The sequence below is a fragment of the Lactococcus cremoris subsp. cremoris NBRC 100676 genome (genome assembly GCF_001591705.1).
Taxonomy (GTDB): Bacteria; Bacillota; Bacilli; order Lactobacillales; family Streptococcaceae; genus Lactococcus; species Lactococcus cremoris.
The window spans coordinates 1-40,814 of record NZ_BCVK01000013.1; the positions used below are offsets into that span (position 1 = coordinate 1).

Genomic DNA, 40,814 nt, shown 5'->3' on the forward strand with positions numbered 1-40,814 from the left:
CTTTTTGCTTTAGACTTTTTGTACGAATTTGGAGAACAATATGAATATAATGATTTTTATCATTTAGGAGTTTATTCATCAGTTGACCAAATAAAATATGCTATTGAAAGATATCGAAACCTTAAAGGTTTTAAAAGTTTGAGTGAGGAGTGTTTTGAATTTCATGAGATTGAAATTGATAAAGACAGCGAGTGGTTAGAGGGATATTTTAAGCAGAACTGGAACGAATATTGAAGTAGTGAGAAAAACTACTAAGAAACCAATTATAGCCTTTGTCCAGATATTCCACTCAATAAAGTGTAAATAAATGAAGATATGATATAGAGAATGGGTACAGTCAAGATATATTGACTATTCTATTTCAAAATTAATAAAATGGACTGTCCTGAGTACTGGCTTTGAGAAATATGATATTCATTTAATTTTTAATAAACAATAAAGCGCTTTAAAACGAAAGGAATCACATGAAAAAGCTTCATTGGAAAATTATTCTGATAACGTCAACGCTCTTTTTGCTTGCCCCTTATGCTGGAGAATTTGGCAATCTAAAAGTCAAAGCAGATGAAACAGTGCAAACAGAGACATCAAGTTCGTCATCTGAACAAGCAAGTACAGTCAAATCAAGTCAATCGGCAAGCACAGAGCAAAGTCAAAGTTCAACAGAGCAAGCACATGCTCCCTCACAAACGGCGCAATCTTCTTCCGCACAGGAACAGACCAAGACATCAACCACTTCACAACAGTCACAATCAGGCACCTTAAGTGGCATGATTGACCAGATGTTCCCGCCCCAACTCCCCGCTCCTACTAAGGCAAAGCCTAGTGCTACGATTGAATATGTTAATGGTGGTGTAAAATTTAATAACAAGTTTTATACCGAAGCAGAATTTGCAAAATACATTGAGAAAAACTTTGTCCCTAATCCGCAAGTCCAATTTCATGTGGACGCGTCAGGAAAGATTGTCATTGATTCTCAAACAAGGATAGCCTCGACTATGAATTGGCCAGATATTGGTGGAGCAGCGGCCAAAGGAGCTGTTGCAATAGGAAGCTTAGGAGGAGCAAGTACTCTCGCTAGCGCTGGTGCTGCACTTCTCATAGGTGGAGGATTGACCGTAGGTTATGACCTGCTTTTTCCACACAAAGTAGGCGGAGATATCAAGGCCACTCCGGCTATGATTGCCGCGATGGCACGTCATGGAAAAAATCCGGGTAATAAAAATAGTGAACATACTAGCAATGCTAGAAAGTCTACTCAAAATAAGCATCAAAATAGGCAAGATTCTACTAAAAATAAAAATCGTCAAAAACCAACCTACAAACCTAAAAATAATCTAAGAAAGGGGAAATGAAAAACATGTTTGAAGAAATCTTCACACAAGATGATGAGAAAAATGAACAGTTTGATGTCGGTGTTTTCCTCGGGAAACATGATAATTTTCGACTTTACGAGATGACTGACGAACGTGGACGACTTTTAAGTATTTCCGTAATCAACGATGAAGCAATAACTAAGATTGTAAAAAAAGATGATTACTTAGATTATATTGAGTTCTATAAAAATTCTCTTGAAAAAGTGAATGCCTATGACCCACTTAAATTACGTCAAAATTTTGATGTAGAGAGGTTTAATTTTTCAAAACTTAAAGGTCAGCTTGTCAATACTTTGTATGGCGATGAAGAGTTTTGGGATTTGTCAGAAGTAATAGAGGTCAATGATAAAACAATAATGCTCAAAGCTGTTGAAACACCTTTGTTTTCAACCGTAAATGGTATAGAAAAAGATTTACCTCTTGAAAATTTCGTCACAATCGAGATTTTGTCGGTGGAGTTGGAATTGTTGAGTAAAAAATTGGGTTACAGGACCTATGGAAAGTGAACAATTATGAACAACATACAAATAATAAATTTTGCAAATGATGATAATGAGTATCTCAATATTGGTCATATTTATTATCAAAGTAAGAAGTGGTTACTGTATAGTTTTATTACAGTTCCAGGAATGTTTGGAGGAGTTAGTCTGCAACGGATTTTGCCAACTGATAATTTGGAAATAATCTCAGAAGATAATTATATTGTAGCAATTAAAAAATATGCCAAAAATGCTAAAAAGCTAGGATTTTATGACCCATTTGGTCAAGAAAGTTTACTGACAGATTTTGATTTGAAAAATTTGACAGATGAAACTATTTGTAAAATGTTTTTGAATTTCATCAAAGAAAAAGAAGTTTTTGTAAAGGTCATGCTGCTTGCTAAGGGTAAGATGGATTTGGAAAACTATAACGAAGGTAAAATTTTAGAAGTTTTTGATGAAGCATTTACCATTTGGGATATTGACACAGATGTTGTCAAATTTGATGAAAAGTACGAGAGAGAATATGGAGATGTCTACATGATTGATGGTGTAACGCTTGCGCTTAATCAAATGCAGGCGGTCATCAGACAGGAAAGCGAATGATAAAATCATGATGTTAGAAAATAAACTTTACAGATTAGACTTAGCCTTTTTTGCTGACGAATTTTATGTGGGTTATATTCGTCAGGAATTTTTAGATTTTTATCTTGTAGAATTGATTGATGCTTGGGGACGTTTTGAGAGTTTAAAACTTGTTAATAAAGAAAAAATAGAGCTTATGACAGCTGAAAATTCTTATTTGGATATTATGCAAGATTATATAGATATCAATCGCTCGGTCAATAATTATGATGTCTTTGAGCTTACGAAAAAATGGCAGAATTTCACGTTAAATCTGCTCAATCATCAACTTATTAGCTTTCTTGATGAAAATGATGAAAATCAGGAAGAAACGCTGGTAATTGCAGGTCACTCACAAAATGATAAGTTCGATATTTTTCCAGTCAGTGATGAAGTGATGGGGTCAAGCTTTATTATCCAATCCCTTGACGAAAAATCTTACTTAGATAATGAACGATTTGAACAACTTAACTATTTGACGGTTGATTCGCTTGAATTGGAGCTTTTACGAAGGAACATTGGAAATGAAAATAATTGGAAATATAAATCTTGATATCCGCCCGTCTGTCAATCGTTTCATTGCTAAGGAAATAAAAAAGTATGTAGCTTGGCTTGAAGTCAATCACTCATTACCTAAAGAACTAAGAATTATTGTAACAGGTGTAAGTTTTATTAGAAGTATTGACCAAGAGCATGTGATCTCAACTTTTTGGGCGCCGTTTGATAAAGAAGAGGCATGCTATATGAAAATATCAACAGGCGATTTCTGGGAGTTAGAAAAATGGGGGAAAGATAGTGCGATTTATTCTACTTTGAACAGTATTTCTCATGAGCTGATACATTATCATCAATGGTTGGAAGACAAAGAATTGCATGGAAATGAAACTGATAAAAAAGCTACTTTATTAACTAATGAATATGTGGAATATCGAGGTTTTCCTCACGGAGAAAATCGTATTCATCGTTGGGGTTGGTCCGGCATTCCAAAATATAGAAAATATAAAAAGACGCTCTAATAAAAAACCCAAATCGGGACGTGAAAAAGCATACGTTTGGAAAGGAATATCGAAAATGATGCTCAATAAAAATATTGTTCTTCGTTTCACACCTACCGTTCATCGCTTAATAAAAAAAGAAATTTTTCGTTATTTCGTATGGTTAGATAAAAATTATGAATTTCCTGAAAAAATAGTGATTTATATTTCTGGTGGAAAATTTGTTTTTGGAGAAATTGCTTGGAAAGAAAAAATGTTGACAAATTTTTCCGTATTTCCTGAAAAAGGTGATGGTTCTATTCTAAAAATGGCTTGTGGCGATTATATAGAACTGCTCAAAGAATATGATTTTCAAGATATGTTGGGGATTATGCTTTTCAGTCTTTCGGAAAATATTCAAAATTATTATCAGTGGGTAGATGATTTGGAGTTTGATGAAGAGAAAGCGAAAGAGAGCGCGCAAGAAATGTTAGATGAAAATATTGGGGCTACAGGAAAAAGGCAAAAGCCTGAAAGGTGAAAAATTATGAAATACAAACTCTCTGGGACATTAACTCAAAAAATTTATATGAAATTTGTGATGAAAAATATTTTTTTTGCTTCTATCGTGGTATTTGTTATTCTTGAAATTTATGCCATTTATAGTCAGTCTATAGTTGGATTGGTCTTTGGGATTGCTGCGCCACTCATTTTTATTGGGCTTATTATTGGTGGTTAGTGAGATTATATAAAAGCAATAAGGGAGTCCAGGGATTTCAAGAGTTTATAATAGATGAAGAATATATTTATCAAAAATCAAATATTAGCGAAGCGACTTTTGATAAAAGTTACATTCATAAAATTGGCTATCATAAGGACATTATAATCATTTATATATCAAAAGGTCAGGGTTTCTTCTTGCACCGAACTTGGTTAGAAAATGGAACTTTTGAAGAATTTGCTACTTTCTTAAAAGAATATTATGATAAAAAGTAGCTGAAAAAGGAGAAAAAATGCGAAAAGTAGGATTAATTGGTTGCGGTCATGTTGGGGCAACAGTTGCTTTGGATATCGTTCAGGGGGGATTCGCTGACGAGCTAGTAATTATTGACAAGGATAGAAAAAAAGCAGAGGCAGAGGTTTTAGACCTCCTAGATGCCCTTGCTTTGCTTCCATTCTATGTCAAAATATACGTGGGAGAATATGATGATTTAGCGACTGCCGATATTGTCTTATCTACACTGGGTCATATCGAACTAATTAAACCGGGCGGAGATAGATTCACTGAATTAAAAGCAAATATTCCAGAAATTAAAGAAGTTTCTGAGCAATTAAACAGGATTAATTTCAAAGGAATTTTGATTGCAACAACCAATCCGAACGATGTGATTGTTAATATTTATTCTCAATTATTAAATCTTCCTAAATCACAGATTATTGGAACGGGGACTTATCTGGACACGGCTCGTATGAAAGCTCAAGTAAGTCGAGCGTTGGAAATTGATGCCCGAAGTGTTGAAGGTTATGTTTTGGGGGAACATGGTAATTCACAATTTACGGCTTGGTCAACGGTCAGAGTTGGTGGTCAATCTTTTTTAGAGATTGCTAAAGAAAAAAATTTAAATTTAAAAGACTTAGAAGAAAAAGCCCGTCAAGGAGGATTTGCTGTATTTAACACAAAAGGATATACCAACGTAGCCATAGCCGCAGCAACGGTTTCCTTGATGAATCTGGTGCTTTCTGATGCAAAAAACATTGCTATCTGCTCACATTATGACGAAAATTTTAGTTCATATATTTCGACACCTGCCTTGATTGGTAAAAATGGGATAGAAGCATTGATAAAACTTCCACTAACTTTAGAAGAAGAAGGCAAATTAAAAAATTCAGTGGTTGAAATTCAGGAAAAAATAAATTATTTTAGTTAAAAGTAAAAAGTCTGTTCAATCGAACAGACTTTTTTTAATCAGCATTAGCAGCATTAGCAATGCCTTCTTCTTCCTCATCATCAGTATTTTCTTCAATACTATCAAGAGTTTCTTCAAAACTATCAAAGGTTTCTTCAAAATCATCAAGTTGGTCTTCAACATCATCCAAACGTTCACGGATATCTTGGTTTTGTTGATAAACTTCGTTTAGAAGGATTTGAATATCCTCAAGCATTTCAGTTTGGATTTTTTGGATTTGCATATTTGAAGCTTGATCATCCATCATTAAGTGATCAAGTTTTTCATGTAAAGCAGCAACACCCTTTTCTGACTTAACATTAACTTGAAAGTCATTTTTGGCAGATAAGCGGTCATGGTGTGCGGCGCGGTTTTGGCTCATCATAATCAGTGGCGCTTGCATAGCAGCAGTGATTGAGAGGAAAAGATTGAGTAAAATGAAAGGATATTTATCCCATTCAACGCCAAAGAGGCCAGTCACATTGACAAACATCCAGACTACTAAAATACCGAGATAGGTGATAATAAAAGCCCACGAACCGACGAATTCGGTGACTTTGTCAGCCACTCGTTCACCAATAGTTTCTTGAGTTTGGAGCTGTTCTTCAACGTCGTGAATTTCAAAGTTTGCTTTAGTTAATTCTTCATTAAGCAAATCATTGACGGTGAAGTTTTTTTGAAGGTCAAGGTGAAACAATGTATCTAAGACCTCTAACCGAAATTTAACCTGATGTTCATTACAAATGAAGTCATGACTAGTCGCTTCAGGATAGTCACGCATAATGACGGTTTGAAGGCTAGGGTCAAGATTCTCAAGAAAGTCTCCTCCTGATCTACGGTGAATACGACCGTTAACGAGACAGACGACTTTGTTCTTATTAATTGGAGTTGGAGCCATTTTATAGCATGGTTCAAGCTTAAAAAATCAAATTTCTTATTTTGTGAAATGGATCAAGTCGTTAGAACTAATATCAAAAAGATGGCGCAAGAAGAGCGCTAATCTAATCTTGGTCAATTTGACAGAATAAGTAATCAGTATAATTGCGGGTTTGGGTCGACCTTTCAAAGCTTGAGCGCTCTCCTTTCTTTTAGGTTCTAAGGGACGGTTTAAATAACAATGTCCATATTAAATTATAAGGTATTTTAAGAAATTTGCAAGCCTCAAGAAACAAAATAAAAATCCCTATAGCAATAAGGATTTTTATTTTGAGTTTAGGCGTTTATACCGCACAAAACTGATAAATCATCAGTTGTTTAGTTTGCTTTGGCTTCTTTTTCCACAGCAACAGCTTGGAAAAGATATACAAAGAGACCAAAGATAAGCGAGATAATAGTTGTCCAAAGTTCAGGATCTGGAACACCAGCAAGGGCAGTAGCAACATAGCCTACAACCTGACCAAGAGCAAGCGACCAGAAAAGTGTGACAATAAGTTTCATAATTACGCTTCTTTCCATATTTTCTATCCGCCTATAGTATAGTACAAATCAAGTCAAATTTCAAATTTTATATCTAATTGAAGGACGATTTATTTGTTATTTTTTTACTATTGATATTTTCCACTATAGGGAATTTTTGGAGATTCTAGAAAATTATAGTCTTCAATTTGTTTGACATCTGTGAAGAAAGCTCTGTTTCTTTCAGTCAACATAATATTAGTTGCTAGACTTTCTTCAAAGCGAATGAGGTAGGTCGGTTTTTCTAAAGCAATAGCGTATCCTAATTCCCAAGCGGTACCCGAATCGGTATCTTGTTTATCAAAGTCAACGATAGCAACGATGATATCTGCTTTATTGACTTCTTTAACATCATTTTCCATTGTCGCTTTGGCCCATTCTGGGGTAAAAGCTTCAACTTCTTTTGGTAAAGATTCAGGATGTTGACATCTCATTGGGCTAAAAAAGTTTGCTACTGTTTTATTTTTTGAAAGTGCATTTTCTAATAGTTCAACTTTATTTATTTGTGTCTGACTGAAAAATGGGGCGGCAAGGTAAACATTAACTGGTTTATTAAACAACTTGTTCAAGTTTTAAATCTCCTAATAATTCGATTGTTTCTTCGGCAGAGTCAACGAGAGAAATGGCATCAATGACTTCTTTAGAAATCATCCCTTCCTTAAGTTGCAGGCGCAGTAGGTCAAAAAGTGGTTGATAAAATTTTTGACCTACAAAAATAACAGGGCGCACGCGAGTTTGATTGATGGACATTTCAGTTAAAAGTTGAAAGCTTTCTTCTAATGTTCCAAATCCTTTAGCTAAAATAACAAAAGCTTCGCCTAAATCTATCAACTTGCGTTTACGCTCAGCCATGTCATTTGTTAAATAAAGTTTAGAGGCATTTTGACGAGGAGGTTCTAATGGGAGGACTCCAGCAGGATAGACAGCAATCACTTGCCCTTTATTTTGAATAACAGAATCTGAAACCCATACCCATGCAACCTTCTTTTGAGCCCCCATAAACAAGGGTATGACCTGATTGTGCAAGTAATCTCCCTAATTTTTCACTGGTATCTTTATAAATTGGATTTTTTCCATCCCTTGATGATAAGAAGACAGTAACATTCATTAATTATTTTCTCCTTCAATTTCTTTTAGTTTTGCTTTGATTTGTTGCAGAACTTGGATTTTTGATTGCTCATTCTCTACAAAATCATATTTATCGCCATCAATTTGAATTTTGGGGCAAATATCGAAAGCTTCAAACCATGTATCATATCGGCTATTTAATTCTTTATAATAGTCGTATAAACTTGGGTCATATTCTAATTGTTCAAATTGTCGTCCTCTTTTTTTGATTCTTTCTAGCATTTTATCAAAGGAAACCTTGACATGAATAAGTAAATCAGGCCTCTTTTTAAAAGATAAGCTGTCGATTTCTTCTAACATATTTTTGAGTAAGTCATCATAAACTTCAACCTCTGTTTCATCAGCACGTCCTAAATCGGCGTTCAAATGAAAAAGCAGACTATCTTCATAAATTGAGCGGTCTAATACATTATTATTATCAGATAAGGCTCTTTTGATTGAATCAAATCTCTTATTTAAAAAGTATATTTGCAATAAAAAGGCATATTTTTGAGGGTTTTCATAGAATAATGGCAAAACCTTATTATCGTCAACACTCTCATAAAAAGCCTGTGTTTTCAATTCCTCCGCCAACATCTCAGTTAAAGAGCTTTTTCCTGCTCCAATTGTTCCAGCTAATACTAGCACTGTCATTACACCTTTCCTATTCTATTTTTAGTTTTACTGTTTATTTAATTAAAAAATGAGTAATAAATAAACAAAGCTTGCTCATTATAGTGCAAAATAAAAATATCGTCAAATTGAATTTAAAAGTGCATCTAATCTCGATAATAAAGGCTTTTTTAAGGTCTTTTAGATTTTTTTATTACGATAATTGGTAGCTTGCAATATTTAAGGAATTGTAATATTTTTTGATTGGGAACAAGGTTAAAAAGCAGATTTTTTATTCTAAAATGTCAAAAATGTTGGACGTTTTCAGTTTTTAAATTATTTATAGGTATCTTTATGATTAAAATTAATAAAATGGATATGTTTTAAATAACAAAATATTTCAAAAAGTGAATTTAGAGAACCTTTAGAATTTGATTATATAAAAATAAAATTTCTAATTTAATTATATAATTTCTTATTTTTATTTGATTGTTGACTTTTTACTAGTAAAACTATATATTGAAAGTAAAGAATAAGTAATAATGGATTTTTATACACCAGAAATGATTGAATTAGATTTGGTGTTTCAAGTTTAGGAGAAACTATGAAAATTAAAAAAGAGCTTTTGCTTTTACTTTCTTTGACGATGATAGGAGTTGGAACTGTCCATGCTCAAGCTTCTACAAATGTGCCCCTTTACCGGATGTATAATTCAAATTCTGGTGAACATTTCTATACTGAAAATCTTTATGAAGCAACCTCCTTACATAATGTAGGATGGAATTACGAAGGGATTGAAAGTTATGAACCAGTTACTGGTGGGGCTCCTGTCTATCGTCTTTACAATCCAAACGCTGGTGTTCATTTTTATACTACAAGTGCTTATGAAAAGCAGAACTTAGTGAATCGTGGTTGGCGCTATGAGTTGATTGCTTTTGTTTCGGGTGGAAATATTCCAATATATAGGGCATACAATGCGCATAATAGTCAGCATAATTATACAACTAGTGCTGGAGAACAGAACAATTTAACTAGCCTAGGTTGGTCAAATGAAGGAATAGCCTTTTATGCAAATGCCTATGGAAATCCCAATGATAACACTATTTCTCGGCAACCAGTTTGGCATTCTAATTTTTTATATCAAAATGATCCACGCTGGGCAAATGTAAGGGTGGGTGATTCAACCATGGCCCCAGAGGGCTGCGGCCCCACAGCAATTGCCATGATTTTAAATGGATATGGTGCTAATTACAATCCTGTCCAGATTGCTCGAACAGCTAATCAAATCGGAAACTATAATAATCCTAATATTCCCGGAGATGGTATTGATGGACAGACTGTAGTGAAAACTTTGAATTACTACGGAATGCAGATGAACCAGATTACAACAAAAGAGCAATTAATTAATGAATTGAGATCAAACAAACCTGTTATCTATGGTATGGAGTGGCTTTATACTTATCCTAAGATTTCTCACTTTGTCGTTCTTTCAGGATACAATAATGGCTATACAACCGTACATGATCCTTTGAATAGGATTACAGGTAGTAACTCAGTTGAGCGATTATGGGCACATCCCTCACAACTCTCTGACGATTGGAATGCAGGACGTCCAGCATGGTCAGTTCTTCCTAAGTAAATATTAAAAGGAGTAAATTTTGAAAAAAACATTGTATTTTGGAGTGCGCTTGTGGCGCTTGTATTTTTGAGTCAAGGTAAAGCTTTGGCCAACGAGGTTCCAGGAGGGACAACAACTATTAATGGTGATAATGTTGTTTTAGAAGTACCAGTAAAAGCAGGTCAATCTGAAGCGAATGAAACACAAGCTCCTAAAGAAGAATTAGGTCAGAATGATTCAGTAAGTCTTCGTTCAAGAATGGCAGTTGCACCAGCGACTCAAGCACAAACCCTAGCAGTTTATAGAATGTACAATGCAAATTCTGGTGAGCATTTTTATACAAAAAATTCTTATGAACGGGATTCTTTAAAAAATATTGGTTGGAATTATGAAGGAGTGGGATGGCAAGCTCCAGAGAGTGGTTCACCAGTTTATCGACTTTATAATCCAAATAGTGGTGAGCACTTTTATACCTTGAGTGCCTATGAGCGTGATGATTTAAGAAAACATGGTTGGAATTATGAATCTATAAGTTTTAATTCGGCAGCTAATACAGGGATTCCAGTTTATCGTGTCTACAATCCTAATAGTGGTTGGCATCACTATACTTTAATTAGTTATGAAAGAGATTCGTTAGTAAAAGCTGGTTGGCGTAATGAAGGCGTGGCTTGGTACGCTGCTAATAATGGACAAACAAATAATGATAATTATCGTTTGTTGGGGGTTCGTAATTATGACCAATATGCTTTGGGAGCACCGAGTGGTTGTGAAGGAGCTGCTTTATTGCAAGCTCTGCAATATAAAGGAAAAATTACTAACTGGGGCTTGGTACAATTTTTAAATACAATTCCCAAATCAACAGATGGAAGTCCAAATAGTGGTTTCGTAGGTAGTCCATTTGTTGAAGCATCAAATGTATATTCAGCTATTTATCCGGGTCCTTTGTCAAATTGGGCCAAAAAATATGATACAAATGTTCAAAATATTTCAGGAACAAGCGTTGATGGATTAATCAATGAAGTTAAAAATGGAAATCCAGTAGTGGTTTGGGTAACGATTAATTTTCAACCGGTTCGTTGGGGTGCTTGGCCATTTGGCTCAGCAGTAAATAATAATCAAGCAGTGACTTTGGATGGCTTTAATAAATCAAGCAATCAGGTTCATGTTTCTGATTCAATCAGTGGCTCTTATTGGTTAAATCGGGCAACTTTCGAAACAATTTATAATGCACGCAAATATGCTGTCGCTGTTCGATAGTGAGTTGAAATAAAGCAAGAATGAAGATTCTTGTTTTTTCTTTTATTTAAACTTAGTCCAAGTTAAAGGTAAAATATAGTATAATAAAAGTAATATAAATTTGTAAGAAGTTATGATTGGTTCTAAGAGAAAGGAGTAGAAAATGTTTGCACCCTTAAATACAAAAACAGAATACAGTTTTTTAGATAGTGTTGTTAAACTAGACGATTATTTGGAAGGGGCTCTACGTTTAGGCTATAAAACGGTCGGAATTTGTGATGTGGGAAACCTCCATGCAGCCTTTCGGTTTGTCAGAAAAGCTCAAATGCTTAATTTACAACCAGTTATTAGTATTGAATTAAATTTTGAATGGCGGGGTTTGCCAGTTTCTTTTTCTTTTATTGCTAAAAATACAGAAGGTTATAAAAACTTACTTCGGATTTCAACATTTCATAATTATGATCGACGTCAATTTTCTGATATTCAAAATCATTTGTCAGGAATCGCACTGGTTATTCCAGAAACTTATGGGGCTTTAAGTGAGCTATCAGAGCTTGCAGCATTTGCCGACGAAGCCTATATTGGGATTGACCAGCAGACAGATAAAGGAACTAAATTTAATTTACCAACCCTTCCTTTTCCAGCAGTTCGTTATCTGAATTTTGCTGATAATGAAATTTTAGCTATTTTGCACGCGGTGCGTGATGGGCTTTCCTTTGACGAAAGTTTGACGGTCAGTTCAAATGAATTGCTCCAAAGACCAGAAGCTTATGAATCTTATTTTCAGAAATATTTTCCGCAAGCACTGACAAATCTGTCAGTATTAACAGCAAAAATTGCTTATCAATTTGATGAAAAATTGGAACTTCCGAGATTTGATAAGAAAAGGGAAGCAGTTGAACATCTCCGAGAAGAAGCGATTTTAGGACTGTCTGCCCGACTTGAAGAAAAAAAATCACTGACAGGAATTTCGTCAGTAAGTCTGGCAAATGCTTTAGCTGAAGAATCAACGATGATTGATTTGTCAGTATATCAGGAGCGTTTAGAAAAAGAGTTGTCAGTCATTCACCAAATGGGATTTGATGATTATTTTTTGATTGTCGCGGATTTGTTGCGCTATGCGCGTGAACAAGACATTTATTGCGGAATGGGGCGTGGGTCGGCTGCTGGGTCTTTGGTTGCCTATGTTTTGGGAATCACTCAGGTTGACCCTGTCAAACATAATCTTTTCTTTGAACGTTTTTTGAATCCAGAACGAGTGGCCATGCCCGATATTGATATTGATATGCCTGATGACCGTCGTGCTGAGTTACTGGCCTATATGAAAAATCGTTATGGTTCAGACCATGTAGCACAAATTGTCACTTTTTCAACTTTAGGAAAAAGACAGGCGCTCAGAGATGTCGGTAAAGCTTTTGGAATGACCGAAGCTGAATTATCTAATTTGACTCGGATGCTTGTTCGCCGTTTTGGAACTCTGGCTGATGAATATGAAAATAATCAACGTTTTAAAGCCGAAGTATTGAAAAATGGAAAATTAAAACGAATTTATGAAGTCGCCAGACGAATTGAGGGAATGCCTCGCCAGACTTCAACACATGCTTCAGGTGTTGTTCTTTCTGAAGAATCTTTGGTGAATTATGTGTCATTAAAACCGTCAGAAGATTTAGCTTTGACTCAATATGAGGCACCAGATGTGGAAGCGATAGGGCTTCTAAAAATTGACTTCCTGGGATTACGTAATTTAACTATCATTTCGAGATTACGTGATTTGGTGAAAAAACGTCAAAAAATTGATATTGACCCGTTAAAAATAGATTTAGAAGATGAAGCGACATTGGCACTTTTTAGAGCTGGAAATACGATGGGAATTTTTCAGTTTGAAAATCCGCAAATGCGACGTTTTCTAAGAAACCTTGCACCAAGCAAATTTGATGATATTGTTGATGCAACCTCGATTTTCCGTCCCGGTCCATCACAGTTTATTCCACAATTTGTTGCCAGACGCCATGGAAAAGAAATTGTTCCAGTTGTCGATGATTCTATCAGTGAAATCTTAAAGCCGACTTATGGAATTATGATTTATCAGGAACAAATCATGCAAGTGGCTCAAGCTTTTGCCGGATTTTCTCTTGGAAAGGCTGACCTTCTTAGACGAGCAATCTCTAAGAAAAAAGGGTCCGAGTTGGAGAAACTGCGCGAGGATTTCTTAATTTCTGCAGGAGAAATGGGTCATTCTAAAGAAAAAGCAGAAGAAATTTATGACCTGATTGAACGTTTTGCCAATTACGGCTTCAACCGTTCGCATGGCTTCGCTTATGGAGCGCTTGCTTTTCAAATCGCTTATTTTAAGGCACATTTCCCTGATGAATTTTACGAAATACAATTACGTGACCGTAAACGGGAAGTCATGATTTTAGATGCTTTGGACAATGGTTTTGAGATTGAAAAACCAAATATTAATCAGATGAAAATTGGTGATTTTGTAAAAAATAAAAAGATTCGATTAGGATTAGCTCATGTTCAAGGAATTTCTCGCGATTTGGCAAAATGGATTGTTGAAAATCAATCATATAAGAATTTGGCAGATTTTGTTGAGAAATTACCCAATAATTTTCATAAAAAAGAAAGTATTCTACCACTAATCCAAATTGGTGCTTTTGATTATGCTGATTCTAATCGAGGGAAATTGGCTTATAATTTGGCTGACCATGCTAACTTACTAAATTATTATAGTGATGATATTTTTATGGCAAGTTCTGGTGGCGGTTTTGCTTATCATGAAGCAGAGGATTATTCAGAAACAGAAAAATATGATTTTGAGAAAAATCTGTTAGGGATTGGTGTAACGCCCCATCCTTTACAAAGTTTGGCTCAGAGATTCTCAGGAAATTTCACGCCAATTGCTAATCTTGTCAAAAATAGTAGAATGACGATTTTGGTTGAGATTAATTATATTCGGACCCATCGAACAAAAACAGGGCAAACAATGGCATTTTTAACTGTGTCAGATAGTCGTGAGAATTTTGATGTTACTCTTTTTCCAGAGATTTATCGTCAATTTTCGAGTGAGCTTGAGCAAGGAAAATTCTACCTGATTAGTGGGAAAGTAACCGAACGTAATGATGAATTACAGCTTGTCGCTGACCGAATGAGTCCAGCTTTGGAAACTGATAAAAAACTTTGGTTAAATTTAAGAGATGAGAAATATAATCAAAAAATTTCGCAAATTTTATGTGAATTTCCGGGTTCTCATCAAGTGATTCTTCACTATTCAAATTTGAAAAAAACGATTCAAACAAAGATTTATGTGGAAGAGTCGGAGTTTTTGAAAAAACGATTGGAAGGATATGTTATTGGTATAGTTTATAAATAAAAAAACCCGCTTAGCAAACGGTTTTTTTATTTTATCCCACATAAAGATAAACAGAGAAGAACATGAGGATTGCAGCCAGTAAAACAAAGAGGTGCCAAACCACGTGAGCGAAACGGAATTTAAAATGATAGATAAGCGCTCCGACGGAATAAACCACGCCTCCTGCAACTAAAAGCCAAAATCCAACTGGATGTAGGGCATTCCATAAAGGATAAATGACAATCAAAATCATCCAACCAAGAACAACATATAAAACGGTTGATAATTTAGGAGTTTTACCCCATTTTGGTAAGTAAATTGAAGTTAAGACAATCCCTAAAATAGAACAAATCCAAATCACTGCTAGCACAATCCAACCTAACCAATTATTTAAAGCAACTAAACAGTAGGGCGTGTAGGTTCCAGCAATTAAAAAGAATATCCCGTTATGGTCAAAAACTCGAAAAACTTTGACCGCTTTAGTAAAATGTAAACTGTGTGCTAATGTGGAACACAGAAAAAGAATTACTAATGAGGCTCCATAGATTGTAAAAGCAACAACTTCAAGTGCAGACCCAGAAGCAGCACCTTTAATCACGAGAAGAACTAAGGCGGCAATTGCTAAGCCGGTTCCTGCTCCATGAGTTATCGCATTGAAAATCTCATTGAGAATCTGATAGGTTCTTGAACCTTGTGTTTCTTCCATTTGTTCTCTCCAATTTATTGATTTATTCAGCTTTTGAGCAATTTTATGATTTGTTTTGAAATCAAAAAAATAATATTTTCAACCTTTTTTGCTCTTTCCAACTGAAAATTTGTTATAATATATGATAGCACAAATTGTATAGAAAAGGAATTGAACGAACGACTCTCTCATATAGAGTGAGCGTAAGTTCAAATAGTAAATATGCCAATAAAAATTGTGACAGATTCATCCATTACGATTGAGCCAGAACTTGCTCGCGAACTTGACATTACTATTGTTCCGTTGTCAGTAACGATCGATGGAACAATGTATTCAGACGACGACTTGAAGTTTGAAGATTTCATGGTCAAGATGGCTGCATCAAAAAACTTGCCTAAAACAAGTCAGCCACCAGTTGGTGTTTTTGCCGAGGTTTATGAAAAAATTGCTGCTGAGGATGATGAGATTATCTCTATTCATTTAACAGAAGCTTTGTCAGGAACAGTTGAAGCAGCACGCCAAGGGGGAATGCTTTCAGGACGTAATGTCACCGTCATTGATAGTGATTTTACTGACCAAGCTCAAAAATTCCAAGTGGTCGAAGCAGCGCGTCTCGCAAAAACTGGGGCAACCAAAGAAGAAATTCTAGAAAAAATTAAATATATTCGGGAAAATACTGAACTTTTCATCGGATTTTCAACTTTAGAAAATTTGGTTAAAGGTGGCCGCGTCAGTCGAATGACAGGACTTTTTGGAAGTCTTTTACAAGTTCGGGTGATTGGGACATTAAAAGACCGCGAATTAAACACACTTTTGCGTGGACGTGGAAGCAAAACTTTTTACAAATGGCTTGAAGAATTATCAGATACTATCAGTAGTTCTGGACGTAAAATTCGTGAAATTGGAATTTCTCATGCGCAAGGTTTGGAGTTTTCACAAAAAGCCAAAGATGTCTTACAAAAATTTGTTGAAAAACCTATTTCAATTTTGGACACCAATACAACAATTGCCACACATACAGGTCCTGGGGCTTGGGCAATTATGATTGATTACGAATGAAAAAACTAATTTGCAATTTTATTTTTTGAAAAACTAGGGAGGATTGCAAAGAATATGATGAAGAATTTTATACGTACATTTGCCGGCTTTTTGCTGGCAATTTTGCTAATTTTAGGCTTGTTTTTACTTGCTTTTCCAAAAGCTGGTGACCGATTTAGAACTGAGAAGAAAGTATCGGCTTTGTCAGTAAAACATGTGTCCTATGCTGCTTTGGGAGATTCACTGACAGAAGGAGTGGGGGATGCTACTGGACAAGGTGGATTTGTTCCACTTTTTGCCAAAGAGATTGAAAATTCTACTGGCGGCTCTGTCAGTAGTCAAAATTTCGGAAAGGCTGGAGATACAAGTACTCAAATCTATAATCGCATGATGAAAAGTAAGAAAATTACTGATGGACTTAAAAAAGCCAATATCATCACGATTACAATTGGAGGCAACGATGTACTAAAAGTCATTCGAGATAATGTGACTAAATTATCTTCAATGACTGAAAAGGACTTTGTTAAGCCAGAAGAGCTTTATCAGGCAAGAGTTAAAAAGTTATTGGATAAAATTCGTGAAGATAATCCTCAAGCACAAATCTATGTCTTAGGAATTTATAATCCATTTTATCTTAACTTTCCAGACCTTACGGTCATGCAAAATGTGATAGATAGTTGGAATACCGCAACTGCTGGTGTTGTCAGTCAAGAAAAAAATACTTACTTTATTCCAATTAATAATTTACTTTATAAAGGCTCAGGAGATAAGCAGGCAGTTGAAGCGGATAGTTCAACGAGTGCGGTTGCTAATAACTTACTTTATACTGAAGACCATTTCCATCCAAATAATATCGGTTATCAAATTATGGCTGATGCAGTCTTTGCAAGCTATAAGGAGGTCAACCAGAAGTGACCAAAAGATTAAAGAAGCAAGCAAAACCAGTCGTTTTTCTAGGCATTGTTATTGGTTGTGCACTTATTGTGTCAGGAGTTCTTGGTCTGTCAGGACATTTAAATAATCAAGAAGCAATCAAAAGTAAAAAGAAAAATCAAGTTTCAGAAACAAAAACTAATTCAAGTAGTCAAAATAAAAGTGACCAAAAAATGCCAAAAATGACTTTAGAACAAAAAGTGGGTCAGTTATTTATGACGGGGATGCCTGCAAATAACTATGACCAAGCAACTTTTGATGCGATTGAAAAATATCAGGTTGGGAGTATCATTTTGACGGGCCGCTCTAATCTCAGTATTCCTGAAATGAAAGTTATTACTGACAAGCTACAAGGCTTAGCACCAGCTAATCGACGTCTTTTGATTTCTTGTGATCAAGAGGGAGGAAACGTTCAGGTTCTTCAAGGGACTGGTTTTTCAGAAATGCCTAATGGATTGATTCAAGGAAGTTGGGCGCCAGAAAAATTACAAGAAGAAGCTAAAAATTGGGGGAGTGAACTTTCAACCGCTGGAATCAATTTTGATTTAGCCCCAGTTGCTGACCAGGTTTTATCTGCTGATTTTGCACCACAAAATGCTCCGATTGGCTACTGGAGTCGTCAGTATGCTTATGACAAAGCTAATATTGTCAGCCATGCCGATGCTTTTTCTAAAGGAATGAAATCAGCTGGTGTTTTAACAACCGCTAAGCATTTTCCAGGGCTTGGAGCGGTGACAGGTAACACGGATATCAGTGCTGGCGTCAGAGATAGTCAAACAAATCCTAAAAGTGAATCCGTTCAGATTTTTAAAGAATTAATTTCTTCGGGAGTTCCATCAATTATGACGGCGACAGCAATTTATGATCAAATTGCCCCTGAGCTTCCGGGAGCCTTCTCACCTAAAATGGTTGATGGCTTACTCCGAAATCAATTAGGCTTTGATGGTTTGGTAATTACTGACGATTTATCAAACGCTGTTCAAGTTCAAGCTTGGTCACCAGGCCAAAGAGCAGTATTGGCGCTGGCAGCGGGAAATGACCTTGTCCTAGCCAATGAGCCCACTCAAATTCCAGAAATGATTTCAGAAGTTTTGCAAAAAGCAAAATCTGATCAGGGATTTGCAGAAAAAATTAATCAAGCATCATCAAGGGTGATGAAAGTAAAAGAACAAATGAAACTTGTAGAATAGAGAAGCAAATGGAAAATAAAGAAAGTCAAACCAGAAAATCTAAAGCAAAGGATTCAAAGAAGCCAAAGAATGAAGCTGAAGAAAAAGTTAAGAAAAGTGCAATTTGGAAATGGCTCTTTCTTGTGCTTTTAGCTATTAATTTGGCTGGGATAGTATTTGTAGCAATCCGCGTCACGACACCCAGAGATCAGACTGTTTTGAACCAAAAATCAGTCAGCAGCTCTGACCAAAAGGTCGCTCAAATCAGTAGTACCACTTCACAACTCAATGAATTAATCAACAGTTATTTAGAAACTTACCAAACGAAAGAAATGACTTATAAGTTCTATATTTCTAATCAGCAAGCAGTTCTTGAGGCTTCTTATAAACTGTTTGGGACTAAAATTCCCTTGTACATCTATTTTGAACCTTTGGCATTGTCAGACGGTTCAATCAGTTTATCTGTCCAAAATATCTCTGCTGGAAGTTTGAGTTTGCCGACCTCAGAAGTATTACAAATTGTTAAAGCATATGATTTGCCAGACTTTGTACAAGTCGAAAGCAAAAAAAATCAAATTGTCATTAATTTACCAAAAATTAAGCTTGCAAGTAATCTTTATATTAAAGTTAATCAAATTGATTTAGTTAAAGGAAATTTTATCTTTGATTTCATGAAAAAAGCCTGAAAAACGCCTTAAAATGGCATTTTGACTTGCAAACTGGGCTAAGATTTGCTAAAATGAAAAATGCCTATGTTTAAGGTAAAAAACAAATGGAGGACATTTCTAAAATGGCTAACAAACAAGATCTTATCGCTGAAGTTGCAGCAAAAACAGGATTGACTAAAAAAGACTCAGAAAAAGCAGTTAATGCTTTTGGTGAAGTTGTAACTGAATTCCTTGCAAAAGGTGAAAAAGTTCAATTGATCGGTTTTGGTACTTTCGAAACTCGCGAACGTGCAGCTCGTGAAGGACGTAACCCACAAACTGGTGAAGCAATCAAAATCGCAGCTACAGTTGTTCCTGCATTCAAAGCTGGTAAAGCATTGAAAGACGCAGTTAAATAATTAGTAGAACTTAACATCAAGTGCCGCGTTCTTCGTGGTACTTTTTGTTTTGCTTAAAAATATAAAAGGGGCACAAAATAAAAAAAATATATCTGAGATATATTTTTTGTCTATAGTTCCTTCGTAAAAAAGATTTCTGTCACCACTTCCCCTAGATTTTCCTCTTTGAAGATTCCTGTATCAGAAAAGACCATTTTTTTGTAAAAATTAATAGCATTTTCATTAGTGTTTAGAACCCATAAACCTACTTTGGAATATTTTTCTGTTACAAGCTGCTCTAAAGCAAATTCAATCATTTTTCTTCCGATTTTATTTTTTGATAGGCGTCAAGCAGATAAATTCCTTGAATTTCTCCCAAATTCTCTTGAAAAGAATTTTCTCGCAGACTACCCCAACAACAAAATCCAACTACTTTGTCATCAGCAATAGCAACCACTGTGTTGGCACAATGATTATTTTTAAAAATAGTTATACTTGATTCAAGACTGCGTTTGTCTAGGAAACTTTTAGGTAATAAGCCATGATAAGTTTCTAACCAAGCCTTATAGTGAACAAAGGCGATTTCTTGAAAATCTTCTGGTAAGGCTTTGCGTAATAATACTTTCATCAGATGGTTCCTCATTTATTTTTTTAATATTATATCATTTATCACTAATAAAATAAAAAATTGATTATGGATGATGAACTTTTAAAGAAGAATAATGAAAAAGCCAAATAGTGATGTTTTATAGTCGATTTTTTTGTTATACTAATGATTATAAAAAATAAGGACTAAATAGGAGAGGACGAATGTTATATAAAGCAAGTTATCAATCCCCCTTGGGAGAAATGAGTCTTCTGAGTGATGAGACCTATTTGCTAGGGCTATGGTTTAATGAACAAAAATATTTTGGTTCAGCATATGATTTAAACTTAGCCCAAAAAGATGAAAGTTTACCAATTACTGAAGCAATTGAATGGTTAAATCAGTATTTTAGAGGAGAAAATCCGAATTCTCAAAAAATCAAGTTAAAACCGGAAGTAACAGAATTTAGAAAAAGGGTTCTTAAAATACTCAGTGATATTCCTTATGGGACTTTAATCACCTATAAAGAAATTTCAAATCTTCTTCAAATCAATGATGAAAAGAAACGAAATATGTCGCAAGCTATTGGGGGAGCAGTCGGTCATAATCCAATATCTATCATTATTCCTTGTCATCGAGTAGTGGGCAGTGATGGAAGTTTAACAGGTTATGCGGGTGGCTTAGATAAAAAAAGGGCGCTCTTGGCTCTCGAACAAAATAGTTTAATCAAATAAATAGGAGCTTTCATTTGAAAATAACTGATGAAATCTGGGAAGTTATTAAAGATAACGATAAAAAACTTGATAATAAACTGTGGTATGGAGTGGCAACAACCAAGATTTTTTGTCGGCCTTCTTGTGTATCCAGATTACCTAAAAGAGAAAATGTAAGTTTATTTGATTCTCCTAATCAGGCTCAAAATGAGGGCTATCGACCATGCAAAAGATGTCGACCTATGGATAGAATTGTTCCAAATGAAGTGTGGATTGAAGAAATTGATGCAATTTTGAATGAGCATTATGATGAAGCCTTAAGCCTTGAGGAACTCGGGTATAAGCTACATGGCTCTAGCTCCTATTTACGACATGTTTATAAAAAAATAAAAGGAATAACGCCACAACAACAATTGATGACAATAAGACTAGAAAAAGCTAAAGTAAACTTGCTGACAAGTAATGATTCTATTTCAGAAATTGCCCAAAGAGTTGGGATGGCGAATACTCCTTATTTTATTAAAGTTTTTCGGCAACATTATGGAAGTTCTCCTAATCACTACCGAAAAAAATATAAAAAGTAAAGGATAAGTAAATGATAAACGAAAATTTTATGCTGACAGAAGAACAAGTAAAAAAATATTTAAAAAGAATCAAGATGTCATATCCCATAGAAGCTACATTAGAAAATCTGCATAAATTACAGTTAAATCATTTAAAATATATTCCTTATGAAAATTTAAGCATTTTGTATGGGGAGCCTATTTCACTAGATGGACAAGACTTGTATGAAAAAATTATTGTAAACGAACGAGGAGGATTCTGCTTTGAAACAAATGCTTTATATCAATGGTTACTTAAAGCAATAGGTTATCAAGTTACTTCTTACCATACTCGATTGATTGGTCTACCGCCAGAAGAACAATTGAAGCGTCATCGAATGATAAGAGTAGACTTTGCTGATGCTTCTTATATCACTGATGTGGGAATTAGAATCGCTCTGTCTCGAAAAGCCTTGCGTCTTGAAAAAAATAAGATTCAAACGGATGGTTATTCAGATTTTAGATATTTGTCAGGGGAAAATCAGGGCTGGAATATGCAATATAAGCGGAAAAATCATGATTGGGAAAATGTTTTTTCTTTTCACCAAGAAGCAGAGTATGAAAAAGATTTTATTATGCCAGCCTTTTATTGTGAGAAACATCCAGAGTCGCCCTTTAGGCAAGGACCACAAATGTCAATTTTTACTGACAAGGGGCAAATTACGATAGCTAATAAACTTTTAATAATCAGTAATGAGACAAAAATTATTGAGAGAAGGGAATTGTCTAGTGAAAAATTTGAAAAATATTGTAAAAAATATTTTCAGATAAACTTAAGTGATTTTCAACATATTTGAAAGATAATTAGAATTTATAAAAGGATAGGATAATAGCTTGTCCTTTTTTATTATCTAAATAATAAAAAATATTTTATCCCTAATTATTGTCAATTTATCCCAGAGTTTTGGGAAGTGATTTTAGTATATTAAGCTAAAATAGCAGTATGAAAATAAAAAATATAGAAAAATCCTATGGTAAAAATCAAGTGCTAAAAAATATTAGCTTTGAACTAAATCAAGGAGAAAAAGTTGCTTTGTTGGGCAATAATGGTGCTGGAAAATCAACATTGATGAATATCATTAATGGTAATCTTGAGGCTTCATCGGGACAAATTGATTATGGAACAATGAATCTGACATCAAATAATACAGGTTATATCATGCAAAATATGACCCTACCTCCTGATGCTTTAGGAAATGAAGTTTTATCTCTATTTGCGCGTGATGAGAATGCTAAGAATTATGGGAGAAGATTAGTTAAAGAATTCAGAATGGAATCATTTTTGAATCGAAGATTTTCTAATCTTTCTGGAGGATAGAAGCAAAAACTATTTTTGATTTCAGCTCTTCAAAATAGTCCAGAATATTTTTTCTTAGATGAAATTACAACTGGGTTAGACAGTGAAAGTAGAGTAGAACTTTTTAAATTTTTAACATCAAATTTGAAAGTGAAGGAAGCCACTTTACTTTTAGTGACACATTATTTGGAGGAAGCTTTACAATTATGTGATCGTTTCATTATTCTTAAAGAGGGTCAAATTATTGCGGATTTGAAAAAATCAGATTTGATTCAGGAAGACTTTTCATATTTAGAGTGCTCAATGAATATTTCAGATTTTGAAGAATATAGGATTAAAGAATATCAATATAAAATCCCTAAAAAATTAGCTGCTGAAGCACTCGTTAGATTTAGTAAGGAAATTGTCTTATATCAAAAAGACTATCGAATTGATTTGGAGGAATTATTGTCATGAAATTTTTAAAATATTTTGCATTTGGATTGCGATTACGCTATCGAAATCCTTCGCAAATCTTCTTTGTCTTTATTTTTCCTTTGTTTTTAATGTTTGCTTTTTCCTCAAGTTTTGGAAAAAGCGTTCCCCACTATATTGAAAATAATATTGCTTCAATACTTTTATATAGTGTTCTGTCAGCAAGTTTAACCTCACTTTCTGTTCAAATAGCAGAATATCAATCTGGAAAGATTTATCAATTATTTATTCAGCGAGGCATAAAGAAAATATTTTATATAGCAGCACAAATCGCCAGTTTCATGATCATTATTTTTTGTTCAACAATCGCTATTTTATTAGTCGCTCATTTTTCTTATCATTATGATTTTCCTAAGCTGAGTATTTTACTGGTTTTTTATCTTAAACTTTATTTATATTCACTGCCATTTTGCTTATTAGCTATCATTATTGGACTTTTAGCCAAAAATACGGCGACAGCAAGTGCAATTGCAATGCCGATTATGTTTCTTTCATTCTTCTTTTCGGGAATGATGATCCCATTATCACAGCTTTCGGGAGGAATCCGGAAAATCGCTGATCATTTTTTTCTTACTCAGTTACTTTCAGATTTAAATCATACCTTAACTTCAACTTACACGGTTATTCTAAATTGGTCAGTCATCTTACTAAGTTTTGGAGTTCTTTGCCTTTTGAGCATCATTGTTTATAAGAAAAAGGCCTAATGATAGAAGCTGCTTTAGTTAAATAATTGTTTAAGTAAGCATTTCTTTATATAATAAAAAAGTGAAAATAAAAAAACAAATTGATCCTAATATAAAGGAATCAGAACTTGTGATTATTGCACGAACAGAAGAGGAATTTTCACAAGTAGTCAAGCAATATCATTTGCAAGATTTGACTGCAAACGAAGAGGATAAACTCTATTTAGCAACAAATCAAGGTTTTGAGATTATTAAAATAAGAGAAATTCTATATATAAAATCAATAAAAAATTATCTCGAATTTTATACGGTAGGTGGAAAGATAAGAGTAAGGTCTCCTTTATACTTTTATGAAAAAAAATTAGCCAAAGACTTTATTAAAATTTCAAGAAATACTTTGGTTAATTTTGAGCAAATTACACGTTTAGAAACGGATTTCGTGTATGGGGTGGTACTTTGGATTTCTGAGGATAAACTGCCTGTCAGCCGAAGATATTTGGCAAATATCAACCCAAAATTAAAAGAGGGAGCTAAAAAATGAAATATTTAATTTCTGCTTTTAAAGGAATCCTTATTGCTTTAGTCTGTGGACTTTTTCTCACCTTACTATATGGCGGAAAGATTGAGCTTGAGTCTATGGCTTTAATTCTTCTTTATGGCTTTATTCAAGGTTTCATTTCTAAAGTGATTGATAAGTTTATTAGTATTGCTTTGGTAGAGTTTATCAGTCAAGCCTTATGTAGTTATCTCTTAGCTTTTATTTACTTATTAGTGAATACTTGGTTGTTTGATAACTCTTGGCATAATCATATTTGGAGTTTTACTGTGACCTGGCTTCTTATTTTTATTTTGGTTTATATTTATTCGATGATTAGAAATCGGCAGATTGTCAAAAAATTTAATAAAGAGAGCTGAGTTTTCTTACAATAGATGCTCTTGATATTTAGTCCTTATATTATTTTTCAACGCTCAGACATTTTTTGTGATAAAATAAGATTGATTTTTAAATATTAAGGATAAAAAATGATATATTTTGATAATTCTGCTACGACCGCAGTTAATCCAATGGTTTTACGAACTTATACAGATGTAGCAACAAAAATTATGGGAAACCCTTCAAGTTTACATGGCTTGGGAACGACGGCCACACGTTTGCTAGAGGCGTCCAGACGACAAATTGCTGAATTACTCGGTCTTGATTCACAAGAAATATTTTTTACAAGTGGGGGTACAGAGGGCGATAATTGGATTATTAAAGGTGTGGCTTTTGAAAAAAGACCTTATGGTAATCATATTATTGTTTCCAGCGTTGAACATCCTGCAGTAAAAAATGCGGCAGAATGGCTCAAGACTCAAGGATTTGAACTTGATTATGCGCCTGTTGATGCGGATGGTTTTGTTATTGTTTCCGAACTTGAAAAATTGATTAGAGATGAAACGATTTTAATATCAGTGATGGCAGTCAATAATGAAGTGGGAGCTATTCAACCGATTCAGGAGATTTCTGAACTATTAGCCGATAAGCCAACCATTTCTTTTCATGTGGACGCGGTGCAAGCGATTGGGAAAGTTCCTTTAGAAACTTGGCTGACGGACCGACTTGATTTTGCAACTTTATCGGCTCATAAATTTCATGGTCCTCGAGGAGTGGGGATTGTGGTCGCCAAAAAAGGGAAAAGATTAACTCCTCTTTTACATGGTGGTGGTCAAGAGCATAATTGGCGCTCAACCACAGAAAACTTGGCTGGAATTGCTGCGACTTCTAAGGCGCTTCGATTAGCTGTGGATGAAGACGACTTCAAAAGAAAAAAAATGTTAGCAATGAAACAAGCGATTTTAGAAGAACTTGAAAAACATAAAAAAGTTCATGTTTTTAGTAAAATGACTGATTTCGCACCAAATATTTTAACTTTTGGTATTCGAGGGGTTCGTGGAGAAGTTGTTGTTCATGCTTTTGAACAGCATGATATCTATATTTCAACCACTTCGGCTTGTTCTTCAAAGAAAAATGCTGCCGCTGGAACCTTAGTTGCAATGAATGTTCCTTCAAAATTGGCAACAAGCGCAGTTAGAATCTCATTGGATCCTACAAATAATATGGCAGAAGTTGAACAATTTTTGACTGTTTTCCGTCAAATTTATCAAGAGTTGGAAAAAGTAAGTGGCTAAACCTTGGTGAGAAAATTAGCTAGATTGTTTGTGGCTCTTTTAGAAATGAAAAAAGGTGATTTGAAATTAACTTCAAATCACCTTTTCTTATCTAAATCTTAAAATGCTCTTATTAAGTTATCATTAAAATTCACGTGTTATAAATAGATATGAATAAAAGAACAAATAATGATAAAAAAAGTGGCTCCAAAAATATTGATAAAAAAGGACAACTAATTATTTTAACTTGCCTAGTCCTCCTATGTTTTCTTGTCGGCTATAAAATATATCATAGTCAAGATGTTCAGGAATCAACGATTAAACTGGTTAATAAATCAAATAAAACCTATGCTTATGCTGGGCAAAAAAAATTGACAGGTCTTCAAACAATTAATGGGAATAATTATTATTTTGATTCATCAACGGGTGTCATGAAGACAGGTTTGCAGACTGTGAATGGGGGAACCGTTTATTTCAGTCCGGCAAACGGTAAAATGGTCTATGGACTACATAAAATTGATGGATATTATTATTATTTCTCAAAGAAAACTGGAAAAGATGATGTGGTCAAAGCTTATGAAGCAGTAGCTAGTCAATTGACTACAAATAATAAGGTCATTGAAAAAACAATTTCTTCAGGAATGAAATTGGTTGGAAAGAGTCCTTATGTTTATGGTGGGGGACGAACTGATGAATCGGTAGCGAAAAATGAATTTGATTGCTCAAGTTTCATTGCTCAGGTGTTTCGTTTGGGTGGTCAGTCTTTGGTTTATCAATTTGCGGCTTCAACTTCATTACTTGCCCAAACAGGGACAGCCGAAGAGTGGTCTGATAAAGCACGTGGTGATTTATTAATTACTGCTGACGATGCAAGTGAGGATGAGCAACATGCGGCTATTTATCTTGGTGGAGGCTTTATTTTGCATGATTCAACAAGCACTGATGGCGTGAGCATTAGTCGATTGAATCAAGTCATTAATAAAAAAGTCTTAGGAAATATGACTTGGGGGCAATTATTTGAGCCCGGCCATGTTCGTCATGAAGTTTAAAATTTACTGACAGAATAAAAAATTTACTGACAAAAATCTGTCAGTAAATTTTTTTATTATTTAGTGATTTCAGCGTGACGTAAATCAAAAATCATGGCTGAGTTATAAGTAGAAATTCCTTTGAGTTTTGGATTCAGTAATAAAGACACAGATTCGGTAGCAAGTGGGTTGACGTTAGCTGATTCATAAAGTGCTCTCTCAGCATCTTTATAATGAGCGTATCGTTTATCTGCTGACAGAACGTCTGGAGTTGTAGTGGCTGCATTATAAGCTTTATCAAAGTCTTTATTGTCGACTAAGCCGTGATTCATTGAACTTCCTGACACAAAGTTCATCAAGAAATCAGAAGGTTCATTATAATCTGCCCCCCAGCTGGTTAATAAAATTTGGAAATTATTATTTTGGGCATCTTTTTGGCGTTGAGCAGATGAGACTAGCTTTTCGTTGATGGTCAAACCTGGTAAGTCTTTTTCAAGATTTCCTTTGAGATAATCCACTGCCGCTTTAGCGAATGAATTATCATTAGCGCCTTCAAGTTCAAGTGTAATTGAGGTTTTTCCTAACTCTTTTAGACCTTCTTTAAAAAGTTCGGCAGCTTTTTTGGCATCGTAGGTATAAGGCTGAGCGGCGTAAGTCGCAAAATCTTGACCATTTGGTGCTTGGTCTAACTTTTTAGGGGTCACAGTATTTGTAATTGAAAAGCTTGGCGCAGCAATCTCAAGCAAGTTTTTACGATTTGTTGCCAAATTTAGAGCCTGACGGATTTTTAAATTAGAAAGTTCAGGAACTTTACCAGATTGATTTTATTCTAAAACATCAATTCTTGGTGAAGTCAAAGCTTTATAATCTTTATTCTTCTTGTTTGCAGAAACTAATTCAGGAGTGGCAAGATTAGCAACATCAAGTTTTCCAGATTTGAAAAGATTAACAGCAGTGTTAGGATTATTTACGATTTGGTAAGTTGCACCAGAAAGCTTAACATTTTTGGCGTCATAGAATTGGTCATTTTTTACAATTGAGAAAGTTTCATTTGAACCAGTCCAATTATTTTTTCCTTTGACAAATTTGAAAGCCCCGTTATAGAGACTGGTGTCTGAACTTGTCCCATATTTATTTCCCATTTTCTTAACGAAAGCTTCATTGACGGGATAATAAGCTGGAAGTGACAGTAATTTATTGAAGTAAGGAGTAGGTGTTGCTAAAGTGATGACTAATTTTGTATCAGATTCAGCTTTAATTCCAAGAGAATCAACTGTTTTTTTACCGGCCATTATTTCGCTGGCATTAGCAACTGGTGTCAAGGCATAAGTATATTGTGAACCAGTTTTGGGGTCAACGGTTCTTTGCCAGCCATAAACAAAATCAGCGGCCGTTAACTTAGCTCCGTTTGACCATTTTAACCCGTCTCGCAAAGTTACATTATAAGTTTTACCATCTTTTGAAAGGTCAATTGATTTTGCCAAATCATTGACAACTTGCGCATCAGGATTCCAACGAACAAGTCCAGCATCAACATTGAGAAGAACATCAATAGAATTAACATCAGCTGCCATGCTGGTGTCAAGGGTTAAAATATTGCTTGCAAAGCTGTAATTTGCCTTTTGAGTCGGCTGTTCAGATTTGCTGCTAGAGTTTCCACAGGCTGTCAGTAACAGAGCAACAGAAAGAGAAACTGCAGAGAAAGCAATAATTTTTGATTTATTCATGAAATTGTTTTTTCCTTATTAAAATTTTCCAAGAGCGAAGCGCTCCCAAAATAACTTTACCCTAAAATATAAAAATATAAAAATATAAAAATAACTTGTTTAGATTTTAGAAAAAAATACTGACAGAAAAATTTAGAAGAAACCAATCAGAATTTTTAGCTGGTGGTTATTCTTAAGTTTCTGTCAGTAACTATTTATTTTATTTTTCAGAATCAAAATCGTAAAGAGCAGTTGACAAGTAACGTTCACCATTATCAGGAGCAATGGCTAGCACTTTTTTACCTTTACCTAATTTTTTTGCTACTTCGAGAGCGGCATAAATGGCTGCACCAGAAGAAATTCCAACCAAAAATCCTTCTTTACCCCCAAGATGACGAGCAATTAAAATAGCATCCTCTCCTTTGACACGAATGATCTCATCATAAGATTTGGTATCAAGATTTCCAGGAATGAAACCAGCAGAAATTCCTTGAATTTTATGAGGTCCAGCAGGTTCGCCCGAGAGAATAGCAGATTCATCAGCTTCTACAACATAAGTTTTAATATTTGGATTGACTTTTTTTAAGGCGTGAGAAACTCCTGTTATTGTTCCTCCAGTCCCTGCTCCTGCGACAAAAGCATCAAGTCCAGTTGGGCCAAAAGCGTCGATAATTTCGGCACCAGTTATTTTTTCATAAACCTCAGGATTTGCTGGATTTTCAAATTGCATGGCTAGAAAATAACCTTCTGTTTCTGAAAGTTCTTTTGCTTTGGCAATTGCAGCTTTCATCCCACCACTTGCTGGGGTTAAAACCAGCTTGGCACCGTAAGCCTGAATCAATTTACGACGTTCAAGTGAGAATGACTCTGGCATGACAATCACGACCTTGTAGCCAAGAGCGGAACCAACAAAGGCCAAGCCAATTCCAGTATTACCAGAAGTGGGTTCAACAATTGTACCGCCAGCCTGTAAGCGGCCATCAGCTTCAGCGGCGCGAATCATAGAAAGAGCAATCCGGTCCTTGACGGAACCGCCAGGGTTAAAAGCTTCAAGTTTAACATAAACATCAGCGCTATCGGCTGGGACATTCTGTAATTTAATGATAGGAGTATGTCCAATCAGTTCGGTAATATTTTCATAGATTTTTGTCATTTTTTTGGCTCCTTTATTTTCATTATAACTCAAATAAAAAATTTTGCCTCCTAATATTATAATCATGTCTCAAAAAAAAATTTATGACAATAAAATTTTAAAAATAATAAAGAAAAGACTTTACAAATCGTCAGAAAATTTTTATACTAGTAAGTAACAATAAAAATATAATTGGCATATTTCAGCCAAAAAACTATTTAATTAAGAGGGGAAACTCGATGAAACAGAAACATAAATTAGCGCTTGGAGCGTCAATTGTTGCTTTGGCAAGTCTAGGTGGAATCAAAGCTCAAGCAGCATCAGTTCAAGAAATCATCAATGCTGCGGTACCAGTAGCTAATGACTATGGGCTTTATCCATCAGTAATGATTGCCCAAGGAATTTTGGAATCTAGTGGTGGTCAAAGTGCTTTAGCAAGTAATTATAATAATATTTTTGGAGTAAAATACACTTCTGGAACACCAGTTTATTTACCAACGCAGGAATACTTAAATGGTGTAATGACAAATGTTGTTGAAACATTTCAATCTTATAGTTCAGTTTATTATGCTTGCGTTGCCCAAGCTCAAATGTTGCGTGGTTCTTCATATTATTCAGGTGCTTGGCGTGAAAATACCAGTTCTTACTTAGATGCAACTGCTTGGCTTGAAGGACGTTATGCGACTGACCCAACTTATGCTTCTAAATTGAACAGTGTGATTTCAGAACTTGGATTGAGTATTTATGACCAAGGGGGAGAGGTTTCTAGTGCGAGCGCTGTTACAACAAGCTCAGCAGCCACACCAAATTCAGTCGGAACTTATAAAGTACAAGAAGGGGACTCGTTGTCAGCAATCGCTGCACAATATGGAACAACAGTAGAGGCACTTGTATCAGCAAATAGTTTGGAGAGTGCTAACGATATTCATGTTGAGGAAGTCTTACAAGTTGCTGGAGCAAGTAGTACGACAACAAACACAAGTAATACTGCTTCAAGCACATCAGCTAATACATATACTATCAAATCAGGGGATAGCCTTTATTCAATTGCTGAGCAATATGGAATGAAAGTTTCATCATTGATGTCAGCTAATGGAATTTATGATGTTAACACAATGCTCCAAGTAGGACAAGTTTTACAAGTTAGTACAAACAGTTCAACAAATGCAAGCACATCAGCATCATCTGGTAGTTACACAATTCAAAATGGTGACAGCATCTATTCTATCGCAACAGCCAATGGAATGACAGCTGACCAACTGGCCGCTCTCAATGGTTTTGGAATTAACGATATGATTCATCCGGGCCAAACCATTAAAATTTAAATAAAAAAGCACTGACAGAACTGTCAGTGCTTTTTTTATTGAAAAAATGGATTATGAAGTTTTTCAGCGCCAATTGTCGTCTCTGGTCCATGACCAGGCAGCACACGAATATGATTATCGAGTCTAAAAAGTTGGTCACGAATTGATTCTAAAAGTTGTGCTTGATTCCCAGTTGGTAAATCCCAACGCCCAATAGCGTTTTTAAAGAGAGCATCTCCACTAAACAGGCAGAAGTCGCCTTCGCTTTCAAAGAGAAGACTTACTCCACCGATAGAATGCCCGGGAGTTTCTAAAACTCGAAATCTAAATCCATCTAAATTATAGTCCTGTCCAATTTTATAAAATTGCTCAGCATCCGGTCCAGTAATTGCCTTTCCCAGAAAAAATAGTGAGGCATTTAATTCAGGATTTTTCATCCATTCTTTTTCTGAGTGATGAAGATAGATTGGAGCGTTTGGGAAATATTTTTTTAAATCATTTAATCCCATGATATGATCAAAATGGGCATGAGTTAGTAAAATTGCACAGACCGCTTTGTCAGTAAGTTTTAGATACTCAAGAAGTGCTGCTGAATCACTTCCTGGGTCAATAATAAGGTATGAAGTAGAATTGCTCAGGACATAAGTATTTTCCTGAGCAATTTTATTAACAATTTTTTCAATTATCATTTAGCCACCATTAGCAGAAGATTGTGTAACGGTTTGACCAGAACTATCTGTTTTAACCAGAGCAGATCCTTGTTGAGCGACGCCCTCAGGCGCTGTCCAAGTTGCAACAGCAGACGGGTCAGGATTGAGTTGAGTCATCATTGATGAAAAGACTTTTGTGGCAATTTGAGTACTTGTACCATATATTGGAGTCATTCGATTTGAATAACCAGTCCAAACGGCCATTGAATACTGAGGAGTATAACCAACGAAGTTTTCATCAGGAGAAATCATTCCAGGGAGTGAGCCGTATTTTTCAGTAATTTGGTCCATTTCACTATCAGTATAATTAGAAGTCCCTGTTTTACCAGCTGCAGGCAAGCCCGGAACAGCAGCGTATGAACCGACAGATTCAGAAAGTGATAATGTTAAAACACTTTGGAGAATATTAGTCATAATATAAGCTGTTGAAGCTTGCATTGCCCGTGAACGAACTGGTTTGTATTCAACTGTTCGCCCGTCGGGGAAAACAACTTTAGAAACATAGTAAGGTTTAGTGTAGATACCACCATTTGAGAAAGCAGCGTAAGCCGCATCCATTCTCTCAGAACTTGCCCCACCATTTTTTGTATCAGTATTACTAGAGATAGCATTGGAGTATTGCAGCGGGTTCAAATTAATACCTAAACCATCCACAAATTTACTAGAATTATCTAAACCAACATTAATTAAAGTTTTAACAGCTGGAATATTTCTGGAAAGGGCCAATGCACTCTTAACAGTCATTGAACCAAAATAGGTATTATCCCAGTTTTTCAAAGGCGTTCCGTTTGGATAAGTCGTTGGGGAGTCAGAAACATAATCATTCGTTGAGGTATAGATATTATTTTCAAAAGCGGGGCCATAGTCAACAATTGGTTTCATCGTTGAACCCCAATCTCGGTCTGTTTGAACCGCCTGATTGAAACCAAAAGTGACATCGGTTGGTTGATTACGTCCACCGATTTGTGCGATTACAGCGCCAGTTTTAACATCAGTGACCGTTGAAGCTACTTGCAGTGTATCATCTGGGTAGGTAATATAATTACCGCTATTAACAATATTATATAGATTTTGTTGTGCTGTAGTATCAAGGATTGTATAAATTTTAACCCCTTCGTTTAAAATATCATTACCAGCTAAGGTCTTGGCTTGTGCTATAGCTTGTTTGAGGAAGTTATCAGCATAACTAGGAATCGTAACGCTTTGTTGCAAAGGTTGAAGCCCATCATCAATTGGAGTAGCTAGCGCCGTTTTCTCTTCTTCAGCCGTAATTTTATTATAACGACGCATTGAGCGAATAACCATGTCACGACGCCATTTGGCAGAAGTTGCATTAGTGTAAGGGTTATAAGTATTAGGAGCTTGAGGCATTCCGGCAAGAAGAGCCAGTTGAGCAATTGAAAGTTCTGTTAAATCTTTTCCGTAATAGGCTTGCGCAGCAGTTCCCATCCCGTAATACCCATTTGCCATATTTACCTTATTGACATAAGCAGTAAAAATTTGCTCTTTGGTCCATTTTTGGTCCAATTTTAGAGCCATCCAAGCTTCTTGAACTTTGACGCTCAAAGTCTGGTCCGATTCATCTGTTGAGAAAAAAGAAAGTTTAATCAACTGCATATCAAGGGTAGAACCCCCGTTTAAAGAACCACCTTTTAAGTTGTTGACGAAGGCACCGGCAATTCGTATCGGGTCAATTCCACGTGTGTTGAAAAAACGATGGTCTTCAATAGAAGTAACAGCATTAACCAGCATAACCGGAATATTGTCTGTTTTAACTAAATTTCTTTGCTCTGCCCCTAAAGTTGCAACAAGGTGTTCTTTTGAGTCGTAAACTTTAGGAGAAGGAGTAGATTCAAGCTTATCTAAATTGAGAGCGGGTGCATCCTTGGCGTAATAAACAAAAACAGCGCCACCGGCAGCTAGCCCCAAGATAATTAATGAAAAGAAGACAATCAAAAATAATTTAACAGCTGTCCACCATTTTGATTTAGCAGAACCGCTTTTTGCCCATTTATTTTGTTTATTTTTCTTAGATTTAGTAGAAATTTTACTGTACCTCACAAAGTTTATTCACAATTTCTAGATATGGAATCCTAGGAATGTGGTTCGTTTCAATTTTATAGCCATTTTCGCGAATATAAGCGAGTGGGATTGACTTTAAACCGTTTTTTTCGTAATAAAACGTAATTAAATAGGAAGACGGGAGAAGATATGTCTCTTCTAGAGCCGCAAAATGTAACAATACAAAAGCAATCCCTCGCTGAGCGAGAACATTACTCATGTGAACAATTTGATGTTCATGGAAATTTTTTAAAGGAAAAACCGTTTTTTGGTGTGTTTCTTTTGCTTCAAAATCAACATAATGACCTTTATAGACTCCAGAATAGTCAGTCGTAGAGGCTTGTCTAAAATAAGCTTCTGTAATTTTTGCACGACTTCGTTGTGGATAGTCTACTTTAACAATCTGTATCGGTGTTGGTTTTTTATGAATAACGGCAAGACCGCGTGAGAGATAGTAATCATTTGTTGCATTGATTTCTGCTTCAAAATTCATCCCTCGCTTTCCGAAAGCAACAAGACTTTTAGATTTTGGAGCACTCTTTTTAGCTACTGACAGCTCTGTCAGTGTTTTTTGTTTTTTAGGAACAGCGCTATAAGACTGCGACCTTCCATTAGGATAATTAACCATTCTGTCTTCTACCTTTATAAAATTCTCAGTTAGTTATATAATGTCTATTATAACATAAATTTTACAAGGGGAAAATATTTATGAATTCACTGCTCATCATGGGTTATACAAGTTTTGATCTAGGGATTTTCAATGAAAAAGACATTAAAGTATCAATTATAAAAAAAACAATCAGAAGAAAATTAATAAATTTCTTAGAAGAAGGACTGCGCTGGGTCATTTTTACAGGAAATTTGGGATTTGAATATTGGGCCTTAGAAGTCGCTAAAGAGCTGCAAACAGACTATGAATTTCAAATCGGAACAATCTTTCCTTTTGAGACTCACGGTCAAAATTGGAATGAGAATAACCAAATAAAATTAGCAAGCTTCAAACAAGTTGATTTCGTTAAGTATGCTTTTGAAGCATACGAAAATCCGGGTCAATTTCGTCAGTATAATGAATTTTTACTTGAAAATACAGAAGGATCATTTGTTTTCTACGATGAAGAAAATGAGACAAAATTAAAATATATGGTCGAAAAAATGAAACAAAGTTCAAATTACGAAGTCTATTTACTTAATTTTGAAGATTTACAAGAGACTTTTGAAGAGATGAATGACTAATTTTGTAATTTTTATAAGAAAATAATTTATAAAAACCATGACGTTACTTTTTTTGCTATATTAATTTTGGTATAATACTTACCAGATGTAAATTAGTTTTTGCCCAATAGGGAGAAAAATAAACTTACTGATAATTTTAAAAGGATGGGAAATAGGACTGTGATTGATTTATATTTATCGCCATCATGTACCAGCTGCCGTAAAGCGCGCGCTTGGTTGCAAAGCCACAAAGTTCCCTTTGTAGAGCACAATATTTTGACACAACCGATGACAACAAACGATTTGCGTCAAATTTTGACTAAGACAGAAAATGGAACAGAAGACATTATTTCAACACGGTCAAAAGTTTTTCAAAAGTTGGCTGTGGATGTTGACAATTTAACCATAAATGAGTTGTTAGATTTGGTGACTGAATTTCCAAATCTATTAAGACGTCCAATTATCACGGATTCAAAACACCTTCAGATTGGTTTTAACGAAGATGAGATTCGTGCATTTTTACCACGAGAATATCGTCGCGCAGAAATGTTAACTACAATAGATTAAAAAGTCGGCAAAGTTTACTGATGAAGAACTCAAAAAAGCCAAAATTAACCAGTGTCCAAGTTTATGAAATTAACGAAGTTAGTCAACTTACTAATTTGTTAAAGGAATAAACGGTATAAGGAAGATGGAAGAAAGCCTTTTTATGACAACTCCGTCAGTAAATTTTTCTGCATGCTTATAAGAAATAAATAAAAGAGACCGAGGCCTAGCCAGGAGGATCATGAAAGAAAATTATAATTACCCTCTTGATTTAAGTTGGAGTACTACTGAAATGACAGAAGTGCTCTCTTTTTTCAATCAAGTTGAGAAATTTTATGAAAGTAAAGTCGAAAAAGAGCTTTTTCTTGAGTCTTACGCTGCTTTCAAAAAAGTTGTTCCTTCAAAAATGCAGGAAAAACAATTGGGAAGAGATTTTGAGCAGAGCAGTGGTTACTCACTTTATCGAGCGCTCAAGGAGGTAGAAGCTAGTGGGAAACGATTTGTCAGTGCTGACAAGGCTTGAATTAGCTAAAGATTGGGTAAGAGATGCTGGAAATTTCTTAAAAGAAAATATCAGCTCTCCTCTCGAAATTACCGAAAAGACACGTTATGATGACTTAGTGACCAATTTTGACAAAGAAGTTCAAGAACAATTAGTAAGCAATATTTTGCACCATTTTCCAGAGGATAAGATTTTAGCCGAAGAAGATGATGAAAAAATAAAGTTTGATCCAGAAATTCCTCATTTATGGATTCTAGATCCGATTGACGGAACGACAAACTTCATTGTTCAAAAAGATAATTTTGCCATTATGCTTGCTTATTATGAATTTGGTGTTGGAAAATTTGGCTTAATTCTTGATGTGATGAAAGATAAACTATATTGGTGTGATAGTCATAAAGCATTTTGCAATCAAAAGGAACTTGAAAGCAAAAAGATGTCTCTTGATAAGAGTTTACTTGGAGTGAACAGTTATATGTATCGTACTAATAGTGGCGGCTTATTAGATTTAAGCCATCAAACTTTAGGGGTTCGTATTATTGGAAGCGCAGGAATCAGTTACGGTCAACTTTTAGAAGGTAAAATTCTGGGATATTTTAGTAATCTTCAACCATGGGACTATGCTGCTGGAAGTATTATCGCTGAAAAAATTGGTTTTGTCACATTGACAACATCAGGGGAAAAACCAAGGTTTAACTGTAGAGAACAAGTGTTTACAGCTCCAGCATATTTGGTTTCAGAAATACAAAAATACATTAAAAGTTAAAACAAATGAAATGTTTCAGCAAAATAGAATGTTCTTTTATGATATAATTTAAAAATATAAATTAAAAATAGAGGAAAAATAGGAATTTAAATAAATGGATAAAATAATTGTAAAAGGTGGGCAAACAAAACTTCAAGGAGAAGTCGAAATTGAAGGAGCAAAAAATGCTGTTCTTCCACTTCTTGCTGCTACTTTACTTGCGAGTGAAGGCGAAGTTGTATTAACTAATGTCCCTATTTTAAGTGATGTTTTTATGATGAATAATTTAGTAGATCATCTAGGGACGAGCATTAGTTTTGATCAAGAAGCAAAGAAAATCATTGCTAAAGCCAATTCTGAAATAAAAACAACTGCCCCTTATGAGTATGTCAGCAAAATGCGAGCATCTATTGTTGTCATGGGACCGATTTTAGCTATAAATGGCCAAGCGCGGGTTTCTATGCCAGGAGGATGTTCAATTGGTTCACGTCCAATCGATTTACATTTGCGTGGATTTGAGCAAATGGGAGCAACAATTACTCAAAATGCTGGTTATATTGAAGCTAAGGCTGATAAATTAAAAGGAGCTCACATATATCTTGATTTCCCTTCAGTAGGAGCCACGCAAAATCTAATTCTTGCGGCTACCTTAGCCGAAGGAGTAACAACACTCGAAAATGCGGCCCGCGAACCAGAAATCGTTGACTTAGCCAATCTTTTGAACAAAATGGGTGCAAATGTTAAGGGCGCTGGGACTGATACAATCATAATCAAAGGTGTTGAAAAAATGCATGGTGCAAAACACTCTGTTGTTCAAGATCGAATTGAAGCCGGAACTTTCATGGTTGCAGCAGCAATGACCCAAGGTGATGTACTAATTAAAGATGCAATTGCTGAGCATAATCGTCCATTAATATCAAAACTCAGTGAAATGGGAGTTAATTTCACTCAAGAAGAAACAGGACTTAGAGTCGTAGGGCCTGAAAAACTCAAAGCTACTAGTGTTAAAACATTGCCACACCCAGGTTTTCCAACTGATATGCAATCTCAAATGGCTGCCGCTCAAGCGATCGCGGCTGGAGAATCTGTAATGGTCGAAACAGTATTTGAAAATCGGTTCAAACATTTAGAAGAAATGCGTCGTATGGGATTGGAAGTAGATATTACTAGAAATACAGCCTTAATCCAAGGAAATTCAAATTTGCAAGGAGCCGCAGTAAAATCAACAGATTTAAGAGCGAGTGCAGCTTTGATTCTTTTAGGATTAGTGGCTAAAGGCCAAACAACTGTAAGAAGATTAAGCCACTTAGACCGCGGTTATTATAAATTCCATGAAAAATTAAAAGCACTTGGTGCTGATATTGTCCGAGTAAAAGATGAAGACGGAGAAGAATAATGTTCAAGAAGACCATAAAATTTTTAGGACTAAGATTATCAATTATCATTTTTGTTATCATTTTGTTAGTCCTTGCCATTGTTTTAGGGCTAATGGTTGGTTATGGTTTTCTAGGTGGAGGAAATCCTTCCAATATATTTAATCATGATTTATGGAATGAAGTTATGACTAAGCTAAGCCCTGGAAAATAAAAAGAAGCTCAATTTGAAAAAATTGGGCTTTTTTAATTAAAAAATAGTAATAATGAAAATAGAAATTCATATTTTATGTGCTGAAAAAGCAAGTAATGGTTGAAATATAGGGTATTTTATGCTATTCTTGAAAGGTATGAATTTCTGAGCTTAGGCTCAAAATAAGGAGAAAAAAATGACTGTAAGTTTTGAAAAAATTAGTGATACTAAGGGTACACTCTCATTTTCAATTGATCAAGAAACAATTAAAACTGGGCTTGACAAAGCCTTTAATAAAGTAAAAGCTAACATTAGCGTTCCTGGTTTCCGAAAAGGTAAAATCAGCCGTCAAATGTTCAATAAAATGTACGGTGAAGAAGCTCTTTTTGAAGAAGCTTTGAATGCTGTTCTTCCAACTGCTTACGATGCTGCAGTAAAAGAAGCTGCTATCGAACCAGTTGCTCAACCAAAAATTGACGTAGCAAAAATGGAAAAAGGTTCTGATTGGGAATTGACAGCAGAAGTTGTTGTTAAACCAACAATCACACTTGGTGACTACAAAGACCTTACAGTTGAAGTAGACGCAACTAAAGAAGTTACTGACGAAGAAGTGGAAACACGTTTAACAAACGCTCAAAACAACTTGGCAGAACTTGTAGTAAAAGAAACTGCTGCTGAAAATGGCGACACAGTTGTTATTGACTTTGTTGGTTCAGTTGACGGTGTTGAATTTGAAGGTGGAAAAGGTTCAAACCACAGTCTTGAACTTGGTTCAGGTCAATTCATTCCAGGATTTGAAGAACAACTTGTTGGTACAAAATCTGGTGAAACTGTAGAAGTTAAAGTAACCTTCCCAGAAAATTATCAAGCTGAAGACCTTGCAGGAAAAGAAGCACTTTTTGTAACAACTGTCAATGAAGTAAAAGCAAAAGAATTGCCAGAACTTGATGATGAACTTGCAAAAGACATCGACGAAGAAGTTGAAACTTTAGAAGAACTTAAAGCTAAATTCCGTAAAGAACTTGAAGAATCAAAATCAGAAGCTTACGATGATGCAGTAGAAACTGCCGCAATCGAAGCCGCTGTTGCTAACGCTGAAATTAAAGAAATTCCAGAAGAAATGATTCATGAAGAAGTTCATCGTGCGATGAATGAATTCCTTGGAGGAATGCAACAACAAGGAATCTCTCCAGAAATGTACTTCCAAATTACAGGTACTTCTGAGGATGATCTCCATAAACAATATGAAGCAGATGCTGACAAACGCGTTCGTACTAACTTAGTAATCGAAGCAATTGCAGCTGCTGAAAGCTTTACAACTTCAGATGAAGAAGTAAAAGCTGAAATTGAAGATCTTGCTGGTCAATATAACATGCCTGTTGAACAAGTTGAAAAACTTCTTCCAGTTGACATGCTTAAACACGACATTGCTATGAAAAAAGCAGTAGAAGTTATTGCAACAACAGCTAAAGTAAAATAATTTTTATAATTAATGAGAATAAAGTACTGCCATTTGTAGTACTTTATTTTTTTGCCATTTTAAAAGGTTCAAATAAGATATTTTTCATAAAATTATCAGATGTTTTTTAAAAAATGAAATAAAAGAAGGAAAAAATAGAAAATACACTAACCAAAGAAGCGCGTAATATCAGGGTTTAAGAGACAATAAGAAAAAAAGATTGAAAAAGTTACATTAAATTCTTGACAGGGAGAAATAGATTTGATAGAATATAATAGTTGTCGCGAGAGACGAGCGTTGAAGCGCGACAAGCTAGACCATTGAAAACTGAATAAAGAAGAATGACTCATGTGATGTAGCAATACATCAAAAATCTGTCAATCAATAATGAAAGACAAGCCAGTCACTTCGGTGACTTAAATACTTTATTTGAGAGTTTGATCCTGGCTCAGGACGAACGCTGGCGGCGTGCCTAATACATGCAAGTTGAGCGATGAAGATTGGTGCTTGCACCAATTTGAAGAGCAGCGAACGGGTGAGTAACGCGTGGGGAATCTGCCTTTGAGCGGGGGACAACATTTGGAAACGAATGCTAATACCGCATAACAACTTTAAACATAAGTTTTAAGTTTGAAAGATGCAATTGCATCACTCAAAGATGATCCCGCGTTGTATTAGCTAGTTGGTGAGA

The 40,814-nt window shown here is 35.1% G+C and carries 46 protein-coding genes, 1 rRNA gene and 3 pseudogenes; 37 read left to right on the plus strand and 13 right to left on the minus strand.

Features of this window, described 5'->3' with window-relative positions; translation table 11 throughout:
- From LLA01S_RS12520 to LLA01S_RS03425, 10 genes and pseudogenes are all read left to right on the plus strand, one after another.
- Window positions 1-234 (plus strand): annotated as a pseudogene (locus tag LLA01S_RS12520) (hypothetical protein); the annotation flags it as partial.
- A gap of 230 nt (window positions 235-464) precedes the next feature.
- Window positions 465-1,352, plus strand: coding sequence for a hypothetical protein (locus LLA01S_RS03390; protein ID WP_061777848.1), 888 nt, complete (start codon window positions 465-467; stop codon window positions 1,350-1,352).
- A 5-nt stretch (window positions 1,353-1,357) separates the two neighbouring features.
- On the plus strand, window positions 1,358-1,879 hold the full coding sequence (locus tag LLA01S_RS03395) for a hypothetical protein (RefSeq protein ID WP_061777863.1): 522 nt from the start codon (window positions 1,358-1,360) through the stop codon (window positions 1,877-1,879).
- A gap of 6 nt (window positions 1,880-1,885) precedes the next feature.
- Window positions 1,886-2,458, plus strand: coding sequence for a hypothetical protein (locus LLA01S_RS03400; protein ID WP_021165932.1), 573 nt, complete (start codon window positions 1,886-1,888; stop codon window positions 2,456-2,458).
- 7 nt (window positions 2,459-2,465) lie between these two features.
- Window positions 2,466-3,029: a hypothetical protein gene (locus tag LLA01S_RS03405; RefSeq protein WP_232035072.1), complete on the plus strand. Its 564-nt coding sequence runs from the start codon at window positions 2,466-2,468 to the stop codon at window positions 3,027-3,029.
- The gene (locus LLA01S_RS03410) at window positions 3,001-3,492 is read left to right on the plus strand and encodes a hypothetical protein (RefSeq protein ID WP_061777850.1); all 492 of its coding nucleotides are present in this window, start codon (window positions 3,001-3,003) and stop codon (window positions 3,490-3,492) included. The genes LLA01S_RS03405 and LLA01S_RS03410 overlap by 29 nt, the downstream gene beginning before the upstream one ends.
- A gap of 55 nt (window positions 3,493-3,547) precedes the next feature.
- A complete protein-coding gene (locus LLA01S_RS12695; protein ID WP_232035071.1) occupies window positions 3,548-3,991 on the plus strand; it encodes a hypothetical protein in 444 nt (147 codons plus the stop codon).
- 6 nt (window positions 3,992-3,997) lie between these two features.
- A complete protein-coding gene (locus LLA01S_RS12925) occupies window positions 3,998-4,189 on the plus strand; it encodes a hypothetical protein (protein WP_232035070.1) in 192 nt (63 codons plus the stop codon).
- Complete coding sequence (locus LLA01S_RS12930) at window positions 4,189-4,446, plus strand: YcxB family protein (protein WP_014573108.1); 258 nt, start codon at window positions 4,189-4,191, stop codon at window positions 4,444-4,446. The genes LLA01S_RS12925 and LLA01S_RS12930 overlap by 1 nt, the downstream gene beginning before the upstream one ends.
- Window positions 4,447-4,463: 17 nt before the next feature.
- Window positions 4,464-5,378: a lactate/malate family dehydrogenase gene (locus tag LLA01S_RS03425; protein WP_011675529.1), complete on the plus strand. Its 915-nt coding sequence runs from the start codon at window positions 4,464-4,466 to the stop codon at window positions 5,376-5,378.
- A 34-nt stretch (window positions 5,379-5,412) separates the two neighbouring features.
- Here the strand turns inward: LLA01S_RS03425 and LLA01S_RS03430 are convergent, their stop codons facing one another.
- The 5 genes and pseudogenes from LLA01S_RS03430 to LLA01S_RS03450 all read right to left on the minus strand — a co-directional run bounded on the left by LLA01S_RS03430 (window position 5,413) and on the right by LLA01S_RS03450 (window position 8,612).
- A complete protein-coding gene (locus tag LLA01S_RS03430; RefSeq protein WP_061777851.1) occupies window positions 5,413-6,294 on the minus strand; it encodes a DUF1003 domain-containing protein in 882 nt (293 codons plus the stop codon).
- 356 nt (window positions 6,295-6,650) lie between these two features.
- Window positions 6,651-6,851, minus strand: a complete 201-nt coding sequence (locus LLA01S_RS03435) for a YjzD family protein (RefSeq protein ID WP_011834518.1) — start codon at window positions 6,849-6,851, stop codon at window positions 6,651-6,653.
- Window positions 6,852-6,940: 89 nt separating this feature from the next.
- Window positions 6,941-7,420, minus strand: a complete 480-nt coding sequence (locus tag LLA01S_RS03440) for a nucleoside 2-deoxyribosyltransferase (RefSeq protein ID WP_014573106.1) — start codon at window positions 7,418-7,420, stop codon at window positions 6,941-6,943.
- A pseudogene (locus LLA01S_RS03445) lies at window positions 7,404-7,959 on the minus strand (LOG family protein). The gene LLA01S_RS03440 and the pseudogene LLA01S_RS03445 overlap by 17 nt, the downstream one beginning before the upstream one ends.
- A complete protein-coding gene (locus LLA01S_RS03450) occupies window positions 7,959-8,612 on the minus strand; it encodes a deoxynucleoside kinase (protein WP_011675533.1) in 654 nt (217 codons plus the stop codon). Before LLA01S_RS03450 ends, LLA01S_RS03445 begins: the two are co-directional and overlap by 1 nt.
- A gap of 562 nt (window positions 8,613-9,174) precedes the next feature.
- Here LLA01S_RS03450 and LLA01S_RS03455 point away from each other — a divergent pair.
- The 3 genes from LLA01S_RS03455 to LLA01S_RS03465 all read left to right on the plus strand — a co-directional run bounded on the left by LLA01S_RS03455 (window position 9,175) and on the right by LLA01S_RS03465 (window position 14,800).
- Entirely contained in the window at window positions 9,175-10,209 is a 1,035-nt protein-coding gene (locus tag LLA01S_RS03455) for a C39 family peptidase (protein WP_061777852.1), read from the plus strand.
- 51 nt (window positions 10,210-10,260) lie between these two features.
- Window positions 10,261-11,445, plus strand: a complete 1,185-nt coding sequence (locus tag LLA01S_RS03460; RefSeq protein WP_061777853.1) for a C39 family peptidase — start codon at window positions 10,261-10,263, stop codon at window positions 11,443-11,445.
- 142 nt (window positions 11,446-11,587) lie between these two features.
- Complete coding sequence (locus tag LLA01S_RS03465; RefSeq protein WP_061777854.1) at window positions 11,588-14,800, plus strand: DNA polymerase III subunit alpha; 3,213 nt, start codon at window positions 11,588-11,590, stop codon at window positions 14,798-14,800.
- A gap of 31 nt (window positions 14,801-14,831) precedes the next feature.
- On the opposite strand, the gene trhA is transcribed toward LLA01S_RS03465, so the two are convergent.
- Window positions 14,832-15,485: a PAQR family membrane homeostasis protein TrhA gene (gene trhA, locus LLA01S_RS03470; RefSeq protein ID WP_011675537.1), complete on the minus strand. Its 654-nt coding sequence runs from the start codon at window positions 15,483-15,485 to the stop codon at window positions 14,832-14,834.
- A 201-nt stretch (window positions 15,486-15,686) separates the two neighbouring features.
- On the opposite strand from trhA, the gene LLA01S_RS03475 reads away from it, so the two are divergent.
- From LLA01S_RS03475 to hbs, 5 genes are all read left to right on the plus strand, one after another.
- A complete protein-coding gene (locus LLA01S_RS03475; protein WP_011675538.1) occupies window positions 15,687-16,523 on the plus strand; it encodes a DegV family protein in 837 nt (278 codons plus the stop codon).
- Between the two features lie 54 nt (window positions 16,524-16,577).
- Window positions 16,578-17,417: an SGNH/GDSL hydrolase family protein gene (locus LLA01S_RS03480; RefSeq protein ID WP_021165944.1), complete on the plus strand. Its 840-nt coding sequence runs from the start codon at window positions 16,578-16,580 to the stop codon at window positions 17,415-17,417.
- Complete coding sequence (locus tag LLA01S_RS03485; RefSeq protein ID WP_061777855.1) at window positions 17,414-18,625, plus strand: glycoside hydrolase family 3 N-terminal domain-containing protein; 1,212 nt, start codon at window positions 17,414-17,416, stop codon at window positions 18,623-18,625. Before LLA01S_RS03480 ends, LLA01S_RS03485 begins: the two co-directional genes overlap by 4 nt.
- 8 nt (window positions 18,626-18,633) lie before the next feature.
- On the plus strand, window positions 18,634-19,290 hold the full coding sequence (locus LLA01S_RS03490; RefSeq protein ID WP_014573100.1) for a YpmS family protein: 657 nt from the start codon (window positions 18,634-18,636) through the stop codon (window positions 19,288-19,290).
- A gap of 104 nt (window positions 19,291-19,394) precedes the next feature.
- Window positions 19,395-19,670, plus strand: a complete 276-nt coding sequence (gene hbs / locus LLA01S_RS03495; RefSeq protein WP_010905402.1) for a non-specific DNA-binding protein Hbs — start codon at window positions 19,395-19,397, stop codon at window positions 19,668-19,670.
- Between the two features lie 110 nt (window positions 19,671-19,780).
- Here hbs and LLA01S_RS12935 read toward each other — a convergent pair whose 3' ends face one another.
- Window positions 19,781-19,966: a GNAT family N-acetyltransferase gene (locus LLA01S_RS12935; protein ID WP_232035069.1), complete on the minus strand. Its 186-nt coding sequence runs from the start codon at window positions 19,964-19,966 to the stop codon at window positions 19,781-19,783.
- Entirely contained in the window at window positions 19,963-20,277 is a 315-nt protein-coding gene (locus LLA01S_RS12940; RefSeq protein WP_232035068.1) for a GNAT family N-acetyltransferase, read from the minus strand. Before LLA01S_RS12940 ends, LLA01S_RS12935 begins: the two co-directional genes overlap by 4 nt.
- A gap of 182 nt (window positions 20,278-20,459) precedes the next feature.
- Between LLA01S_RS12940 and LLA01S_RS03505 the strand changes: the two genes are divergently transcribed.
- From LLA01S_RS03505 to LLA01S_RS03545, 10 genes are all read left to right on the plus strand, one after another.
- A complete protein-coding gene (locus LLA01S_RS03505) occupies window positions 20,460-20,969 on the plus strand; it encodes a methylated-DNA--[protein]-cysteine S-methyltransferase (RefSeq protein WP_021165946.1) in 510 nt (169 codons plus the stop codon).
- 14 nt (window positions 20,970-20,983) lie between these two features.
- Entirely contained in the window at window positions 20,984-21,532 is a 549-nt protein-coding gene (locus tag LLA01S_RS03510) for a bifunctional transcriptional activator/DNA repair enzyme AdaA (protein WP_021165947.1), read from the plus strand.
- Window positions 21,533-21,543: 11 nt separating this feature from the next.
- Window positions 21,544-22,347, plus strand: a complete 804-nt coding sequence (locus tag LLA01S_RS03515) for an arylamine N-acetyltransferase family protein (protein WP_061777856.1) — start codon at window positions 21,544-21,546, stop codon at window positions 22,345-22,347.
- 146 nt (window positions 22,348-22,493) lie between these two features.
- Complete coding sequence (locus tag LLA01S_RS12945; RefSeq protein ID WP_232035067.1) at window positions 22,494-22,868, plus strand: ATP-binding cassette domain-containing protein; 375 nt, start codon at window positions 22,494-22,496, stop codon at window positions 22,866-22,868.
- Between the two features lie 15 nt (window positions 22,869-22,883).
- Window positions 22,884-23,303 carry an ATP-binding cassette domain-containing protein gene (locus LLA01S_RS12950; RefSeq protein WP_232035066.1) on the plus strand — a complete coding sequence of 140 codons (420 nt, stop codon included), beginning with the start codon at window positions 22,884-22,886 and terminating at the stop codon, window positions 23,301-23,303.
- Window positions 23,300-24,025, plus strand: a complete 726-nt coding sequence (locus tag LLA01S_RS03525; protein ID WP_015082100.1) for an ABC transporter permease — start codon at window positions 23,300-23,302, stop codon at window positions 24,023-24,025. Before LLA01S_RS12950 ends, LLA01S_RS03525 begins: the two co-directional genes overlap by 4 nt.
- Before the next feature lie 61 nt (window positions 24,026-24,086).
- A complete protein-coding gene (locus LLA01S_RS03530) occupies window positions 24,087-24,545 on the plus strand; it encodes a LytR/AlgR family response regulator transcription factor (RefSeq protein WP_014573095.1) in 459 nt (152 codons plus the stop codon).
- Window positions 24,542-24,919: a DUF3021 family protein gene (locus tag LLA01S_RS03535; protein ID WP_061777857.1), complete on the plus strand. Its 378-nt coding sequence runs from the start codon at window positions 24,542-24,544 to the stop codon at window positions 24,917-24,919. The genes LLA01S_RS03530 and LLA01S_RS03535 overlap by 4 nt, the downstream gene beginning before the upstream one ends.
- Before the next feature lie 108 nt (window positions 24,920-25,027).
- Complete coding sequence (locus LLA01S_RS03540) at window positions 25,028-26,173, plus strand: cysteine desulfurase family protein (RefSeq protein ID WP_021165952.1); 1,146 nt, start codon at window positions 25,028-25,030, stop codon at window positions 26,171-26,173.
- A gap of 149 nt (window positions 26,174-26,322) precedes the next feature.
- Window positions 26,323-27,201, plus strand: coding sequence for a C40 family peptidase (locus tag LLA01S_RS03545; RefSeq protein WP_032951420.1), 879 nt, complete (start codon window positions 26,323-26,325; stop codon window positions 27,199-27,201).
- A 56-nt stretch (window positions 27,202-27,257) separates the two neighbouring features.
- Here LLA01S_RS03545 and LLA01S_RS03550 read toward each other — a convergent pair.
- Together LLA01S_RS03550 and cysK are read right to left on the minus strand one after the other, a co-directional pair.
- Window positions 27,258-28,907, minus strand: a pseudogene (locus LLA01S_RS03550) (peptide ABC transporter substrate-binding protein).
- A 199-nt stretch (window positions 28,908-29,106) separates the two neighbouring features.
- The gene (gene cysK, locus LLA01S_RS03555) at window positions 29,107-30,039 is read right to left on the minus strand and encodes a cysteine synthase A (protein WP_031286642.1); all 933 of its coding nucleotides are present in this window, start codon (window positions 30,037-30,039) and stop codon (window positions 29,107-29,109) included.
- A 218-nt stretch (window positions 30,040-30,257) separates the two neighbouring features.
- Between cysK and LLA01S_RS03560 the strand changes: the two genes are divergently transcribed.
- Complete coding sequence (locus LLA01S_RS03560) at window positions 30,258-31,343, plus strand: LysM peptidoglycan-binding domain-containing protein (protein ID WP_061777858.1); 1,086 nt, start codon at window positions 30,258-30,260, stop codon at window positions 31,341-31,343.
- A 35-nt stretch (window positions 31,344-31,378) separates the two neighbouring features.
- On the opposite strand, the gene LLA01S_RS03565 is transcribed toward LLA01S_RS03560, so the two are convergent.
- Genes LLA01S_RS03565 through recU form a run of 3 tightly spaced genes read right to left on the minus strand, consistent with a single transcriptional unit; the run spans window position 31,379 to window position 34,721 of the window.
- Window positions 31,379-32,011: an MBL fold metallo-hydrolase gene (locus tag LLA01S_RS03565; protein WP_061777859.1), complete on the minus strand. Its 633-nt coding sequence runs from the start codon at window positions 32,009-32,011 to the stop codon at window positions 31,379-31,381.
- Window positions 32,012-34,093 (minus strand): transglycosylase domain-containing protein, encoded by a 2,082-nt coding sequence (locus LLA01S_RS03570; RefSeq protein ID WP_162267152.1) that lies wholly within the window; start codon window positions 34,091-34,093, stop codon window positions 32,012-32,014.
- The gene (recU, locus tag LLA01S_RS03575) at window positions 34,080-34,721 is read right to left on the minus strand and encodes a Holliday junction resolvase RecU (RefSeq protein WP_061777860.1); all 642 of its coding nucleotides are present in this window, start codon (window positions 34,719-34,721) and stop codon (window positions 34,080-34,082) included. Before recU ends, LLA01S_RS03570 begins: the two co-directional genes overlap by 14 nt.
- Before the next feature lie 80 nt (window positions 34,722-34,801).
- Between recU and LLA01S_RS03580 the strand changes: the two genes are divergently transcribed.
- The 8 genes from LLA01S_RS03580 to LLA01S_RS03615 all read left to right on the plus strand — a co-directional run.
- On the plus strand, window positions 34,802-35,326 hold the full coding sequence (locus LLA01S_RS03580; RefSeq protein WP_014573088.1) for an SLOG family protein: 525 nt from the start codon (window positions 34,802-34,804) through the stop codon (window positions 35,324-35,326).
- Between the two features lie 159 nt (window positions 35,327-35,485).
- Window positions 35,486-35,872, plus strand: coding sequence for a transcriptional regulator Spx (spx, locus tag LLA01S_RS03585; RefSeq protein WP_011675556.1), 387 nt, complete (start codon window positions 35,486-35,488; stop codon window positions 35,870-35,872).
- Window positions 35,873-36,092: 220 nt separating this feature from the next.
- A complete protein-coding gene (locus LLA01S_RS03590; protein ID WP_011675557.1) occupies window positions 36,093-36,374 on the plus strand; it encodes a UPF0223 family protein in 282 nt (93 codons plus the stop codon).
- On the plus strand, window positions 36,340-37,119 hold the full coding sequence (locus LLA01S_RS03595) for an inositol monophosphatase family protein (RefSeq protein WP_015082109.1): 780 nt from the start codon (window positions 36,340-36,342) through the stop codon (window positions 37,117-37,119). Before LLA01S_RS03590 ends, LLA01S_RS03595 begins: the two co-directional genes overlap by 35 nt.
- Before the next feature lie 94 nt (window positions 37,120-37,213).
- Window positions 37,214-38,494: a UDP-N-acetylglucosamine 1-carboxyvinyltransferase gene (murA, locus tag LLA01S_RS03600; RefSeq protein ID WP_061777861.1), complete on the plus strand. Its 1,281-nt coding sequence runs from the start codon at window positions 37,214-37,216 to the stop codon at window positions 38,492-38,494.
- Window positions 38,494-38,685 (plus strand): DNA-directed RNA polymerase subunit beta, encoded by a 192-nt coding sequence (locus tag LLA01S_RS03605; protein ID WP_011675560.1) that lies wholly within the window; start codon window positions 38,494-38,496, stop codon window positions 38,683-38,685. Before murA ends, LLA01S_RS03605 begins: the two co-directional genes overlap by 1 nt.
- A 175-nt stretch (window positions 38,686-38,860) precedes the next feature.
- Complete coding sequence (gene tig, locus LLA01S_RS03610; protein ID WP_061777862.1) at window positions 38,861-40,144, plus strand: trigger factor; 1,284 nt, start codon at window positions 38,861-38,863, stop codon at window positions 40,142-40,144.
- Between the two features lie 404 nt (window positions 40,145-40,548).
- Window positions 40,549-40,814, plus strand: a 16S ribosomal RNA gene (locus LLA01S_RS03615); the annotation flags it as partial.

What these genes read in the sequence shown, in the direction of transcription:
- LLA01S_RS03390 (WP_061777848.1), top strand. Translation starts at nt 465, where the DNA reads ATGAAAAAGCTTCATTGGAAAATTATTCTGATAACGTCAACGCTCTTT.
- LLA01S_RS03395 (WP_061777863.1), top strand. Translation starts at nt 1,358, where the DNA reads ATGTTTGAAGAAATCTTCACACAAGATGATGAGAAAAATGAACAGTTT.
- LLA01S_RS03400 (WP_021165932.1), top strand. Translation starts at nt 1,886, where the DNA reads ATGAACAACATACAAATAATAAATTTTGCAAATGATGATAATGAGTAT.
- LLA01S_RS03405 (WP_232035072.1), top strand. Translation starts at nt 2,466, where the DNA reads ATGATGTTAGAAAATAAACTTTACAGATTAGACTTAGCCTTTTTTGCT.
- LLA01S_RS03410 (WP_061777850.1), top strand. Translation starts at nt 3,001, where the DNA reads ATGAAAATAATTGGAAATATAAATCTTGATATCCGCCCGTCTGTCAAT.
- LLA01S_RS12695 (WP_232035071.1), top strand. Translation starts at nt 3,548, where the DNA reads ATGATGCTCAATAAAAATATTGTTCTTCGTTTCACACCTACCGTTCAT.
- LLA01S_RS12925 (WP_232035070.1), top strand. Translation starts at nt 3,998, where the DNA reads ATGAAATACAAACTCTCTGGGACATTAACTCAAAAAATTTATATGAAA.
- LLA01S_RS03425 (WP_011675529.1), top strand. Translation starts at nt 4,464, where the DNA reads ATGCGAAAAGTAGGATTAATTGGTTGCGGTCATGTTGGGGCAACAGTT.
- LLA01S_RS03430 (WP_061777851.1), bottom strand. Translation starts at nt 6,294, where the DNA reads ATGGCTCCAACTCCAATTAATAAGAACAAAGTCGTCTGTCTCGTTAAC.
- LLA01S_RS03435 (WP_011834518.1), bottom strand. Translation starts at nt 6,851, where the DNA reads ATGGAAAGAAGCGTAATTATGAAACTTATTGTCACACTTTTCTGGTCG.
- LLA01S_RS03450 (WP_011675533.1), bottom strand. Translation starts at nt 8,612, where the DNA reads ATGACAGTGCTAGTATTAGCTGGAACAATTGGAGCAGGAAAAAGCTCT.
- LLA01S_RS03455 (WP_061777852.1), top strand. Translation starts at nt 9,175, where the DNA reads ATGAAAATTAAAAAAGAGCTTTTGCTTTTACTTTCTTTGACGATGATA.
- LLA01S_RS03465 (WP_061777854.1), top strand. Translation starts at nt 11,588, where the DNA reads ATGTTTGCACCCTTAAATACAAAAACAGAATACAGTTTTTTAGATAGT.
- trhA (WP_011675537.1), bottom strand. Translation starts at nt 15,485, where the DNA reads ATGGAAGAAACACAAGGTTCAAGAACCTATCAGATTCTCAATGAGATT.
- LLA01S_RS03475 (WP_011675538.1), top strand. Translation starts at nt 15,687, where the DNA reads ATGCCAATAAAAATTGTGACAGATTCATCCATTACGATTGAGCCAGAA.
- LLA01S_RS03480 (WP_021165944.1), top strand. Translation starts at nt 16,578, where the DNA reads ATGATGAAGAATTTTATACGTACATTTGCCGGCTTTTTGCTGGCAATT.
- LLA01S_RS03490 (WP_014573100.1), top strand. Translation starts at nt 18,634, where the DNA reads ATGGAAAATAAAGAAAGTCAAACCAGAAAATCTAAAGCAAAGGATTCA.
- hbs (WP_010905402.1), top strand. Translation starts at nt 19,395, where the DNA reads ATGGCTAACAAACAAGATCTTATCGCTGAAGTTGCAGCAAAAACAGGA.
- LLA01S_RS12935 (WP_232035069.1), bottom strand. Translation starts at nt 19,966, where the DNA reads ATGATTGAATTTGCTTTAGAGCAGCTTGTAACAGAAAAATATTCCAAA.
- LLA01S_RS12940 (WP_232035068.1), bottom strand. Translation starts at nt 20,277, where the DNA reads ATGAAAGTATTATTACGCAAAGCCTTACCAGAAGATTTTCAAGAAATC.
- LLA01S_RS03505 (WP_021165946.1), top strand. Translation starts at nt 20,460, where the DNA reads ATGTTATATAAAGCAAGTTATCAATCCCCCTTGGGAGAAATGAGTCTT.
- LLA01S_RS03515 (WP_061777856.1), top strand. Translation starts at nt 21,544, where the DNA reads ATGATAAACGAAAATTTTATGCTGACAGAAGAACAAGTAAAAAAATAT.
- LLA01S_RS12945 (WP_232035067.1), top strand. Translation starts at nt 22,494, where the DNA reads ATGAAAATAAAAAATATAGAAAAATCCTATGGTAAAAATCAAGTGCTA.
- LLA01S_RS03525 (WP_015082100.1), top strand. Translation starts at nt 23,300, where the DNA reads ATGAAATTTTTAAAATATTTTGCATTTGGATTGCGATTACGCTATCGA.
- LLA01S_RS03535 (WP_061777857.1), top strand. Translation starts at nt 24,542, where the DNA reads ATGAAATATTTAATTTCTGCTTTTAAAGGAATCCTTATTGCTTTAGTC.
- LLA01S_RS03540 (WP_021165952.1), top strand. Translation starts at nt 25,028, where the DNA reads ATGATATATTTTGATAATTCTGCTACGACCGCAGTTAATCCAATGGTT.
- LLA01S_RS03545 (WP_032951420.1), top strand. Translation starts at nt 26,323, where the DNA reads ATGAATAAAAGAACAAATAATGATAAAAAAAGTGGCTCCAAAAATATT.
- cysK (WP_031286642.1), bottom strand. Translation starts at nt 30,039, where the DNA reads ATGACAAAAATCTATGAAAATATTACCGAACTGATTGGACATACTCCT.
- LLA01S_RS03560 (WP_061777858.1), top strand. Translation starts at nt 30,258, where the DNA reads ATGAAACAGAAACATAAATTAGCGCTTGGAGCGTCAATTGTTGCTTTG.
- LLA01S_RS03565 (WP_061777859.1), bottom strand. Translation starts at nt 32,011, where the DNA reads ATGATAATTGAAAAAATTGTTAATAAAATTGCTCAGGAAAATACTTAT.
- recU (WP_061777860.1), bottom strand. Translation starts at nt 34,721, where the DNA reads ATGGTTAATTATCCTAATGGAAGGTCGCAGTCTTATAGCGCTGTTCCT.
- LLA01S_RS03580 (WP_014573088.1), top strand. Translation starts at nt 34,802, where the DNA reads ATGAATTCACTGCTCATCATGGGTTATACAAGTTTTGATCTAGGGATT.
- LLA01S_RS03590 (WP_011675557.1), top strand. Translation starts at nt 36,093, where the DNA reads ATGAAAGAAAATTATAATTACCCTCTTGATTTAAGTTGGAGTACTACT.
- murA (WP_061777861.1), top strand. Translation starts at nt 37,214, where the DNA reads ATGGATAAAATAATTGTAAAAGGTGGGCAAACAAAACTTCAAGGAGAA.
- LLA01S_RS03605 (WP_011675560.1), top strand. Translation starts at nt 38,494, where the DNA reads ATGTTCAAGAAGACCATAAAATTTTTAGGACTAAGATTATCAATTATC.
- tig (WP_061777862.1), top strand. Translation starts at nt 38,861, where the DNA reads ATGACTGTAAGTTTTGAAAAAATTAGTGATACTAAGGGTACACTCTCA.